The organism is Pontibacillus chungwhensis BH030062 (assembly GCF_000770675.1).
Lineage (GTDB): Bacteria > Bacillota > Bacilli > Bacillales > BH030062 > Pontibacillus > Pontibacillus chungwhensis.
In genome coordinates this window covers 57672-115342 of record NZ_AVBG01000010.1, presented here as the reverse complement: position 1 = coordinate 115342, position 57671 = coordinate 57672, and the positions used below count along the sequence as shown (strand labels likewise).

56 protein-coding genes and 1 other annotated feature (1 of these 57 only partly in view) are annotated in these 57671 nt (G+C 41.8%); of the genes, 34 read left to right on the top strand and 22 right to left on the bottom strand.

Features of this window, described 5'->3' with window-relative positions; all coding sequences use genetic code 11:
• Positions 1 to 971 precede the first annotated feature (971 nt).
• Positions 972 to 2819, top strand: a complete 1848-nt coding sequence (gene asnB / locus N780_RS13420) for an asparagine synthase (glutamine-hydrolyzing) (RefSeq protein ID WP_036785009.1) — start codon at positions 972 to 974, stop codon at positions 2817 to 2819.
• Between the two features lie 653 nt (positions 2820 to 3472).
• On the opposite strand, the gene N780_RS13405 is transcribed toward asnB, so the two are convergent.
• Together N780_RS13405 and N780_RS13400 are read right to left on the bottom strand one after the other, a co-directional pair.
• A complete protein-coding gene (locus N780_RS13405) occupies positions 3473 to 4810 on the bottom strand; it encodes an MATE family efflux transporter (protein WP_036785001.1) in 1338 nt (445 codons plus the stop codon).
• Positions 4811 to 4872: 62 nt separating this feature from the next.
• A complete protein-coding gene (locus tag N780_RS13400) occupies positions 4873 to 6627 on the bottom strand; it encodes an alpha-glycosidase (RefSeq protein WP_036784998.1) in 1755 nt (584 codons plus the stop codon).
• A gap of 343 nt (positions 6628 to 6970) precedes the next feature.
• On the opposite strand from N780_RS13400, the gene N780_RS13395 reads away from it, so the two are divergent.
• From N780_RS13395 to N780_RS13365, 7 genes are all read left to right on the top strand, one after another.
• Entirely contained in the window at positions 6971 to 8263 is a 1293-nt protein-coding gene (locus N780_RS13395; RefSeq protein ID WP_036784996.1) for an extracellular solute-binding protein, read from the top strand.
• Between the two features lie 127 nt (positions 8264 to 8390).
• A complete protein-coding gene (locus N780_RS13390) occupies positions 8391 to 9695 on the top strand; it encodes a sugar ABC transporter permease (RefSeq protein WP_052115072.1) in 1305 nt (434 codons plus the stop codon).
• Complete coding sequence (locus N780_RS13385; protein ID WP_036784994.1) at positions 9695 to 10537, top strand: sugar ABC transporter permease; 843 nt, start codon at positions 9695 to 9697, stop codon at positions 10535 to 10537. Before N780_RS13390 ends, N780_RS13385 begins: the two co-directional genes overlap by 1 nt.
• Positions 10538 to 10607: 70 nt before the next feature.
• Positions 10608 to 12146 carry an alpha-amylase family glycosyl hydrolase gene (locus N780_RS13380; protein ID WP_036784992.1) on the top strand — a complete coding sequence of 513 codons (1539 nt, stop codon included), beginning with the start codon at positions 10608 to 10610 and terminating at the stop codon, positions 12144 to 12146.
• A gap of 21 nt (positions 12147 to 12167) precedes the next feature.
• Positions 12168 to 14531: a glycoside hydrolase family 31 protein gene (locus tag N780_RS13375; RefSeq protein WP_036784990.1), complete on the top strand. Its 2364-nt coding sequence runs from the start codon at positions 12168 to 12170 to the stop codon at positions 14529 to 14531.
• A gap of 30 nt (positions 14532 to 14561) precedes the next feature.
• Entirely contained in the window at positions 14562 to 15605 is a 1044-nt protein-coding gene (locus tag N780_RS13370) for a LacI family DNA-binding transcriptional regulator (RefSeq protein WP_036784988.1), read from the top strand.
• Positions 15606 to 15666: 61 nt separating this feature from the next.
• Positions 15667 to 17952 (top strand): glycoside hydrolase family 65 protein, encoded by a 2286-nt coding sequence (locus tag N780_RS13365; RefSeq protein WP_036784986.1) that lies wholly within the window; start codon positions 15667 to 15669, stop codon positions 17950 to 17952.
• An 829-nt stretch (positions 17953 to 18781) separates the two neighbouring features.
• On the opposite strand, the gene N780_RS13360 is transcribed toward N780_RS13365, so the two are convergent.
• From N780_RS13360 to N780_RS13335, 8 genes are all read right to left on the bottom strand, one after another.
• A complete protein-coding gene (locus N780_RS13360; protein WP_036784983.1) occupies positions 18782 to 19897 on the bottom strand; it encodes an oxidoreductase in 1116 nt (371 codons plus the stop codon).
• 197 nt (positions 19898 to 20094) lie between these two features.
• Complete coding sequence (locus N780_RS13355) at positions 20095 to 20967, bottom strand: SDR family oxidoreductase (protein ID WP_036784982.1); 873 nt, start codon at positions 20965 to 20967, stop codon at positions 20095 to 20097.
• Between the two features lie 148 nt (positions 20968 to 21115).
• The gene (gene yppF, locus N780_RS13350) at positions 21116 to 21310 is read right to left on the bottom strand and encodes a YppF family protein (RefSeq protein ID WP_036784979.1); all 195 of its coding nucleotides are present in this window, start codon (positions 21308 to 21310) and stop codon (positions 21116 to 21118) included.
• A 324-nt stretch (positions 21311 to 21634) separates the two neighbouring features.
• Complete coding sequence (locus N780_RS19910; RefSeq protein WP_156969179.1) at positions 21635 to 21775, bottom strand: small, acid-soluble spore protein L; 141 nt, start codon at positions 21773 to 21775, stop codon at positions 21635 to 21637.
• A gap of 42 nt (positions 21776 to 21817) precedes the next feature.
• Positions 21818 to 23491, bottom strand: a complete 1674-nt coding sequence (locus N780_RS13345) for a CoA-disulfide reductase (RefSeq protein WP_084599600.1) — start codon at positions 23489 to 23491, stop codon at positions 21818 to 21820.
• A 186-nt stretch (positions 23492 to 23677) separates the two neighbouring features.
• Positions 23678 to 25837: a beta-propeller domain-containing protein gene (locus N780_RS13340; protein ID WP_198135863.1), complete on the bottom strand. Its 2160-nt coding sequence runs from the start codon at positions 25835 to 25837 to the stop codon at positions 23678 to 23680.
• A 123-nt stretch (positions 25838 to 25960) separates the two neighbouring features.
• A complete protein-coding gene (locus N780_RS19905; protein WP_156969178.1) occupies positions 25961 to 26098 on the bottom strand; it encodes a DUF3941 domain-containing protein in 138 nt (45 codons plus the stop codon).
• A gap of 62 nt (positions 26099 to 26160) precedes the next feature.
• Entirely contained in the window at positions 26161 to 27021 is an 861-nt protein-coding gene (locus N780_RS13335) for a DegV family protein (RefSeq protein ID WP_036784974.1), read from the bottom strand.
• 221 nt (positions 27022 to 27242) lie between these two features.
• Between N780_RS13335 and N780_RS13330 the strand changes: the two genes are divergently transcribed.
• Together N780_RS13330 and N780_RS20190 are read left to right on the top strand one after the other, a co-directional pair.
• Positions 27243 to 28088, top strand: a complete 846-nt coding sequence (locus N780_RS13330; RefSeq protein ID WP_036784971.1) for a YitT family protein — start codon at positions 27243 to 27245, stop codon at positions 28086 to 28088.
• A 72-nt stretch (positions 28089 to 28160) separates the two neighbouring features.
• Positions 28161 to 29084 carry a BsuPI-related putative proteinase inhibitor gene (locus N780_RS20190; protein WP_052115070.1) on the top strand — a complete coding sequence of 308 codons (924 nt, stop codon included), beginning with the start codon at positions 28161 to 28163 and terminating at the stop codon, positions 29082 to 29084.
• Positions 29085 to 29150: 66 nt separating this feature from the next.
• Here the strand turns inward: N780_RS20190 and N780_RS13320 are convergent, their stop codons facing one another.
• A complete protein-coding gene (locus N780_RS13320) occupies positions 29151 to 29414 on the bottom strand; it encodes a NifU N-terminal domain-containing protein (RefSeq protein WP_036784967.1) in 264 nt (87 codons plus the stop codon).
• 235 nt (positions 29415 to 29649) lie between these two features.
• Between N780_RS13320 and N780_RS13315 the strand changes: the two genes are divergently transcribed.
• Both N780_RS13315 and N780_RS13310 read left to right on the top strand, forming a co-directional pair.
• Positions 29650 to 30084, top strand: coding sequence for a hypothetical protein (locus N780_RS13315; RefSeq protein ID WP_036784963.1), 435 nt, complete (start codon positions 29650 to 29652; stop codon positions 30082 to 30084).
• A gap of 7 nt (positions 30085 to 30091) precedes the next feature.
• A complete protein-coding gene (locus tag N780_RS13310; RefSeq protein WP_036784959.1) occupies positions 30092 to 30733 on the top strand; it encodes a VC0807 family protein in 642 nt (213 codons plus the stop codon).
• Between the two features lie 171 nt (positions 30734 to 30904).
• On the opposite strand, the gene N780_RS13305 is transcribed toward N780_RS13310, so the two are convergent.
• The 3 genes from N780_RS13305 to N780_RS13300 form a co-directional block, all read right to left on the bottom strand.
• Positions 30905 to 31102, bottom strand: coding sequence for a DUF3813 domain-containing protein (locus N780_RS13305; RefSeq protein ID WP_052115069.1), 198 nt, complete (start codon positions 31100 to 31102; stop codon positions 30905 to 30907).
• Positions 31102 to 31251: a hypothetical protein gene (locus tag N780_RS20080; protein ID WP_198135862.1), complete on the bottom strand. Its 150-nt coding sequence runs from the start codon at positions 31249 to 31251 to the stop codon at positions 31102 to 31104. The genes N780_RS13305 and N780_RS20080 overlap by 1 nt, the downstream gene beginning before the upstream one ends.
• A gap of 111 nt (positions 31252 to 31362) precedes the next feature.
• A complete protein-coding gene (locus N780_RS13300) occupies positions 31363 to 32172 on the bottom strand; it encodes a Cof-type HAD-IIB family hydrolase (protein WP_036784956.1) in 810 nt (269 codons plus the stop codon).
• Positions 32173 to 32351: 179 nt separating this feature from the next.
• On the opposite strand from N780_RS13300, the gene N780_RS13295 reads away from it, so the two are divergent.
• The 3 genes from N780_RS13295 to N780_RS13285 all read left to right on the top strand — a co-directional run bounded on the left by N780_RS13295 (position 32352) and on the right by N780_RS13285 (position 34112).
• A complete protein-coding gene (locus N780_RS13295; RefSeq protein ID WP_036784953.1) occupies positions 32352 to 33116 on the top strand; it encodes a prolyl oligopeptidase family serine peptidase in 765 nt (254 codons plus the stop codon).
• Between the two features lie 72 nt (positions 33117 to 33188).
• Positions 33189 to 33500 (top strand): metal-sulfur cluster assembly factor, encoded by a 312-nt coding sequence (locus tag N780_RS13290; RefSeq protein ID WP_036784950.1) that lies wholly within the window; start codon positions 33189 to 33191, stop codon positions 33498 to 33500.
• 384 nt (positions 33501 to 33884) lie between these two features.
• Complete coding sequence (locus N780_RS13285; protein WP_036784948.1) at positions 33885 to 34112, top strand: MoaD/ThiS family protein; 228 nt, start codon at positions 33885 to 33887, stop codon at positions 34110 to 34112.
• Positions 34113 to 34264: 152 nt separating this feature from the next.
• Here N780_RS13285 and N780_RS19900 read toward each other — a convergent pair whose 3' ends face one another.
• Complete coding sequence (locus tag N780_RS19900) at positions 34265 to 34408, bottom strand: lmo0937 family membrane protein (protein ID WP_156969177.1); 144 nt, start codon at positions 34406 to 34408, stop codon at positions 34265 to 34267.
• 132 nt (positions 34409 to 34540) lie between these two features.
• Here N780_RS19900 and N780_RS13280 point away from each other — a divergent pair, with 132 nt between their 5' ends.
• Positions 34541 to 35833 carry an FAD-dependent oxidoreductase gene (locus N780_RS13280; RefSeq protein ID WP_036784946.1) on the top strand — a complete coding sequence of 431 codons (1293 nt, stop codon included), beginning with the start codon at positions 34541 to 34543 and terminating at the stop codon, positions 35831 to 35833.
• Positions 35834 to 36085: 252 nt separating this feature from the next.
• Here N780_RS13280 and N780_RS13275 read toward each other — a convergent pair whose 3' ends face one another.
• A complete protein-coding gene (locus N780_RS13275) occupies positions 36086 to 36910 on the bottom strand; it encodes an undecaprenyl-diphosphate phosphatase (RefSeq protein WP_036784943.1) in 825 nt (274 codons plus the stop codon).
• Between the two features lie 93 nt (positions 36911 to 37003).
• On the opposite strand from N780_RS13275, the gene N780_RS13270 reads away from it, so the two are divergent.
• Complete coding sequence (locus N780_RS13270) at positions 37004 to 37375, top strand: hypothetical protein (protein WP_232299540.1); 372 nt, start codon at positions 37004 to 37006, stop codon at positions 37373 to 37375.
• Between the two features lie 62 nt (positions 37376 to 37437).
• Positions 37438 to 37617, top strand: coding sequence for a YjzC family protein (locus N780_RS13265; protein WP_036784941.1), 180 nt, complete (start codon positions 37438 to 37440; stop codon positions 37615 to 37617).
• Positions 37618 to 37663: 46 nt separating this feature from the next.
• On the opposite strand, the gene N780_RS19540 is transcribed toward N780_RS13265, so the two are convergent.
• A complete protein-coding gene (locus tag N780_RS19540) occupies positions 37664 to 37840 on the bottom strand; it encodes a YjzD family protein (protein ID WP_084599585.1) in 177 nt (58 codons plus the stop codon).
• 176 nt (positions 37841 to 38016) lie between these two features.
• Between N780_RS19540 and N780_RS13260 the strand changes: the two genes are divergently transcribed.
• The 3 genes from N780_RS13260 to N780_RS13250 all read left to right on the top strand — a co-directional run bounded on the left by N780_RS13260 (position 38017) and on the right by N780_RS13250 (position 40592).
• A complete protein-coding gene (locus tag N780_RS13260; protein WP_052115068.1) occupies positions 38017 to 38760 on the top strand; it encodes an alpha/beta fold hydrolase in 744 nt (247 codons plus the stop codon).
• 164 nt (positions 38761 to 38924) lie between these two features.
• A complete protein-coding gene (locus N780_RS13255; RefSeq protein ID WP_036784938.1) occupies positions 38925 to 39509 on the top strand; it encodes a hypothetical protein in 585 nt (194 codons plus the stop codon).
• A gap of 108 nt (positions 39510 to 39617) precedes the next feature.
• Positions 39618 to 40592 (top strand): BMP family ABC transporter substrate-binding protein, encoded by a 975-nt coding sequence (locus N780_RS13250; RefSeq protein ID WP_232299539.1) that lies wholly within the window; start codon positions 39618 to 39620, stop codon positions 40590 to 40592.
• Positions 40593 to 40657: 65 nt separating this feature from the next.
• Here N780_RS13250 and N780_RS13245 read toward each other — a convergent pair whose 3' ends face one another.
• On the bottom strand, positions 40658 to 40870 hold the full coding sequence (locus N780_RS13245) for a hypothetical protein (protein ID WP_036784933.1): 213 nt from the start codon (positions 40868 to 40870) through the stop codon (positions 40658 to 40660).
• Between the two features lie 166 nt (positions 40871 to 41036).
• Between N780_RS13245 and N780_RS13240 the strand changes: the two genes are divergently transcribed.
• Positions 41037 to 41978 carry a beta-ketoacyl-ACP synthase III gene (locus N780_RS13240; RefSeq protein ID WP_036784930.1) on the top strand — a complete coding sequence of 314 codons (942 nt, stop codon included), beginning with the start codon at positions 41037 to 41039 and terminating at the stop codon, positions 41976 to 41978.
• A gap of 18 nt (positions 41979 to 41996) precedes the next feature.
• Complete coding sequence (fabF, locus tag N780_RS13235; protein ID WP_036784927.1) at positions 41997 to 43238, top strand: beta-ketoacyl-ACP synthase II; 1242 nt, start codon at positions 41997 to 41999, stop codon at positions 43236 to 43238.
• 54 nt (positions 43239 to 43292) lie between these two features.
• Here the strand turns inward: fabF and N780_RS13230 are convergent, their stop codons facing one another.
• Complete coding sequence (locus N780_RS13230; protein ID WP_036784925.1) at positions 43293 to 44342, bottom strand: LCP family protein; 1050 nt, start codon at positions 44340 to 44342, stop codon at positions 43293 to 43295.
• A 171-nt stretch (positions 44343 to 44513) separates the two neighbouring features.
• On the opposite strand from N780_RS13230, the gene N780_RS13225 reads away from it, so the two are divergent.
• Together N780_RS13225 and N780_RS13220 are read left to right on the top strand one after the other, a co-directional pair.
• The gene (locus N780_RS13225; RefSeq protein ID WP_036784923.1) at positions 44514 to 44723 is read left to right on the top strand and encodes a YuzI family membrane protein; all 210 of its coding nucleotides are present in this window, start codon (positions 44514 to 44516) and stop codon (positions 44721 to 44723) included.
• Between the two features lie 85 nt (positions 44724 to 44808).
• A complete protein-coding gene (locus N780_RS13220) occupies positions 44809 to 45561 on the top strand; it encodes a YjbA family protein (RefSeq protein WP_036784921.1) in 753 nt (250 codons plus the stop codon).
• A 161-nt stretch (positions 45562 to 45722) separates the two neighbouring features.
• Here the strand turns inward: N780_RS13220 and trpS are convergent, their stop codons facing one another.
• The gene (trpS, locus tag N780_RS13215; protein WP_036785100.1) at positions 45723 to 46724 is read right to left on the bottom strand and encodes a tryptophan--tRNA ligase; all 1002 of its coding nucleotides are present in this window, start codon (positions 46722 to 46724) and stop codon (positions 45723 to 45725) included.
• 64 nt (positions 46725 to 46788) lie between these two features.
• Positions 46789 to 47003, bottom strand: a binding site (T-box leader).
• Between the two features lie 49 nt (positions 47004 to 47052).
• Complete coding sequence (locus tag N780_RS13210; RefSeq protein ID WP_036784918.1) at positions 47053 to 47397, bottom strand: DUF3899 domain-containing protein; 345 nt, start codon at positions 47395 to 47397, stop codon at positions 47053 to 47055.
• 226 nt (positions 47398 to 47623) lie between these two features.
• On the opposite strand from N780_RS13210, the gene N780_RS13205 reads away from it, so the two are divergent.
• The 9 genes from N780_RS13205 (at position 47624) to spxA (ending at position 57394) form a co-directional block, all read left to right on the top strand.
• The gene (locus tag N780_RS13205; RefSeq protein WP_036784916.1) at positions 47624 to 48838 is read left to right on the top strand and encodes a putative glycoside hydrolase; all 1215 of its coding nucleotides are present in this window, start codon (positions 47624 to 47626) and stop codon (positions 48836 to 48838) included.
• A gap of 371 nt (positions 48839 to 49209) precedes the next feature.
• Positions 49210 to 49686 carry an Lrp/AsnC family transcriptional regulator gene (locus N780_RS13200; RefSeq protein ID WP_438942507.1) on the top strand — a complete coding sequence of 159 codons (477 nt, stop codon included), beginning with the start codon at positions 49210 to 49212 and terminating at the stop codon, positions 49684 to 49686.
• Positions 49687 to 49847: 161 nt separating this feature from the next.
• On the top strand, positions 49848 to 51518 hold the full coding sequence (locus N780_RS13195; RefSeq protein WP_036784911.1) for a peptide ABC transporter substrate-binding protein: 1671 nt from the start codon (positions 49848 to 49850) through the stop codon (positions 51516 to 51518).
• A gap of 97 nt (positions 51519 to 51615) precedes the next feature.
• Positions 51616 to 52548, top strand: a complete 933-nt coding sequence (locus N780_RS13190; RefSeq protein ID WP_036784907.1) for an ABC transporter permease — start codon at positions 51616 to 51618, stop codon at positions 52546 to 52548.
• 3 nt (positions 52549 to 52551) lie between these two features.
• Positions 52552 to 53475, top strand: a complete 924-nt coding sequence (locus tag N780_RS13185) for an ABC transporter permease (RefSeq protein WP_036784904.1) — start codon at positions 52552 to 52554, stop codon at positions 53473 to 53475.
• Between the two features lie 19 nt (positions 53476 to 53494).
• Positions 53495 to 54538 (top strand): ABC transporter ATP-binding protein, encoded by a 1044-nt coding sequence (locus N780_RS13180; protein ID WP_036784902.1) that lies wholly within the window; start codon positions 53495 to 53497, stop codon positions 54536 to 54538.
• Entirely contained in the window at positions 54538 to 55485 is a 948-nt protein-coding gene (locus N780_RS13175) for an ABC transporter ATP-binding protein (RefSeq protein ID WP_036784899.1), read from the top strand. The genes N780_RS13180 and N780_RS13175 overlap by 1 nt, the downstream gene beginning before the upstream one ends.
• A 524-nt stretch (positions 55486 to 56009) precedes the next feature.
• Entirely contained in the window at positions 56010 to 56603 is a 594-nt protein-coding gene (locus N780_RS13170; RefSeq protein WP_036784898.1) for a GNAT family N-acetyltransferase, read from the top strand.
• Positions 56604 to 56998: 395 nt separating this feature from the next.
• Positions 56999 to 57394, top strand: coding sequence for a transcriptional regulator SpxA (gene spxA / locus N780_RS13165; protein ID WP_036784895.1), 396 nt, complete (start codon positions 56999 to 57001; stop codon positions 57392 to 57394).
• 46 nt (positions 57395 to 57440) lie between these two features.
• On the opposite strand, the gene N780_RS13160 is transcribed toward spxA, so the two are convergent.
• On the bottom strand, positions 57441 to 57671 hold the end of the coding sequence (locus tag N780_RS13160; protein ID WP_036784893.1) for a TerC family protein. The gene runs 435 nt beyond the window's last position; only the last 231 of its 666 coding nucleotides appear in the window; its start codon lies beyond the right edge, outside the window; it ends in the stop codon at positions 57441 to 57443.

Here is a 57671-nt window from a genome sequence, read left to right as displayed (position 1 = left end):
GGTTTCGGCTGATATTCGGGGAAGCGGCTCAAGATCGAGGGAAGCGGCTCAAGTTCGAGTAAAGCGACTCGAGTTTCGGAAAAAGTGACTCAAGTGTTCAAAATACCGGCTCGAGTAGGAAGTGAAACGGCTCAAGATCGATGGAAGTAGCTCGAGTCTGGTGGCGACTGGCTCAAGTTCAGCGGAAAGCGACTCAAGCTGAGGAAGTAGGTCTCTAGGAAGAGGCGGTTTTCGGCTGATATTCGGGGAAGCGGCTCAAGTTCAGCGAAAGTGGCTCAAGCTCGAGGGAAGCGACTCAAGTTACGGAAAAAGTGACTCAAGTGTTCAAAATACCGGCTCGAGTAGGAAGTGAAACGGCTCAAGATCGATGGAAGTAGCTCGAGTCTGGTGGCGACTGGCTCAAGTTCAGCGGAAAGCGACTCAAGCTGAGGAAGTAGGTCTCTAGGAAGAGGCGGTTTTCGGCTGATATTCGGGGAAGCGGCTCAAGTTCAGCGAAAGTGGCTCAAGCTCGAGGGAAGCGACTCAAGTTACGGAAAAAGTGACTCAAGTCTTCAAAATACCGGCTCGAGTAGGAAGTGAAACGGCTCAAGATCGATGGAAGTAGCTCGAGTCTGGTGGCGACTGGCTCAAGTTCAGTGGAAAGCGACTCAAGCTGAGGAAGTAAGTCACTAGGAAGAGGCGGTTTTCGGCTGATATTCGGGGAAGCGGCTCAAGTTCAGCGAAAGTGGCTCAAGTTCAGCGGAAAGCGACTCAAGTTCAGCGAAAGCGGCTCAAGATCGATAGGACCGGCTCCAGTTCGAGTGAAACAACTCAGGTTCAGAATCCATACTCAATTCAGGGAGCCCTAGATTCATCCGAGAGGAGAGGGTTGTTTATGTGCTCTCTCTAAATCACATCTTTTTCATCTGGGCATATGTTAGGGAAGGAAGACAATTGAATCGCAAGCTCTAGCATAGAAAGGATGAGTGTAGATGTGTGGCATTAGTGGATGGGTTGATTATAAAAAGGATCTGACGCAGCACGAACGTACCGTTGAAAAAATGGCCAAAACACTTCACTACCGCGGTCCTGATGAATCCAATGCCTGGATTAAGCCTCACGTTGCATTTGGTCATCAGCGCTTAATCGTAGTGGATCCTGAGGGTGGCAGACAGCCGATGACCTTCCAGAATGGTTCCCATGCGTATACCATTTGTTACAACGGAGAGTTATACAATACTGAAGATATCAGGAAAGAACTAGCCAGTCTCGGCTGGAGCTTTCAGTCTCATTCCGATACAGAAGTCTTACTTAAAAGTTATATGCAGTGGAAAGAAGCATGTGTGGATCGGTTGAATGGAATTTTTGCCTTCGGGATCTGGGACGGCGAAAGGGAAGCGCTCTTTATCGCTCGTGACCGTTTAGGAGTGAAGCCATTCTTTTACACCGAGAACGCAGGGGGACTCGTATTTGCTTCAGAGTTAAAAGCACTACTTGCTCATCCTGATATTGACTCTGTTCTTGATGAGGAAGGGTTGAGTGAAATCCTGGCGCTCGGGCCATCTCGCACTCCCGGTCACGGTGTCTTTAAAGGGGTAAAAGAACTTCGACCAGGGCATGTAGGAGTCTATAGTCGTAATGGGCTCAAAATCACCAGGTATTGGAACGTAGAGAGTCATGAACATACCGATTCAGTAGAGAAAACGGCTGCAACCATACGAGAATTGTTTGAAGATGCCGTTACACGTCAGCTCGTGTCTGATGTGCCAGTTGGAACGTTTTTATCAGGTGGCGTAGATTCAAGTGCGATTACAGCCATTGCGGCGAACCATATGAAAGCAGAGGGGAAAGATCCACTTCAGACATTCTCGATTGATTTTGACGGGAATCAGAAGTATTTCAAAGCCAATACGTTCCAACCAAATAGTGACGGGGACTTTATTCAATTGATGTCAGACACATTCGGCACAAAGCATTCTTCCTCTGTAATGAATAACGATGTGTTGGCTGGGCTTTTAAAAGAGGCCGTCAATATGCGTGACCTCCCAGGTATGGCTGATGTGGATTCTTCGTTATTATGGTTCTGCCGTGAGATTAAAAAGGATGTAACCGTGGCGCTATCTGGAGAATGTGCAGACGAAATATTCGGCGGGTACCCTTGGTTTTATCGTCAAGAAGACTTGTCTCGAGAAGGGTTCCCTTGGATTCGCTCTTCTGGTGTGCGCAATGAACTTCTAACAGATGAATGGAGTCAAAAGCTTGACTTGCATGGGTACATGATGGGGCGCTATCAGGATACGATCGCGGAGACGCCAACGTTTAGCGGCGATTCTAAAGAAGAAGCACAGCGACGCCAACTCTTTTATTTAAATCAGCTCTGGTTTATGACAACATTATTAGATCGTAAGGATCGTATGAGCATGGGTGCAAGTCTTGAAGTTCGTGTTCCGTTTAGTGATCATCGCTTGGTCGAGTATGTGTGGAACGTGCCGTGGGAAATGAAGCGATACGGTGACAGAGAGAAGGGGATTTTGCGGAAAGCGTTGGAAGGCTTGTTGCCTGATGACGTCTTGTACCGGAAGAAGAGTCCATATCCAAAGACGCACAATCCTGTTTACACAAAAGCTGTAGTCAGCTGGCTTGGAGAAATTCTAGATGATCCTCATGCACCACTCTTTAACCTCTTTAAGAAAGAAAGAATTAAAGAACTTGTCGACAGCGAAGGAAAAGCCATTGATACACCATGGTTTGGTCAGCTGATGACAGGACCACAGCTACTCGCACACCTTGGTCAGATTAACCACTGGCTCAAAGCCTACAACGTTAAGATCGACGCTTAAATTGCACTTTAGCGCTGTAAAGAAAAGCAGGGTGCCAGACACCCTTTGGTGCGGTAGAGCGTAAAAGAAGCTACTCCAGTTAGTTGGAGTAGCTTCTTTGTGTTTCTTATAGGCTTATGCCTGCCGGGCCTAAGCGGGGCATTTTCGCTTTTGCTGTCATCCAGCTGCAATGCCCCAGGCCCTCGGGACATAAGCGGTTGATCTGCATGAAGGAAGGGCACTTCATTCCGATCCTCCGCTTATGCCTGCCGGGCCTAAGCGGGGCATTTTCGCTTTTGCTGTCATCCAGCTGCAGTGCCCCAGGCCCTCGGGACATAAGCGGTTGATCTGCATGAAGGAAGGGCACTTCATTCCGATCCTCCGCTTATGCCTGCCGGGCCTAAGCGGGGCATTTTCGCTTTTGCTGTCATCCAGCTGCAGTGCCCCAGGCCCTCGGGACATAAGCGGTTGATCTGCATGAAGGAAGGGCACTTCATTCCGATCCTCCGCTTATGCCTGCCGGGCCTAAGCGGGGCATTTTCGCTTTTGCTGTCATCCAGCTGCAATGCCCCAGGCCCTCGGGACATAAGCGGTTGATCTGCATGAAGGAAGGGCACTTCATTCCGATCCTCCGCTTATGCCTGCCGGGCCTAAGCGGGGCATTTTCGCTTTTGCTAGACAAAAGCTTTCTGTCTCCATTTTCTCTTATACCAACGTCTTGTCATAAGGAGGCCGCGGAGCCATTCGTCGGTTATGAAGCCGATCCAGATGCCTGCGAGGCCCATGTTTAAGTACAAGCCGAAGAACCAGCCGAATGTTACGCTAATTCCCCACATCGATAGGATTCCGACGAAGACAGGGAATTGTACATCACCTGCTGCTCGGAGGGAGCTAATGACGGTGAGGTTGATAGCTCGACCAGGTTCTAAGAGGATTGTGAGTAGAAGTAAGAGTGATCCTTGTTCAATAATAGAATCGTTGGATGTGAAAATGCTTAGCAAAGAATCGCTAAAGAAATAGACAACAATCGACATTCCAACGGAAATCATAATGGCTAGTTTAGCGCTGCTAAATCCTTGTTTATATGCGTCTTCTAATCGCTTGGCTCCAATGTAATGGCCAATTAGAATTTGAGTGCCTTGCCCAATGGCAATGGCGGCGAGAAATATAAACATCATAATATTTTGGGCATACACTTTGGTTGTAATAGCCGTGGTCCCCATTTGAGCAATAAAGTAGGTAATAGCTATTTGACTGGCATTGTAAGAAAGTTGTTCTCCTGCAGAAGGGACACCGATTCGGAGAAGTCCAAGGACATGCTTCTTCTGATATCGGAAGAACGCAATCATTGGGAGCTCACCGTTGCTTCGTTTAATCAGCAACCCTAGTAAAACAAGAAAACCAATAAAGCGGCTAATCGCAGTCGAATAGGCAACTCCTTCAACACCAAGGACCGGAAATCCAAGCGGGCCGAAAATGACAAAATAGTTACCGATTACATTTATAATGTTCATTCCGATCGTGACGTACATGGCATCTTTTGTGAAACCATAGTTTCTAAGCACTGCTCCTGTTGTCATAATGAGCGCCTGTACAAATATTAAGCCACCGACAATGGTTAGGTAGAGATTAGCCTCATCCATAAGTTCAGGAGGGAGATCCATTAGCTTTAGAATTGGTTCAGAGAATACGTACAAGCTAACACTCATAATTAAGGAGAACCACAAGTTTAAGCTTAAGGAACTGATTGCGATTGAGCCTGCTTCTTCTTCCTTCTCGGCTCCTAAGTGTTGGGCAACTAAAATGCCAGCTCCTGTGGCAACAAAACCAAACATCACGACAACGACAGAGAGAATTTGGTTTGAGACTCCAACTGCAGCAACAGAGTGATCAGAGTATTGACTAAGCATAAGCGTATCCGCATTCCCCATTAACATGTGTAACATGATTTCAATGAAGATCGGCCACGTTAAGGAGAAAAGCGTCATTTTAGTTTTAGATTGGGCTTTCATGATCGGTACTCCTCATAAGCAGAAGGAAAGAGGCACCCTTGTTGGATACCTCTTTGTCTGCCTTAATATTGAATGATCTGAAACCGGTAAGGTTCTAGTGTGCAAGACGCAGAAGGGTCTAATGTTTCTTCGCTCCATAAATCGGTCCCTTTTTGGTCTTGGAACTCCTTTGGAAGCGGAATGGACTGGGAAGACTTTGTCGGATTTAAAATAAACAATAGCGTTGTTGTCTCGTCTGATTTTTTATAAATAAGTGTATTCTCATCGGGATCTGCGTGTAATACGCGGAAGTCTCCGTGATTACCAAAAGCCGGGATGTCCTTCCGTAATTGGATTAGTTTCTGTACAAAAGAAAACATCTCCTGGTCTTGATCTTCTTCATCCCAAATCATACATTTACGACAGCCTGGATCATGGTCACCTGTCATGGCGATTTCATCTCCATAGTAAATGCAAGGCGTACCAATGAAAGATAGCTGGAAGAGGAAGAGCTGCTTTACTTTATTTTTATCTTCCATGCTCTCGGTTAAAATGCGCGGTGTGTCGTGACTTCCAAGCAGGTTGAATTGAACTTCATTTACGTTATCTGGGTACATATGAAGCACTTTCGTTAATTCATCTGAGAATTCACGTGCGTTCATTTTGCCTCGGGCGAAATAATTTAGAGAAGCTTCCGTGAATGGATAGTTCATGACGGCATCAAATTGATCCCCAAGTAGCCAAGGCATAGAATCGTGCCAGATCTCACCTAATATATAGGCATCTTCTTTAGCTGTCTTCACGACGGATCGGAACTCTCTCCAGAACTGATGGTCCACTTCATTTGCAACATCTAAGCGCCAGCCATCGATATTAAATTCTTCTACCCAGTAGCGGGCTACACCGAGAAGGTAATCTTTTACTTCTTGATTCTCAGTGTTTAACTTAGGCATAGACTTCTCGAATGCGAACGTATCATAATTCGGATAAGGTTTTTCCTTTAGAGGGAACTCACGCGTGTGGAACCAGTCTTGATAGATGGAGTTCTCCCCATTCTCTAAGACATCCTGGAAGGCAGGGAAGTAGTAGCCACTATGATTGAAGACTGCATCAAGCATCACTCGGATGCCTTTATCGTGGCATGTGTCTACTAATCTTTTGAACGTCTCCTTATCTCCGAATTGAGGATCGATTTCATAGTAATCAATCGTATCGTATTTATGATTCGAGTAGGCTTTGAAAATTGGAGTCATATAAATGCCCGTGATACCTAACTCGACTAAGTAATCAAGGTGTTCAATAATCCCTTCGAAATCCCCTCCGAAGAAATTATCAACTTTCGGATCTTCGCTGCGCCATGGGACCGTACCTTCTGGATTTAGGGATGGATCCCCATTCCCAAATCGCTCAGGGAAGATTTGATACCAGACTGTATCTTTTACCCAGTCAGGTGGAGTGAAGACATCGATGCCGTTAAGAAATGGGAAAGCGAAATAAAAGCCCATATCTTCTGACGTAGGTTCATCACGAAATCCCTTTTCTCCATAAATAATCGTTTCATTTCCATCTGTTAGCTCAAATCCGTATCGAAGGCGACGGAAGGGAGGTTTAACAGATGTAAACCAGTAATCATAAAGAGCATCTGTACCTGATAAGCGCATAGGAGTCTTTTTATATTGCCATCCACTTTTCTTTTCAAAATGATAAGGATCTCCATGAATCAATTGGACTTCTTTAGCGTCTTCTTTTTTCGTGCGGACGTAAAGATGAAGTTCTTCTTTTGTATAGGCGTATGCGAAGTTGTTTTTGGGACGATGGTAAATTGCTTCTCGTAGCATAAAGCCACCCCTCTCCAGTAATTTACTTATGATAAGCAAGCGCTTGCATGAAGCTGTGATACTTAAAGGCTATTTTAATCGGATAAAGTTGTCAATTAGAAAGTAAGAGATCACTAGAATGTTTTTAATAGATGAAAAGAATGTGGAAGTCTATAGTTCATAAGTTTGACATAAAAATTATGAAAAAATTAAAAAAAGTATTTGTGTCTTTTGAAATTATATGTATAATAAAGGTAAGACAAATGCAACCGCTTACACAACAAAACAATTAAGCTTTGAATCTATATTTTTTTAAAGTTAATGCAAACGGTTGCAATTAGATCATAAGGGGAGGTCAATTGTTATGAAGAAGTTTCTGATGCTTTTGCTTGCAATGGTACTATCCGTTGGAGTTCTTGCTGCATGTAGCGGTGACAACAGTTCTGACGGCGGAGATTCTACAGATGAAACAGCTGAAGGAGGATCCGGTGATGGCGGTGAGTCATCTGATGGAGAATCAGGCAAGCCTGATACACTGACACTTTGGGTTAACGATGATGACAAGCAGGTTGAAGCTATTAAAACAATTACAGATAAATACACAGAAGAAACAGGTATTAATATTGAAATGACTCGTATTAATATGACAGACCAGGTAGAGAAGCTAGATTTAGATGGTCCTACTGGTAACGGTCCGGATTTATTCTTCCAACCTCATGACCGTTTAGGGAACTTAGTTGTGCGTGGTCTTGCTGAGCCAGTTGATCTTGGCGATGCGAAAGACGGTTACACAGATACAGCGATTAGTGCGATGACATACGATGGCGACATCTGGGGTGCGCCAGCTGTAATCGAAACATATGGTCTTTTCTACAATAAATCCCTAGTGGACAAAGCTCCTGAAACAATGGACGAGCTTATGGCTATTGCAAAAGAGCAAACTAGTGGCGGAAGCTATGGTTTCTTGGGTGAATTGAACAACTTCTACTTTGCGTATCCATTCTTCGCAGGTCCTGGTGGATATGTATTTGGTAAAGAAGATGGTACTTATGATACAAGTGACATTGGTTTAGCAAATGAGGGTGCTGTTAAAGGTGCTGAGAATATTCAAACTTTCTTTGAAGAAGGTTACATTCCTAAGGAAGTTAGCCCTGATATCATGAACGGTTTATTTAACGACGGAAAAGCTGCTGTTGTTATGACGGGTCCATGGGCACGTCCTGGTTATGAAGAAGCTCTTGGCGATGACTTAGGAGCAGCTCCACTTCCAAAAGTTGATGGAGAGCACATGCAATCATTCGTAGGGGTTAAAGCTTGGATGCTTTCTTCTTTCTCTGAAAACAAAGAGTGGGCAACAGACCTTATGACATTTATGACAAACGAAGAAAATGCTATGACATACTATGAAATGGCTGGAGAAATTCCTCCACGTACAGCTTTACTTGAAGATTCTTCAATCGTAGAGGACCCAATTACAGCTGCATTTGCTGAGCAAACAAACTATGGTGAGCCAATGCCATCGGTACCAGCTATGCAACAAGTTTGGGAACCAGCGGGTAACGCTCTTCAATTCCTAGCTCAAGGTGACGATCCGAAAGCTGTTATGGAAGAAACTGTACAAATTATTAAAGACCAGATCGCAGCGAGCGGTCAGTAATAGTAGGGGTGGATAGGAGGGCTCTCCTATCCACTTATTATTCAACATTTGAGCAAACGCTTGCACAGCGATAGGCCATATATCTCCATATATAAGGGGACCATGAAGCAATAAGGGGGAAACGAGTATGCCACAAACATCACCAGCTACTAAAGATGTAAAGCAAAAGAATCACAACGTCAAACTGGCTACAATCCTCTCACTTGTATTCGCAGGTTTAGGGCAAATCTATAATAAGAGACTACTAAAGGGAATCATCTTCCTCATAATCGAATCTGCTTTTCTAATCACGATGTTGAATTTTATCATTCACGGTGTTTGGGGATTCATCACGCTAGGCGAAGTTAAAGGTGAAGATCACTCCATTATCTTATTAATAGAGGGGCTCGTTAGTTTAATCGTAATTGCCTTTGCTGCTACACTTTATGTGTACAACGTCATTGATGCAAAACGCGATGCACGCCTGTTAGCTCAAGGAGAGTCAGTACCATCTGTTCGTAAACAAATTAAAGATGCCTATGATGCAGGTTTCCCATACATGATGGTTGGACCTGGTCTGGTTATGCTTGTATTCATTGTTGTATTACCACTTGCCTTTATGATTTCATTAGCTTTTACCGACTACAATTTATACAATTCACCACCAAGAAACTTACTTAGTTGGGTAGGCTTCCAAAACTTCGTTGATCTTGTAACGCTCTCTATTTGGAAGAAATCCTTCTTAAATGTATTAAGTTGGACACTAGTCTGGACAGTCGTTGCGACAACATTACAGATCGCACTTGGTCTATTCTTAGCGCTTCTTGTAAACGATGAGCGTGTTAAATTTAAGAGAACGATTCGTACGGTCCTAATCTTACCTTGGGCAGTACCGGCATTCGTAACGATTCTAATCTTCTCTGCCATGTTTAACGATACGTTCGGTGCGATTAATAAAGACATATTAAGTCAGTTTGGCATGATGATTCCATGGTTAACAGATCCAACTTGGACGAAAGTTGCTCTTATTATGATTCAAACATGGCTTGGATTCCCGTTTGTATTCGCCTTATTCACAGGAGTTCTGCAAAGTATTCCAAGAGATATGTATGAAGCGGCTGATGTTGATGGTGGGACGCGTTTACAGAAGTTCCGTTTCATTACGTTCCCACACATTATGTTTGCGACTGCACCGCTACTGATCATGCAGTACGCGCAGAACTTTAACAACTTTAACATTATCTATCTATTTAACGAAGGTGGGCCAGCTGTTCGCGGTCAAAACGCAGGTGGTACCGACATTCTAATTTCTTGGGTTTACAAATTAACGTTCGACACGAATAACTACAACATGGCCGCGGCCATTACCATTATTATGGGACTTGTTGTATCGATCTTTGCATTCTATCAGTTTAGAAAAACTGCAGCCTATAAAGAGGAAGGTGAGATGTAATGAATAAAAAGACAAAATCTCGCATTGAGATGGGATTCATATACGCATTTATTTTGTTCATGTTCATCATAATCGCCTATCCACTATTATGGACAATCGGAATTTCCTTAAATCCGGGAACAAACATGTTCTCATCTTCTATGATTCCTGAGAATATAACATTTGAACATTATAAATGGTTGTTCACAGATCCAAGCAGTGATTACTTGATTTGGTATAAAAATAGTGTGTTTGTAGCTGTAGTGAACTCTGTGGCATCGGTGATTATTACATCCTTTGTAGCGTATGCGTTCTCTCGTTACAAGTTTGTTGGACGTAAGAACGGACTATATGCATTTCTACTCTTGCAAATGTTCCCGGCTTTAATGGGAATGGTTGCTCTTTACATTCTACTAAACCTAATTGGCTTATTAGATAACTTATGGGGCTTAATCTTGATCTACGTAGGTGGACAAATTCCATTTAACGCGTGGCTCGTTAAAGGTTACTTTGACACAATTCCGCGTGAGTTAGATGAAGCAGCGCGTATGGATGGTGCGGGACACTTCCAGGTATTCTTTAAAATTATGCTTCCGCTTGCGAAGCCGATTTTAGCAGTTGTTGCCTTGTTTAACTTCATGGCACCATTTACAGACTTCCTGTTACCGCGTATCGTCCTTTCAAGTCCTGAGAACTTTACACTAGCTCTTGGATTATTTAACTTCATTAATAACCAGTTTGCTAATAACTTTACTCGATTTGCGGCTGGGTCCATCTTAATTGCCATTCCAATTGCGCTTGTATTCTTATTCTTACAGCGTTACCTCATCTCCGGATTAACATCTGGTGCAACAAAAGGGTAATGGCAGAAGGCTACTATTTCATGTATTCTAGAGATTGAGAGAATACGATAATCTAAAGGAGGAGCGGAAAATGAAAAAGCGCGTGTTGACTACGCTCGTCATGATTCCGTTTCTTCTTTTTTACGCCTTCGGAGCCGAAGCTGCGGAAAAAGAAGAAGGAAGCTGGCAAGATGAGTTAATGTATTTTATTATGGTAGACCGGTTTAACAATGGGGATGCTTCAAACGATTACAGTGTAAATCCAGAAGATCCTAAAGCCTATCATGGTGGTGATCTAGAAGGGATTATTGAAAAGCTAGATTACATTAAAGATATGGGGTTTACTTCGATTTGGATCACACCCATTATGGAGAACGAACCAAAAGGGTACCACGGGTATTGGATCAGTGATTTTAAAGAAGTTGAAGAACACTTCGGAACGATGGAAGATGCAAAGCGTCTTGTAGACGAAGCGCACAAACGGGATATGAAAGTCGTCTTTGATTTCGTTGTAAATCATACAGGATACCAGCATGAATGGTTAACAGATCCTTCTAAAGAAGACTGGTTTCATGAGGAATCGCGTATGGTAGGGAACTCACAAGATCAGTTAGAGAATGGCTGGCTTGCTGGTCTGCCTGATTTAAACACAGAAAACCCAGAAGTAAAAGAATACTTATTTGATGCAGCTGAATATTGGATAGATGAAACAGGTGTAGATGGCTTTCGACTAGATACAGTCAAGCACGTGCCGAAAGAGTTTTGGAGTGAGTTTAGCGATCACGTCAAAAGTATTGATCCTGATTTCTTCTTAATGGGGGAAGTCTGGAGTGAAGACCCTCGGTATATTGCTGGATATGAAGAGGTAGGAATCGATTCGTTTGTGGACTATCCTTTTTTTGAAACCGCTACACAAGTTTTTAAACAACCAGGACAATCTGTGGCTGAGCTTGGGAAGGTATGGCAGCGAAATGAAGCCTTCTACGAGGATCCTCATTCGCTCGGGACATTTTTAGATAACCACGACAATAAACGTTTTACAAGGCTTGCGAATGAAGCGAAGCAAAATCCGATCACACGTTGGAAATTAGCTTTAACCTATATGTATACAGCTCCAGGTATGCCGATTGTTTATTATGGATCTGAAGTTCCACTTGATGGCGGCGAAGACCCCGATAACCGCCGAATTATGAATTTTAAAGCGGGTGACGAGGAGCTTAAGCAACACATTGAACAACTCGCAGCCATCCGTAAGAAATTCCCTGTGCTTACTCAGGGTAGCTTTGAGCAAGTCATTGATGAAGGACCATTTGGAGTGTTTAAACGAACGTATGAGGATGAAGTTGCGTACATCGCGATCAATAATAGTAAAGAGACAAAGTCGGCAGTACTAGGCGAAGTAGTCGAAGGGGAGCAGCTTAGAGGGCTCATTCATGATTCGATTGTTCGAGACAATGGTAATGGCGAATATGAGATTGGACTCGACCGCGAAACAGCTGATGTGTATATCGTTGAAGAAGATACTGGCCTGAACTGGATATTCTTTGGCGTGTTAGCTCTTGTCATGGGAAGTTTCGTTGCTTTCGTTGTACTTATAAGCCGAAAGAATAAGAAATCTCAACCAGAGTAATGGTGCAAAGGAGGGAATGGAGTGCTTGAAGATACAAGTTTTGCGATACATCCCGGTCAGAATCAGGCAATAGAGAATGATTCTTACCGTGATGTTGGTACGGTACAATCCATTCAGAGAAGGGATGGTGGCCTGACGTTCATTTGCGATGCAGCGGACATTCACCTTCAGTTTTATCGTTCGGATATTGTGAGGGTGGTTATGAACCAGAAGGGTGTTTCTGATTTAGAATCTACTCCAGCGGTTGTCGCTGCTGTTGAATCAGTGAATGTTGGTGTTGAGGAGACGGAAAAAAAGGTTGTCGTAAAGACCGATCATCTTGTTGTTTCTGTCTCTAAAAAACCGTTCCGATTGTCTGTTTTAACTCCTGAGGGTCAAGATATTATGTCTGAAAAAGACAAGGGGATCGGGTTTAAAGAAAACGGTGAAGTGATTTGCTACAAGAAAATGGAGCCAGAGGATCGCTTTTATGGGTTTGGGGAGAAATCTGGCTTCTTGGATAAGCGCGGAGAGTATTACACCATGTGGAATACAGATGTGTATGCCCCTCATAATCCGGAGACAGACCCACTGTATCAATCCATTCCTTACTTTATGGCATTACGAAACGGACGTGCTTATGGGATCTTTTTGGATAACCCGTCTAAGACGACGTTTGATATGAAAACAGAACAAGAGGTTTACTCTTTTAAAGGTGATAGTGGAAAGCTTGATTATTATGTGTTTGCTGGTGAAGGTCCAAAAGAGGTAATCGAGCAGTACACGCATATAACAGGGAGAATGCCTCTCCCTCCAAAATGGGCAATTGGCTATCACCAATCCCGTTATAGTTATGAGAGTGAAGAAGAAGTACGAGCACTAGCTAATACGTTTAAAGAAAAAGGAATCCCCCTTGATGTGATCTACCTCGATATCCATTATATGAATGAATACCGAGTTTTCACATTTGATAAAGATCGATTTCCTAATCCGAAGAAATTGGTGCAAGATCTGAAAGAAGAGGGTATTCGAATTGTTCCTATTGTCGACCCAGGCGTCAAGAAAGATCCGGAATATTCAACCTATCAGGAAGGTGTACGGAATGATCATTTCTGTAAGTATCTTGAAGGCGATCTTTACTTTGGGGAGGTATGGCCTGGAACGAGCGCTTTTCCTGATTTCACAGATGAACGAACACAGAAGTGGTGGGGGGATATGCACCAATTCTATACGGAGCTTGGAATTGAAGGCATATGGAATGATATGAATGAACCAGCTGTATTTAATGAGACGAAAACGATGGATACAAGCGTCATTCACAACAACAACGGAGATCCGAAAACACATAGACAGCTCCATAACTTATATGGCCTTCTGATGGGGAAAGCGACGTATGAAGGTATGGAAAGAAACTTAAATGGCAAACGACCATTCCTCTTAACAAGAGCTGGATTTGCAGGCGTGCAACGGTATGCGTCAGTATGGACTGGCGATAATCGAAGTTTCTGGGAACATTTACAGATGTCGTTACCAATGTGTATGAATCTTGGATTATCAGGAGTGGCTTTTACAGGACCAGATGTAGGTGGATTTGCTCATGATTCAAATGGAGAGTTGCTGGCTCGCTGGACGCAAGTAGGGGCATTTACTCCTTACTTCCGTAATCATTCGGCGATCGGCACGTTGTATCAGGAGCCTTGGCAATTCGGAGAAAAATATGAAGCAATTATAAAACGATATATTGAACTTCGATATGAGTGGCTTCCTCAGCTTTATTCATTATTCCATGAAGCACATTCGAAAGGGCTCCCCATTATGAGGCCGCTCATGCTAGAATATCCAAGGGACGCGAAAACCTATGCCTTACATGATCAATTCATGATAGGGGATAATACGTTGATCGCACCGATTATGCAGCCTGAAGTCACAGACCGTGCTGTTTATTTTCCTGAAGGAGAATGGGTTGATTACTTTAGTGGCAAGGTTTATGAAGGTGGAACAACGCATTTAGTTCATGCAGAACTTGATACATTGCCCCTATTTATTAAAAAAGGTACCGTAATTGCGCAGAGCCCATTACAACAACGGGCCATTACGGACGAAAAAGAATTAGAGCTTCACGTTTATGCTCATATAAACGGAAGTTATAACACCAGTTTTTATGATGATGATGGAGAGACGACTGGTTATTTATCAGGTGAATCGGTCAAGCTCCATGTATCGATACAATGTAAAGATCATCAAATAGCCATTTCTTGTCACAATGAAATGGAGTGGCCGTTACCATATAAGAAATGTTCCTTTATCATCCATGGTTTAGAAGAAGGACAAGAAGTGTGGGTGAACAAAGAGAGGCAATCGGGAGTTTGGACCGAGCGGGGTTTGAGAGTAGAGGTTACGATTTAACCCTGAATCGATGTTAAGAAGGTGAGATAAATGGGAATTACAATTAAAGATGTAGCAAAAGCAGCAAATGTTGCTCCTTCTACCGTTTCAAGGGTCATAGCTGATCATCCGAGAATTAGTTTGGACACAAAGAAGCGTGTGCGAAAGGCGATGAAAGAGTTAGGATATCATCCGAATGTGAACGCAAGAAGTTTGGCCAATCGCTCTACACAAGCGCTTGGAATTGTCATGAAGTCATCAGCAGATAAAGCGCTTCAAAACCCGTTCTTTCCTGAAGTATTACGAGGAATTAGTGCTGTTGCGCATGAATTAGATTATTCGTTATACATCTCAACCGGCGAAACGGAAGAAGAAGTCTATGAAGGTGTACAACGTATGGTTTATGGCAATCGTGTAGATGGAATTATCCTGCTATATTCCAGGGTAGACGATAATGTGATTAACTTCTTACTAGAAAAAGATTTCCCGTTTGTGCTTGTGGGGAAACCGTGTGAGCATATTGATCGGATTACGCATGTGGATAACGATAATGTGAACGCATCCATTGATATAACAAATGAACTCATTAACCAAGGTCATGAGAGAATTGCATTTATCGGTGGGGATACAGACTTAGTCGTTACACAGGATCGCATGCGCGGTTATGAGATGGCTTTAGAGAAAGCGGGACTTCCGGTTCGGGAAGATTATCAAATCCATAAGGAGTTCTTAAAGTCAGGTGGGCGTGAAGCCGTTCATCAATTATTCCAGCTTGAAGAGCCTCCTACTGGTCTTGTAATTGTCGATGATTTAATGAGTATCGGGGTTGTCACAATGCTAGAAGAAAACGGCATAAGTGTACCTGATGATGTATCAATTGTAAGCTTTAACAATCTGTATATTTCAGAAATCACGCGACCTTCCCTTACTACGGTAGATATACAGATTTATAATCTAGGGAACCAGGCAGCGAAATGTTTAATTGAAAAAGTGAATAATCAAGATGAACCAGCGAAACGGATTATCGTTCCATACGAGCTAGTTCGTCGTCAATCGAGTCAACACGTAAGCCTTAACGGAGCTTCTACCTCATAGAGATAACATTGTTCCAAGAAATACGGTTCCATATATTTGAGAAGGGCAGAGGTGAGCCAATATGAAACGTATTATTGAAGTAGATCCATGGAAAGTCGTTGAAACAAGTCTCCATCCAGAGGAAAATCGTTTAGCCGAAAGTTTAATGAGCATCGGGAATGGCCACATGGGCATGCGTGGCAATTTTGAAGAAACGTACACAGGTGAAACGCACGAAGGTACCTATATTGGAGGCGTGTACTATCCTGATAAAACCCGAGTTGGCTGGTGGAAGAATGGATACCCTGAATATTTTGCTAAAGTATTGAATGCTCCTAATGTTACAGGGATTCGGGTTGTCGTTCAGAATGAAGAGCTTGATTTAAACACATGGAACGTGATGGAATTTAAACGAGAGCTCGATATGCGTCATGGCCTCTTGCGCCGTTCTTTTACAGCTGAAAATGGAAATGGAGAGCATGTTCAAGTGAACGTTACACGTTTCTTCTCTATTGCTCATCCTGAACTTGTAGCGATTCGATATGAAGTTACCCCGATTAACTTTAGTGGCACGATTTCTTTCCAGCCATTTCTAAACGGGGATGTACGAAACGAAGACGCGAACTATGATGAAGACTTCTGGGAGCCTGTCCATCATGAGGTCTCAGAACAAGCGGGTGTGTTAACAATGAAGACCCGTAAAACGGAATTTGAAGTCTCAGCCGCTATGCGAACAGCAGTGGATGGAGGAGATGTTTCCATTCAGGCGATGGATGACCAGGAAGAATACATCGATAATGTAATGGATGTAGCGGTAACAGAAGGTCAACCCGTTACGTTTTATAAATATGTAGCCGTTACTCAAAGCAGAGACTATGATTCTGCTGAGCTAGCTGACAAAGCTCAAGGATTTGTCACTGAAGCCTTTGAAAAAGGATTCGATCATTTGCTTCAAGAACATCAAGGAGCATGGGAGAAGCGCTGGAAAAAAGCTGATGTAACAGTAGGTGGCGACGCGGAAGCGCAGCAAGGCATTCGCTATAACATCTTCCAATTGTATAACACATACACGGGTGACGATCCGCGCTTAAATATCGGTCCTAAAGGGTTCACAGGTGAAAAGTATGGCGGAAGCACGTACTGGGATACGGAAGCCTACTGCTTACCTTTTTATTTAGGGACAGCTGATCCGGCCATTGCCAGAAACCTATTAATCTATCGTTATAACCATTTAGATCAGGCTCGTGCAAATGCTCGTAAGCTTGGTTTAGAAGGGGCTCTATATCCGATGGTGACGATGAACGGAGAAGAGTCTCATAATGAGTGGGAAATCACGTTTGAGGAGATCCATCGTAACGGGGCCATCGCTCATGCGATTTGGAACTATACGAATTATACCGGTGATACGGCGTATTTGGCTGATTATGGATTTGAAGTGCTAGCTGAGCTTAGTCGTTTCTGGGCGAGCCGCGTCAACTATAACTCGCGTAAAGATCGCTATATGATCCTTGGTGTGACAGGGCCGAATGAATATGAGAACAACGTGAATAACAACTGGTATACCAATCGCATTGCAGCGTGGACACTTGAGTATACACTAGGAGTGGCTCTATTTCTCGAACGCCAACATGGGGCTCGCTACTATGAACTTCTAGATCAGCTAGGGTTATCATCTAGTGAATTCGATCAATGGAAAGATATCATTTCAAAAATGTATTATCCATATGATGAGGAGGCAGGTGTCTACCTGCAGCAGGATGGCTTTTTAGATAAAGAGATTATGCCAGTTGCAGACCTTGAAGACAAGCACCTTCCGTTAAATCAGAATTGGTCCTGGGATCGCATTCTTCGTTCCTGCTTTATTAAACAAGCGGATGTTCTTCAAGGACTATACTTCTTAAATCATAAATTCTCTAAAGAAGAGAAGAAGCGCAACTACAATTTCTATGAACCAATGACGGTCCATGAATCAAGCCTGTCACCTTGTGTTCATTCAATCTTGGCAGCAGAGCTTGGATACGAGGAAAAAGCGTATGAAATGTATGTGCGTACAGCTCGTCTGGATCTGGATAACTATAACAACGATACAGAGGACGGCCTTCATATTACGAGTATGGCCGGATCCTGGTTATCCATCGTACACGGCTTCGCCGGCATGCGTGTCGTTGATGGCACCCTTCACTTCAACCCAATGATTCCGGAAGCGTGGAAGGATTACTCGTTCAAGATCAACTTCCGTGGTCACCTTCTGAAAATCACCGTTACTCATGATGAAACACTCATTGAGCAAGAAGAAGGAACACCACTTCAACTCGTATTAAACGAAGAAACACGCACCATCGAAGCACCAAAAGTCGCTACCCCCTAATTTACCATACATGCAGAAGCCCCTTCCTTGAGGACGGGGCTTTTGTGCTTTAGCGAGACGCAGGGTGCCTGACACGGTTTAGTGCTTTAGCGAGACGCAGGGTGCCTGACACGGTTTAGTGCTTTAGCGAGACGCAGGGTGCCTGACACGGTTTAGTGCTTTAGCGAGACGCAGGGTGCCTGACACGGTTTAGTGCTTTAGCGAGACGCAGGGTGCCTGACACGGTTTAGTGCTTTAGCGAGACGCAGGGTGCCTGACACGGTTTAGTGCTTTAGCGAGACGCAGGGTGCCTGACACGGTTTAGTGCTTTAGCGAGACGCAGGGTGCCTGACACGGTTTAGTGCTTTAGCGAGACGCAGGGTGCCTGACACGGTTTAGTGCTTTAGCGAGACGCAGGGTGCCTGACACGGTTTAGTGCTTTAGCGAGACGCAGGGTGCCTGACACGGTTTAGTGCTTTAGCGAGACGCAGGGTGCCTGGCACCCTTTAGTGCTTTAGAGTGTGTGGGGGTGGAATCGGCTCAAGTTTGGGAGAAGCGGCTCAAGTTCGGGCGAAGCAGCTCAAGATTCGGAAAAAGTGACTCAAGTGTTCGAAAATACGGCTCAAGATGAGGGATAGCGGCTCAAGATCGAAGAAAATGGCTCAAGCTTGATAGGGACTGGCTCAAGATTTCCGGAAAGTGACTCAAGATGAAGAGGTTGTTCTTTGGGAAGTGGACGTAGAGAGGTTTTGAAAAGTGGAATCGGCTCAAGTACAGCAAAAAGCAACTCAAGAAAAAACGCTCAGATTAGAGGTCTGAGCGTTTTGTTCCATCATAAAAAATGCATCAATCATTTTTTTGTTTGAATATCTAACGATAGCTCGTGGTCTTTAATATAAGCCTCTGGGAACAAAATGGATTCGGCATCAAATTCTCGTAGGTCATTACCGTTTGAGACAAGGTTTGGAGTGTCAGGGTTAGCAAGCGCCCCTGTACCAAGAGTTACAAAGTCTGCCTTTTCATCTGTGACAGCTTTTAAAGCCTGGCCTGGGTGACCTAACTTACCGTTGGCCATAACAGGCAAGTTCGATTCTTCTCTAGCTGCTTTTGCCATGGAACGAGTTCCTTCACCGAATCCGGAAGCAGTACCGTCTCCGTCTGTAACGTGAATATAATCAAGAGGCAGATCACCTAGTGTTGAAAAGATGTGTTTCGCATCTTTTTCACCACCTGGCCAGCGATATTCTTGGTCTGCGACTTTTCCTTGTGATAAACGAATGCCGACCATAAAGTCTGCCCCGACTGCATCGCGCACAGCATTCACAATTTCTTGAATAAAGGTTAATCCACCTTCTAGACCACCGTAACGATCGGTGCGCTGATTCATGTAATTGGTTAAGAATTCATCAAGCAGGTAACCGTTAGCGCCATGAATTTCTACACCGTCGAAACCGGCTTTCTTAGCCTGGGTTGCTGTTAGAGCAAATGCTTCCTGTACTTGTGCGAAATCATGGTCTGTCATCTCTTTAGGAGTTTTAAACGGGCCTGAACCACCATAAAATCCTAGCTGCTCTCCTTTTGGAGCGACTGCTGAAGGAGCAATGGTTTCATCTGTATAAGCATTGCCTTGAGTCTGAGCACCAGCGTGCATGAGCTGGGCAATAAAGGCTGTTCCATGGTTATGCACTGTATCTACAATCGGTTTCCAGGCGTCCACATGGTTATCAGAAGCTAAGCCTGGTTGATTAAAGTATCCTTGACTATGCTTTTCATCAATGTAGATCCCTTCAGATATAATCGCACCAAAACCACCTTTGGCATAACGTTCATAATAGTCACGCATACGGTTATTGGCGCGGCCGTCACTTTCTGCTGAAACCCGGGTCATAGGTGCAACGATGTATCGGTTTGAAGTTGCCACATTCCCGAGCTTCCCTGATTCAAATAATGTGCTGTATTGACTCATGTAATGATCCCTCGCTTTAACGAAATATGATCCTTCTAGTCTTAGTTTAAAGAGTTTCACTATTGAATTTAACCGCCATCCCCCATAATCAAACCCATCAGTCGGTTTTAACACTGCATAGGAATAAAGCGTGCCAGGCACCCTTTCATGCTTTAGAGGGAAGAAGGGTGTCAGACACGCTTTAGTGTGATGAAGCTTTATCCATTGATGATAATGCCACCGTTTATGTGAATCATTTGGCCACTGATGTAAGAGGAGTCCTGGCTTGCTAAGTAGACGTAGGCGGGTGCGACTTCTCTTGGTTGTCCAGCGCGTTTCATAGGCGTATTGGATCCGAATTGAGATACTTTCTGAGCGTCAAACGAGGCTGGAATTAATGGTGTCCAGATTGGGCCTGGTGCGACTCCGTTAACTCGGATTCCTTTCCCGACCAGTTGTTCAGATAACGAACGTGTAAGTGCTGTAATAGCTCCTTTTGTTGCTGAATAATCCACTAAGTCCTTTGAGCCTTGATACGCTGTAATAGAAGAGGTATTAATAATTGTACTTCCTTTTTTCATATGGGGAAGAGCAGCTTTCGTCATATGAAAATAACCAAATACGTTTGTGCGGAACGTTTTTTCCAATTGTTCAGCTGTAATGTCTTCAAAGTTTTGCTGAGGGTGTTGTTCTGCAGAATTATTCACAAGGATATCAATCTGGTTAAAGGACTGCATAACTTCGTTCACTGCTGTTTGGCAGAAAGATTCATTCCCGATATCTCCTCCAATTAACAGACATCGTCTGCCTTCTCGTTCGATGATTGTCTTTGTATCATTTGCGTCTTGTTTTTCATTAAGGAAGATAATTGCAACGTCGGCTCCTTCTTTTGCATAGTGGACGGCGACCGATCTGCCTATTCCGCTATCGCCACCTGTGATAACGGCAACTTTTCCTTTTAGCTTTTCGCTCGGTTTATACTCTGGGTCAATAAATTCAGGTAAAGGTTGCATTTCGTATTCATAACCTGGCTGATGATTTTGATGTTGAGGGGGCTGTTGCTGAGCTTGTTGATTTTGTTGTTGTGACATCGTCATTCCTCCTGGTGTGCATTTTCTTTTATCATGTCCAGAGGTTCCTTAATGAATGATAAGCATAAGGAGATATCAGGTTGGAAGTATGTGGGGAGGAGGCTGAAAAGAATAAAAGGCAATAAAAAAACCGATGCAAAAGCATCGGTTAGACCGTTTCGATTTCATTATGTGAGGATGTAGCACCTTCTTCGTGTAAGTGTTGAAACAATTGACGATACGAGTGAAAGTCCAGTTCTCCATTTACATACATGCGTTGACAATAGTCCAATAACTCATTGGGTGAATCAGGCTGTTGGTTGAACTCCTTAACATACGATTGAAGCAGTTCTTCCAGGTGCATATCATATTCCTCCTCATGTGTTGTTACAGTATATGGTAACATACATTCTTGGAGATAAAAGAGATCAGAACAAAGTATAAATATTCAGAAAAAAACCTTTATGACACTGCAGAACAAAAGGGTGCCAGACACGCGTCAGTTCTGCAGTGCAATAAAGGGTGCCAGACACGCGTCAGTTCTGCAGTGCAATAAAGGGTGCCAGACACGCGTCAGTTCTGCAGTGCGATAAAGGGTGCCAGACACGCGTTAGTTCTGCAGTGCGATAAAGAGGGACAGACACGCTTCAGGTCACTAGTGTGGTGAAGGGTGTCTGTCCCTTTTGGTTTAGATTTTTGTGTTTTTGGTTTTGGCTCTTTGTTGTAGTTCAGTTTTAGGTTGCTGGTCTGCTTTGTCTTCTGTATAGCCTTGCGGGTTAATGTTAGCTCCGCCCGCTTTGCCACGGTTGTTGTTTTTTCGTTTGCTCATGAGATCCACCTCCACGTATAGCATGTGGAGATGGCATCCTTCTTATGCTTGTTGTGCTTGGAGTTCCTTTAAATCGTTCATGGCAATAGAGTAGGTTTTATAGCCACCTTCAAGGTTCTTAACACGGAAGCCGTGCTGCTCAAGTAACTTCGTTGCCACATATCCGCGTAACCCTGCTTGGCAATAGACGGTTATTGGCTCTTCCTTTGGTAACTCCTCTAAGCGATCCCTGAGATCATCAAGGGGAATGTTCACAGCATTACGGATTGCGCCATTACTAAATTCTTTAGAAGTTCGAACGTCTAGAATCATACCCGCCGCATGTGCAATTCCGTCCATTTCATCCCAGTGAACCACTTCAACCTCACCTTCAACAATGTTTGAAGCGACGTAACCAAGTAGGTTAACAGGATCTTTGGCAGAAGAGTAGGGAGGAGCATAGGCTAATTCAAGGTCAGGCAGATCCATAACCGTTAATCCACCTTTAATCGCTGTAGCTAACACATCGATTCGTTTATCAGCACCTTCTTTTCCGATAATTTGTGCCCCATAAATGGTTCCCTCAACAGGATGGAACAATAGCTTCATGGAAAGAGGCGTTGCATTTGGGTAATAACCAGCATGGGAACCTGGGTGGATGTGAATGGCCTCGTATGGTAGTCCCATTGCTTTTAGTTGTTTTTCATTTTTGCCTGTAGCGGCAACGGTAAGGTCAAAAATCTTGGCAATGGATGTGCCGAGTGTACCGTTATACCGAACGTCTTTCCCGTAAATGTGATCAGCTACAAGACGTCCCTGGCGGTTAGCAGGCCATGCAAGCGGGATCATGGTTGGTTGCCCAAATTGATAATCTTTAACTTGAACGGCATCACCAACTGCATAGATTGATGGATCGTTTGTTTTCAAATGATCATCGACGATAATACCGCCTCGCTCATTTGTCTCAAGACCTGCAAGCGTAGCTAACGTATTCTCAGGTGTAACACCAATTGAAAGTACAACAAGGTCTGTTGAAATGGAGGTACCACTTTCGAGTATCATTTGTTTCCCTTGCTCCTCAAAAGCTTTCACACCATCATTTAAATAGAGAGTTATCCCTTTTTGTTTTAACTCTGTATGGACAAGGGCTGCCATTTCTCTGTCGATAGGAGCCATCACTTGTGGAGACTTCTCAACAAGGGTAACGTTAAGCCCTCGATCAACAAGGTTCTCGGCTAATTCTAAACCGATAAAACCACCGCCAATAATCGTGGCATTCTGAGGCTGTTGATCTTCTAAAAATGTATAAATTTTATCTGTATCTGGTATATTTCGCAAAGTGAAATAGGTGGACTCTGCTAGACCCGGAATAGGAGGGACGATTGGTTTTGAACCTGGAGAAAGGATGAGTGTATCATAACTCTCTTCGTATTCATCTCCAGATGGTAGGTGACGAACGGTAACGGTCTTTTGTTCCCGGTTAATGCGAACGACTTCTGTTAAGGTGCGTATATCTAAACCAAAGCGAGCCGTCATCCCTTCAACAGTCTGAACGAGTAATTTGCTTCGTTCTTTTATTGTACCGCCAATATAGTAAGGGAGCCCGCAATTGGCATAAGAAATGTAAGCTCCGCGTTCAAACATTACAATATGACTGTGTTCATCTATACGACGCAGACGCGCAGCAGCTGTTGCGCCTCCTGCTACTCCACCAACAATGACTATTTTACGATTCATCATGAACTCATCCTCTCTTTTGTATACCCTTACCCGTATTTTATTCCTGAATGTGAGGAAAGTAAATACGGTTTTGACGAAGATTGTGACAATTTAGAGGATGATAATAGTTACTCTAATCAATGCCTTTTGTTTTAAGTTTCATGGAACAAAAAAGCCCCGAGATTTCTCGGAGCTTAAGCATCTTTATTCATTTGAGTTTTGTTTAGGGAAGGTAATGGTTTTCACTTCTTTCATGGTACTTAAGTCAACGGCCTTCAATTCTTCATGAGAAAGGGTAAATAAAGTGTCATTGAGGGAAATCATTCGAGAAATACGGGATTCCCACCTACGTTCTACATTGTAATCTTGATCGTTTGTAATCGTTGCCTGAAGTTCAAATCCATTCTCTGGTGTGATTTTATAAAGGTAAGCTCCCTGACTCTTTCGTTCATATTCTTCTGAGACTTGAATCGGGAGGCCAAATAAGTTGCCGTCTGGGTGGATGTATAGGGACTTGTGATCGTGACTGGCATCTGTGTGACTGCCCTTTCCTCCAATGATTGCTACATCTTTTTCTAGTGGATTTGAGACGTCACTCACATCAAATAGCGAAAGTTTTACCCCTTTAGTAACAACCCGTTCTCTCCCATCTGACTTAACGACTTCAGTATCTTGACCAATACCAATTAAATGATCGTCTCCAAGGGGATGGAGGTAATTGCTGAAGCCTGGGATTTTAAGTTCTCCGAGTACTTCGGGGGAAGAAGGTTCTTTAAGATCAATGACAAACAGGGGATCAACTTGTTTAAATGTAACCATATAAGCTCGATCTTGCATAAAGCGGACGCTATAGATTCGTTCTCCTTTTGCTAATCCTTCAACTTTACCAATTGGAGTCATCGATAAATCAAACGTATATAAATGATTTAGCGACGGATTCTCATCTCCCCCAAATTGTCCAGTAGTTGTAGCGACGCGGAAGGAGTCATCATGCTCATCCATAGCAAATTGATTGATTAACTGGCCTGGTACATCAGCTTCACCGTTGTAGGTAAGGTCGCCGTTTTCTACGTGGAATTGATAAATCTTAGTACTTTGTTCAAGGTCTTCTGGTAATGAAGATGTTGCAAAAAATGCATCGACTGGAAAGCTCCTAGAGCGTGTGGCGACGTACAGGTTATCTTTAGACATATGAACGGTATCTCCAGCACCAAGATAGGTTTTTACGTTGGCGGGTGTACTGTCGTCTGTAACATCAAAACTTGCAATCGTAAGGAACGACGAGTATTTACTTCCTGGAAGCTGATGGATCTTCCCGTAAGGAATCGGTTGGAAGTCTTCACTCACGGCAGAATCTTTAAAAGTAGGGCGGACTTCTTGGTCGTTTTGTTTCTTTTCCTCTAAATGGTGGATGGATGTGTACTCATTGGATAGGACGTAGATTTGACCGTCAATCATTCTAGAAGTTAAATAGTTCCCCTCAAGGTTAAGATCCCGCACCTTTTTAGGAGAGGTAGGATCCGAAACATCATAAACACGGACGGCCATATGACTTCTAAAGTTTGGCCTAATCATAGAATCTGCTGCCGACGCTTCCTCTTTTGCATCTCGTGGAAGCGATTGATGTTGATAGCCAAGGACGACGAGTCGATCGTTGTATAGAAAGAGTTGATTTGGTATAAAGTTTTCATCATCAATTTTGGTGAGGACCTTGGCTTTCTCAATAGGAGAGCCTTTTGCAATGACAATGTCATTGTTTCTGGCATAGTAAATGTGTTCACCGTCATTCTTGACGAGATCTGCTTCGTCGACACCATTGACTTGAATATTCGTCTTAGATGAACTGCTCGCAGAATCCTCTGAAGAAGCACTAACATCCGCGCTTTCTTCAACAGTCATTCGCATAGATGAATCTTCATTTTGAAACTTCTTTAAAATCGCCTTCAATTCTTCTTCAGAACCAATCGCGGGCAGTTCTTTTGAAGTAGTGAAGGTGTACGTGAAATCTTTAGACAGTTCAACGTCTCGAACAGAGGTTACGCCTTTTGAGATCGTTAGGGTATAGTCCTGATTCACTTCGTATCCACCTTTAGGTGCAAAAATATTTAACGATTCCCCGTTACCACTTACTTCGAAGGTGGTAGGTACTTTTTCACCTGTTTTCTTGTTAATCACTTGAATCGTTTCATCTGTGAAGCTTTCTTTGTTCATTTCTTTAGAAAAAACAACCGTCCAGTCTTTGTGGACAGGAACGACTTGACTTTCTTCTTTTACCTCTGCAGAAACGCCCCAGTTTGCGACACCGTATAGGATGATAAAAAGAGACACCACTAAAGCAATTCCTGTTATAACCATTCGCTTCATAATCATTCACCCTCTTCACTTGGTTTCTTACATAGTCGTCTTAAAGAGGAAAAAGTTTCATGTGAGGAGTGAAATTAGGTGAAAAAACGCCTGAGGAGCTTTTCCTCAGGCGTTTACTGTGAATTACTTATGATCGGTTTTCTTTGAGTATTGGCGCTCACCGTTTTGACGAGCAGCTTCTCGTTGTTCGTTTTTGCGAGCTTGTTTGGCATTATTATCTAATGCTTTCTTGTTGTTGTCACCTGTATTTTTTGTTGCCATATCGGACACCTCTTTTTTCTAATGGTAAGACACATCATTAGATTGTGTGAAAAGAGGGTAGATTATTTATAAGGAGCATTTAAGAAAAATAAAGCAATTGTGCCAGGGCCTGAGTGCGCACCGACAGAGGCTCCTACTTGATGTATGTGAATATCTTTTGTTCCGAACTGATCACGAATCATTTCGGCTAGTTGTTCAGCTCGTTCGAGATCATCACCGTGACTGATGGCAATAGGTTGGTCCCCCAAATCGACGCCTCTTTCTTCCATAACTTCAGTCATTCTCTTAAGTACCTTTTTCGCGCCGCGTATCTTCTCAAGTGGAATGAGTTGACCGTTTTCAACATGAAGAAGGGGCTTGATCTTCAGCATGGTTCCAAAAAACGCTGCAGCTTTACTGACACGGCCTCCGCGTTTTAAGTATTCTAAATCGTCTACCGTGAAAATGTGTTCCATATGCTCAAAGTGATAGGTGGAGAGTTCTTTAATTTCATCAAGTGATTTGCCCTTTTTGGCGAGTGCTGCAGCACGAAGGACAACAAGTCCATACCCAAGAGAAGCACAATGTGTATCAACGACTTGAAGGTTGAAATCTGGGTACGTTTCTTGTACTTCTTGTTGCATCATCTTAGCTGTTTGGTACGTTCCTGATAATTCGGAAGAGAAGGCAAGATAAAGACAGTCCTGTCCTTCTCTTGCAAAGTGCTCAAATAGTTCTTTGAAACTTTGAGGAGAGACTTGTGACGTTTTAGGAGCTTTCCCGTTACGCATCGCGTCATAGACTTCTTTAGGCTGAATCGTTTCGCCGTCTTTATAGTCTTGGCCGTCTAAGTGAACCGTTAGGGAAAGGCGTGTTATACCATGTTCCTCCATAACAGATGTAGGCAAGTCGCAAGCAGAATCAGCAATAATTCGTACAGACATACTTTCACCCTTTTCTAAAATATATAATGAATACTAGATCAATGTGGTTTAGACCGTGGTCCTATTGTCATAAGTGTAATAGTAGCAGGCAGGATAGTCAAAGCATTTAGCAAAAAGTGGTTTAAAGGGTGGGGGTTTTATGATATATAGAGAAGAGAGACTCATCATAGTATTAATCTTTGCACGAAACAGAACAGAAATCTAGAGCTTAGGAGGTCGTCATGTTTCTTCCAGAAATCAAACGAATTATCATTGTTATACTAGGGGCTATATTAAATTCTATTTCACTAAACTTCTTCCTTATTAAGGCAAACGTTTATGCAAGCGGGTTTACAGGAGTTGCCCAGTTGCTCTCAAGTGTCATGCAGGATTATATAGGATTTGGAATTACGACCGGTGTGCTACTCTTCATTTTAAATATACCGGTTATTATTTTGGGTTGGTATAAAGTAGGGAAAGGGTTTACAATTTATAGTATCATTTCAGTTGTATTTACCACCTTCTTCCTCGAAGTGATTCCTGTTAAACAACTATCTACTGATATCTTATTAAACTCAGTATTTGGTGGTGTGATTGGAGCATTAGGTGTCGGTCTTACATTGAAGTGGGGTGCTTCAACAGGTGGTATGGATATTGTAGCGATGGTGTTATCCCGTATAAAAGATCGCCCGATAGGGACTTATTTCTTTCTTTTAAATGGATTGATTATTATATTGGCAGGCTTGCTATATGATGAAGAAAAAGCTCTCTATACCATTGTGACACTTTATGTATCGACCCGTGTTATTGATGCCGTTCATACGCGACATGAGAAGTTGACCGCTATGATTATTACAACTGAGGCAGAAGCCTTGCAACGAGCTATTCATTCAAAAATGGTTCGTGGGATTACAAAAGTTCCAGCACGAGGTGCTTTTACCAATCAAGAAAAGGACATGCTGATTATGGTTATCACCCGTTATGAATTGTATGATCTTGAACATACGATTAAAGATGTTGATCCACATGCCTTCACGAATATCGTGCAAACAACAGGTATATTCGGTTTCTTCAGAAGAGATGGTTAAAAGTGTAACGAAATGATTGAGTAGAACGACAAATGAACAGGGTGGAATTTAATAGAAAGGGAAGTGACAAGGATGAAGAAATTTCTTGTTATCATCATGGCAATGTTATTTATTGCTGCTGGTTGTGCTAGCTCAGGTGAGTCGAAAGCTAAAGACGATGAAGAGACAGAAAATGTGAGCGGCGAAAAAGCCAACGAGGAAACGAATGAGGAAACAAAAGAGAAAACAGACTCAGAAGAGTCCGACCAACCAGAAGAGGACACCGAGCAAGACTCTACTGAAGAGGTCGACTTACAAACGCTACTAGAACAAATCGAAATGTCAGCTGCCGTAAACCCAGAAACGGAGAAAGTAACGTTTGACTTTAGTTTGAAGAACAATGGTGAAAAGGATGTTAATCTTCATTTCTCTTCTGGTCAACAGTATGAAATTATCGTGAAGAATGCTAAGGGTGAAGAAGTTTACCGTTACTCTGAAGGAAAGTCGTTTACACAAGCAGTGGTTTCAGAAGAGATCAAACCTTCTAAAGAATTAACATTTACATCATCATGGAACTATGATCAAGATGGTGAGCGTGTACAACCTGGTACATATAGTGCTGAGGTGACGGTATTACCAATGAAGATGAATGGTCAAACAATTGAAGCGAAGCCGTTTCAGGTAGAAAAAGCCTTTGAAATCCCTTCAGAAAACCAGGCATTCCGTAACGTGAAGGTAGAAGGTGAGAATGGTCAATATACCGTTTCTGGTGAAGCTCGTGTGTTCGAAGGAAGCTTTATGTACAACGTAGAGGATGGACATCAAGTGATCGTGATGGACACCCCCGTACAAGTAAGTGAAGGGGCACCAGGTTGGGGTGAGTTTGAATTTACTGTAGAAATTGCTGAAGATCAACTTCCAACAAGCGGTACATTAACGCTTATGTTGTATGAAATCAGTGCTAAAGATGGTTCAGTAACGAATCAAAAATTTGTTAAACTGGAAACCTTTAATTAATTCATACTTAAAAAGGCTGTCCCGCGGGGGACAGCCTTTTTCGTATCTTATCATAAAGGATAAGATTTAATACCCATGGTTTTCAATTGTATCAATGACTTGTTGTTTAAGTTCATCCCATGATGCATCGTTTTTCTTGTTAACTGTGATAAAGTTTTGGAAGCCAAATACATTATCAACACCATTTAGTGACATTAGGTCATTTAAGATACTGTGGTCACTCGTTTGACCAGGCATGACCGATACGCTTCCATTTCCTTCGAAAATCATTCGGTCACTGTCAAATTTAATGGCATTTGGGTTAGGGGTTTCTTTTGCTTGTACACTCATAAGGAATACCTCCTCTGTATAGTATCCATACTCATATTAGCACGAAACATTCAGTTCGCACAAAAGGAAGAGCTATTCGTCATGGAACGCTCACAACTATCGTAAAAATGAGGGTGAGGGTTTTGCTACAATGAAGGTAGTTGAATGGGCTAAATGAGCCGATTGTTTGAAGTAGAAAGGGTATATTCCTCATATAATGAACGTATTCAGTTAATGAGAGAAATGGGGGAGAGATATGATTAAAAAGGGACTCTGGCTCGGGACGGCAACAGGTTTTATTTTAGGCTTGGTATTATGGATCTTTGAATATGGGACAGGTAAGAAAGTGTATACGTTACTCTTAAATGTAGATTTCATACCGGTTATTGGGGATATTGATTGGCCAATATATATGGAGTGGTTCTTCCATCTGATCATTGCCTGGTCAATCGCTATTGTCTATTTGGCTTGGAATAAGTATCAAACGGATGGCAGAGCAAATTCCAGGTGGGCAACAGCACTCGTATTAACGGCTTTTGCTGCGTTAACGTATTTTCCGCTTACAGATCTTGCGATTAAAGAAACGCCAGCTTTCGATGATTTGACTGCTATATCTTATTGGTTAGTCGGACATCTTGCTTTTGGAGTATCACTTGTTAAACTAGATGAGTGGACAAAACGTAAAAAGTAGGTGCAAGATGAATCAAAAAAATATAGTAGTATGGGATCTGATTTGTTATATCGTATTCCCCCTTGTCGTTTGGAACTTTATACGGGATGACATTGGAGATTACTATGCAATGCTATTGTCTTCTGTTCCAGGTATTATCTACACCTTTATTCGATTCAAAGCGGTGAAAAAGGTTCAGTTTTTCGGGATTTTTATGCTGGCTAATTTGGTAGTGGGAACCTTATTTGATGTATTAGCAGGATCGGCTATACAGCTCCTATGGAATCGGGTTTACTTTGCTTTATTAGGAGGCGGCATTTTCTTAGGGAGTATGCTGATCCGGAAGCCAATTGCCCTTTACTTAATGCTAGACGTCATGGAAATGCAAGGGCAGGACAGAAAAGGTTTGAAAGCGAAATTTATGCAGAAGAAAGTGTTCTTTGTGTTTCAGCTAATCACGTTTGTCTTTGTCTTTCGTGAGCTCGTTTTCGCTGGGTGGAAGGCTTGGCTAGTAACGCAATATGGTGTAGAAGCGTTTGATCAAGCACTTGTATTAAGGCAAGTGATGAGTTGGGTATTAACAGGCGTTACCGTAATCGGCTACGTTTACGTCTTTAAACTTCTTCAGATGACACCACCCACAAATGAAAACACAAAATACTCTACCTAAAAAAGAGCCCTTGAAACAACTCAGGAGGCTCCTTTTTTGCTTTATTGCACTAAAGCGTGTCTGGCACGCTTCTCTGCTTTAGAGCGCCGCAGGGTGTCTGGCACCCTGCAGTGCTTTGCGGCGTGAAAGAGCCTGCCTTCTGATTAGAGGGCAGGCTTTTCTTGAGCTGTGTTATTTTAATCCCTGGTGACGCTCGATTTCTGATTCGAGCTGCTGAAGCTGAGCTTGTTCTTCTTGGGAAGCGTTAGCGCGAGCTGAGTTGATACAGTTCTTCGCTGTTTGGATGTTTTTCTCCTTCGCTTCACCATTGCGGTTAGTGATGTTATTTACGGCACTTTTTGCTTGCTGGAATAAGTTATTCTGCATCATTAAAGACCTCCCACAGAGTTATGATCGTCTTCTTCACTCTCGCGTTCTACATCGGCAAATGTTTGTCGATAAGGGAAACGCTCATCGTGCTTTTTAACAGAATCTTTTCCTTGCTGAACAAATCGTTTCGATTTACTTTTCTTGCTCACCTTTCATCACCTCGCGGATTAAAAAAGCTCGAACACAACGTGTTGCTGTGTTCAAGCTTAGTATGAGCAAATGTGCTTGTCGCATGTATTGAAAAATATGGAGATCGCACACTAATTTAAATTCAAATATTGTTCTAAAAAGACAGCAACGCCATCTTGCTCATTTGAACTTGTGACTTCATTAGATACGTCCTTAAGTTCGCTTAAGGCGTTATCCATTGCGACACCAATTCCGGCATATTCAAGCATTTCTAAATCGTTATCTTCATCTCCAAATGCAATAATGCGCTCTTCAGGGATGTGATAATAGTGAGCAATCTTATTGAGTCCTACAGCCTTGTTTAATCCTGCACGCACAATTTCAATAACATGCCATGGTGCTCCCCATTTGCGGTGCTCAATCATCGTAGCATGCTTTTCGTCCAGATGATCCCTAATATGTTTAACTTGTTCCACATTCGGATGTATAAGAATCGAGGTAGGATCTTCTTTTAAATGATTCTTAATGCCTCCAATTGTGATAGGTGTATCTGTCGTATGGAAAATATCTAAAATTTCCTGGTCATACTGATCCAGATAGACTTCATCCCGAACTTCAGCAAGGATGTTTCTCACCCCAACTTCATGACACGTATGTATAATTTCGCGAGCCGTTCGAATGGACATAGGGGAATGAATGGAATCCCAGTTATGATTTAAGGGATGGTGAATTAATGCACCGTTAAAGTTCACCATAGGTGTGTCGAGCTCCATTTCATGATAATAATCAATACTGGCCCTGTGTGGACGTCCCGTTGCGATACACACGACATGACCCGCATCACGAGCTTTCTGAATCGCTTGTTTGTTTCGTTCGCTAATTGTTTTCTGATCGCTTAGCAGTGTTCCATCTAAGTCTAGAGCGATTAAATGTTTTTCCATTGTGTTCACCACCTCATCTGAATTTAAGTGTATATCTTGATTCTATGATCTGTAAAGAACTATGGGGTCCGTTTTTCTTTTCAATCAAAAAGGAAAGTGTTACGATAAATCATATAAATTAGTAAATTACGGAAAGAAATGCGATACATACTTTATGCACAAAGGAAGGGAAAAACATCGTGATTGGGATTTACAGAAAGAGATTTGAACACATACCTGCACTAGTTATTGTTGATTCTGAGAAAGAAAATAAGCCATTACCTGTCGTAACCTATATTCATGGCATTACGAGTCGGAAAGAACAGAACTTATCCTTCGCGTACTTCTTAGCTGAAAAAGGCTTCCGCGTTGTACTTCCTGACTGTATGCTACATGGAGAGCGAGAAGAGGGGTTAAACAATCAACAAATTAAGTATCGTTTATGGGAAGTTGTTGCAGAAAACCTTAAAGAACTTCCTCTTATAAAAGAAACACTTGAACAAGAAGGGTTACTTCTTGATGGACGCTTTGGTTTAGCTGGTACAAGTATGGGAGGCATCACAACAAGTGCTGCTCTTACTCAGTATGATTGGATCAAGGTGGCTGCGGTGTTAATGGGTTCTCCACAACCTGTTCGCTTTGCAGAAGAGCAAGTAGCAACGCTAAAAGAAATGAATATGAACGTACCAATTTCTGAAGAAGAACAACAAAAGCTAATAAGGGATCTGGCTTCTATTGACTTAAGTAAACAAGTTGATAAATTATTTGGTCGTCCGTTATTCTTCTGGCACGGGGAAGAAGATAACGTCGTTCCGTTTGACCACTCTTATAGTTTCTATAACGATGCAATAGATCATTATAAGAACCCTGAAAACATTCGCTTCCGCAGGGAAATAGGCCGCGATCATAAGGTCTCCATTTACGCGATTACGGAGACCGTTAACTGGTTTGATATGCATCTCTAAACGGTCTGGTTTTAAAATGATTGGTTTTTCGTTATAATGAGAATAGATTAGATGAAAGGGGAACGAGTATTCATGGATCAGACTTTGCACGATAACATGATGGGTGCACTTGAGAATGTAATTGACCCCGAGCTTGGCATTGATATTGTCAACCTTGGCTTGATATATGGCGTTGATATTGACGATGAAGGCGTTGGACAAGTTACGATGACACTAACGGCTATGGGGTGCCCGCTTGCTGGAACAATCGAAGCTGACGTGAAACGCGTATTAGCAGATCTTCCAGAACTTAAAGACGTAAACGTTAATATTGTATGGAGTCCACCGTGGACAAAGGATAAAATGTCCCGCTACGCGAAAATCGCGCTAGGCATTCCAGATTGATTTAATCAAAAGAACCTTTTGCTTGCTAGCAGAGGGTTCTTTTTTTGTGGCTCAGTCCAGTCTATACGTTGCTAATCGGGCGCTTGCGCTTTTGATACGTCTAGCTCCAGCGCCCAGCAACTAGTAGACTTCCCTCACCTCCGGTCGATCAGTCATCATCAATTCGCCTGTGGCTCATTGTGATTCCTTGATCTCACTGCGGTTCAGTCCAGTCTATACGTTGCTAATCGGGCGCTTGCGCTTTTGATGGTTTACGGGTTGGTACAAAGTGGTACATAGAATTGTAAGTTAACCTTTCACTTAAAGGTGATGGGAAAATACACAATTAAAGCCATTCAATAAAAATTAGTGGAGAATCAATCTCCCTTTTAAGGAGGACTCATTATGGTAAAAGTATTACTATTCGCTCAATTCCAAGAAGCGGCAGGTCGTGAAAGTGTAGAGATTGAAGCAGGGGGCCAAACAGTGTCTCACGTAAAATCCACATTAAAAGAAAACTACAACGTGCTTGATCTAGATCACGCACAAGTAACTGTAAACGATGAATACAAAGACATGGATACACAACTTAGCGACGGCGACACGGTCGCATTCATCCCACCACAATCGTAAGGATGAAGGAGTCTCCCTCTAGTTTTAGAGGGAGACTTTTTTACTGATAAAGTAAGAGCAATCAAAGTCGAACGTAACGGACCCATATACATAAAAAGGGTGAACCCATAATGGAGTTCACCCTCGTTGTGTATTTTAGTTATGGTGCAATATTAAGGTTTTCGCCCTTTAATCAATCTATAGATTAGTACGACCAGAGCGACAACTAACAGAATATGAATGATACCGCCTGCGATTTCGAATAAGAAACCAAATAACCAAAGGATCAGCAAGATTACTAAGATCGTCCAGAGCATGTGTCATCCCTCCTTATGATTGTAATTTGCCCTGAAATCTTTACTTTCAAACGCTTCCCCTCATATTCTCTTGGGTTGTAAGGTGCAAATGCCTTTCGTATCATGAAGAGTAAAGAAGAAGGAGGAGGTTTTATGAAGAAGGGGCGAGTCATCGTCATTGGCGGAGGTCCAGCTGGAATCGAAGCGGCCCTTACCGCGAGTTCTCGTTTTGAGGAAGTTTATCTTGTATCAGAACAGCCAGCTGGTGCGTGGAAAATGAACGATACAGCTGTGTGGCAATCCGTATTAGGAAAGAATGGAGACATTACGCCTCAAGAGTTAAATGTTTACGCGCAGTCTGTACATACGAAGTGGATGTCGGAGCAAATCGATCTCTTACAGCATTCAGGTGTTCGGACGAAGTTAGGGAATGTGACCTTCCTTTCTCCCAATAAAATTAATATAGAGAACGGGGAAAAGACTGACACCATCGAAGGAGATTATTTCATTTTAGCTGTTGGGTCTCGGCCAGCTTTTCCTCAATCCCTTCATCCATATGGGGAGAAAGTGCTGTCATTTCATTCGTTGCACCAATTAAAGTCATGGCCAGAGTCTATTGTCGTGATTGGCGATGGACCGATTGGTTTTGAAGCTGTTAATTTGTTTAGTTTGGCGCACGTTAAAGTAAATTGGATCGTACCAGAAGATGGACCAGGTGCGAGAATTTTTGATGAGGATCTTTCTGATTCCTTATTGAGTCATTATCAAAAAAGAGGCGTGCGTATTTTTAGAGGGCCTGTTGCAACAAGCATGAAAGAAGAGAGAGGACGTTTGCACATTTCAAGAGAGGATGGCTCTCATGTGGAAGCCCAATGCGCATTTATCGTCCCATCATTCCTCTCTAATTTAGATCGATTGACATTAGTGAATGCGGAGGTGGATGAGAATTCAATAGATGCATCTACTGGCCAATCCAATCAAAGTCATATCTATGTTGTCGGGGATGCGGATCTAAGTGTAGCGGCTGTCTATGCGCAAGCTAAAGCGAGGCAGGCTGTATTACATATGGATGGAAAACAAGAAGCACCTCTATTATTGGAAGACTTACCCCTGTCTTTTCATCAATGGCCTGAAGTAGCGAGTATTGGAATAACAAAGCCTGGAAGCTCTAAACTAAAGGCTCGGACCTTTTCCATAAAAAGTCGGAATTATGTCCATATGATTGAAAAGGGGAACGAAGGTTGGATCAAAGTCATTTACAATGAGCAAGGAATCCTATTTGGAGCTTCTGCAATTGGAGAAGGAGCTAAAGGTATTATTTCTATGCTAGCCATTCCCATCAAGCTGAAGCAGTCGGTAAGCAATTTACAATCACTATTTGCGACTCATCCTTCTCAGAATGAAATGGCCGCTCATATTATACGAACCATTGCGGATGAGGTATAGAGGTTGGTTGAAGTATAACGAATGTAAAAGAGACCGTCTCGAATAGGAGACGGTCTCTTTTTCTTGGGGTCATTGGATTCCGTTAGGGGGGTAACGGACAATGATAATCATTATCAATGAGAATTATTTTCAGTATATATTTAAAGTCGACAAGCGTCAACTCTTTTTATTAATTAGGATAGAAAAAAGCAATCCCGTTAAAGGAGGCAACTTCAGTTGTACTCCATAGAAACGGAATTGCTTTACTCTCTCTTATAAGAATAAAATCGCTAGCGCTCCCACAATGAAACAATAGAACGCAAAGTATTTAAGATTGTTGTTCTTCATAACGTTAATGAACCATTTCAGCGCAAAGTAAGACGCTACAATAGAACCTAAGAAAGCGAGGGCATATGGGATATACAGCTCAGACGCTGTATCCATTATTTCTCCTCCTTTTAGAATAACCGTTCCTAGACTTACGGGTACATAAAGTAAAAAGGAGAAGCGAAGCGCTGTTGTTTGCTTTAATCCGAGAAGCATAGCAGCGACAACCGTTGCTCCAGAGCGGCTAATCCCTGGAATTAATGCAACAGACTGAGCTAGCCCAATAATGAGCGCATCTTTAATGGTCATATCCCCATCACCACGACTACCACTCAAGTTACGAATGATCCAAAGAGCTATACCAGTCACGATTAGTGTAATCCCGACCATGCTAGCACTTTCTCCAAATGTACCTTCAATTGCATCTCCATATAAGACACCAATAACACCAGCAGGAATGGTCCCGATTATTAAGTAAATGATAAAACGAAAATCACGTGTGGTTGCGTCATCTCGTTTCTTTTGAAACAAAAATCCAAATCCGCTTACAATTAACCGAGCTAAATCGTTTCTGTAAACGATAAAGACTGCAAGAAGAGAGCCGAAGTTAACAAGTACTTCAAACGTTAAGCCTTGTCCTACAATATTAAATAAATCTTTGACCATAATAAGGTGGCCACTTGATGAAATCGGAATGGGTTCTGTGAACCCTTGGAAAATCCCTAAAAATAAGTATTGAATAAGTGTCCATAATTGATCGAGCATGTTCATAATCCTCCCTAAAGGAAATACATAAATCTATTCTCGCTCTTCACACTTTTTATGTGGGTGAATATCCTACCTAATAAAGAGGAGGTGGCCCGGGTGAAGAAGCGAAGCAAAAAGAATCCATCCACGAATTATCACCATATGTATTCGCTATGTAATCAACATATGAATCAATATGTCTTAGCAGAGTTAGTCGATGGCCAGAATATTGATGGAATTGTGACAGGTGTTGATGGAGATTACGTTTATTTAGCTGTCCCGTTGTCAGAGATTGACACCTTAGAAGATGGATCTCCACAACAATTATCAGAACCTAATCAGCGACAGTATGGGTATGGTCCTCCATATGCAGGTGGGTATGGAACTGGTGCACCATATGGGTATGGTTACACGCCACCTCCGAGATTTCGTCGCCTTATTCTCCCTCTTGCAGCTCTTGTTGCAATCAGTGCATTGCCGTGGTATTAGATGTATAAAACCATCTGTCTGTGCCAAACTATCCTTATCACTCGTGTAAAGGAGTTAAGCACATGGGACAAAGACATCAATTTAAACACGGTGACAAAGCACCGAACAATGGAATCTATGTAGAAATTGGAGAAACAGGCAGTATGGTAAAAGAACCTAAACAAATCCGTTTGAATGCTGGCGATAAGTTTCCGTCCAATTCAAACCAGGACCGCGTCTGGTCTCCTAAACGTAAACCGTAAAATAGACGTGAAAATCCCCCTTCCTTAACTTGGAAGGAGGATTTTTTTATTCCTTATCTTCTGCTAAAGCACCTTCACCTAATAAAACAACAGCGACGGTGAATACGATTGTAAGGACAACGGCTTGAGTCATGTTAAAAGCTAGTCCGTCCATACTGTTTACAACGTATACAATCATGCAACTCAGTAAGAACGCCCAGAAAATAGACCAAATTAAACGCATGTTCTTCACCTCAACTTTGACATTCTGATCTTAGTTTATCAAACGTTTACAATAAAATAAATATAAAACGCAATCTTCCTGAAAGAACTTGTAAAATGAAGGCATCTAACTATACAAAATCAATGCTACTACATACATTATAGTGGATATGACCCTGAAATAAAGGATGAGAACACATGCAAAATGCAATGACGCGTTCTTTCCAATTAGATCGAGAAAATTGTTTACTGCATATACCAGATCAGCCTAATGGATATCTAATACTGTATTTAGGGGATGCGGGACATTACGTGGAGGAAGATCGTTCTTTTTGGGGGGAGCATAGAGGGAGAGCAACGCTGTTACAAGCGTTACTAGATAAAGGATACACCTTATATACAAGTAGAATTTACGGGAATCATTGGGGAAGTGAGCCGGCGGTTAACTTATTAAACCGGGTTTATCAATATGTCATTCGCCAAGAGATTTTAAACCCCTATATTCATGTTATAGCAGAAGGAATGGGAGCTCTGGCTGCGCTACGCTGGCATGAGCAATACGAAGTTCCAATAAGGTCGTTCGTTCTGCTGACCCCGTGTGTTGACATGAAGGGCTTATATGCTCAAGAACGCACAAATCAGTTATATTTTAAACGATTAACAAGAGAGATCTCTAACGCATACAAGTGCAAAGAGGATGATTTAGACCAAGTCATTACAGGTCGTTTACCTAAGGCCGAATCGCCTATACTTCTGTTTCATGATATGGCCAATCCTCATTATACAGTTCATGAGCATTCAAGGCGCTTAGAGGAAAAGCAGCAAGCTCACCAACATCACATAGAATTAAAGCTTGTTATTCAGCCTATTTTTCCAAGAATTAACTCAAAGGTCATTCAATTTATGAACAGCTATGAAAAAAGTGTATCCGAACCCATATAACCATTAATCTGATTAATAAATCTACAGCCTTTTTTAATGGCACTTAAGGTAACGGGTGTTTGGAAATTATGAGTCAAACCACTCCAAACTTTCATACCTGACTGTTAGAAAGTCATATGAACACCCAACCTCTTCATAAACTGTAGGAGAGGAGGCGATGACAAATGACATATATCATTTCAGGATGTTTTGAGTGGATTGGTTTTCATTTAACCGAAGCATTTCTTAACGCCGGTCATACTGTAATAGGGATCGACAAGGAATGGAATGAACAAAAAGATTGGCTATCGCTGTATGTTGGAAGAAATGCTTCCTTCCATTTAGTTGACTCTATACACGAAGTAAAGAAAAAGACGGATGAGGAAGTTATTCTTATTCATATAGAGGAGAGGGTTACAGGGGAAGATCCTAATCTCTCTATAAAGGATGAGTGGACAATTAAAACAAGAGATGATGACACAGAAAAAAGTTCGGTGATTTATGCCTCTGAAGTGTATGGGCCTTGGATGACTGAACTCATTAAACCCACTTCTGAAGAGGCTCTTTATATTGATGATTTTGTGAGTGCCATTCAAGACATCATCGAACAAAAAGTAGAGGGAAACTGGATTGAGGTCAAACCTTCATCAGGTGGATCAAAGGGACACCACCAAGATACGTGGTATGTAAAAGAAAGCATGGATGTACAAGAAGGATGGAAGAAAGTAATGGACCATGAAGAGAAGTTTTCGATTTATTATAAATTATAGAGTTTTAATGAACAATGAGCCCTGGTCGTTTACGTATTAAAGGATTAAAGGTACAATATCACTAACTATATAATGGAATGGTAAGAAGATGTAAATGGGGTGCTCGATGTGAAGTTACGGTGGTTAGTCTATATGGGTATCCTTGTCCTTGCACTAACTGGTTGTACCAAAACATTTGGGCAGGGAAAGGTCCAAAAAGTAGGTATGCTAGTTGAAAGTACAGTTCACGACCAAGCCTGGGGGCAGAAGGGTTATGAAGGGCTTTTGGAGATCAAGGAAGAGCTAAATGTAGACGTTTACTTTAAAGAAAGTGTACAGTCCCAATTAGAAACCCAGCAAGCCATTGAAGAGTTTGCCGACAAAGGGGTTAATTTGATATTTGGACATGGGAGTCGTTACGGGCAATATTTTCAAGAATTGCGTCAAGAGTATCCGGATATTCGCTTTGTTTATTTTAATGGAAGCGTAAAGGGAAAGAACATGACGAGTTTAAACTTCGATGCTCACGCAATGGGGTTCTTTGGTGGAATGTTGTCTGCTAAGGTGACTGAATCAAACCAAGTTGGTATTATAGCTGCGTTTGAATGGCAGCCTGAAATAGAAGGGTTTTATGAGGGCGTTAATTATGTGAATCCGGAAGCTGAAGTAAATATTCAGTATGTGAATAGCTGGAATGATACAGATCGAGCCCTCTACTATTATGAACGGATGCAGCGGATGGGAGTGGACGTGTTCTATCCGGCTGGTGATGGGTTTAGTGTTCCCATTATTGAAGAGGCCAAATCGAATAGTGTAAATGCTATTGGGTATGTTTCAGACCAATCTAATATAGGAACTTCCACTGTTCTTACAAGCACAGTGCAACATGTGGACAAGTTATACGTATTAGCTGCTGAGAGATATAATAAAGGGGATTTACCAGAAGGTATTCTAAACTTTGACTTTCAAGATAACGTTATAACACTTGGTGAGTTTGGGGATCAGGTCCCTGAGGACATTAAGAGCCTTATTACATCTGCTGTAGAAGAGTATAAGGAAACAGGGCGATTGCCAAATGAAGTGAAAAATCCAGATGAATCTTAAAAAAGCTATCATTCAAAGGGGGCTAGACAATAGCCCTCTCATGTAGATAGCTTTTTTTATGGTCATTATTTTGTTTTTTTAAATAAGGCGGATAGTTCCTTGATATATGGTGAAAGCTGTCGATAGGTTTGCATAAGGGTTTCGGTAGTATCAACGAAGTCAAACGATGTGTCTGTTTTCTTCTCTTCAGTAGTTTCTTCTTTTTGCTTTGGCTGGGGTTGCCTTCCAAACATAAATGCCTCGAAGTCCCTTTGTTCATGTGAAGTTCTCTTCGTCATAGGTCAATCACCTCCTATTCCTACCATATGGGATTGAGGGTTGTTTTGGGAGGGCTTCTGTCTAAATGTGACGACGTGTTGTGCTTGCATGTACACTTGAGATGTCTTATTATTAGTACCAAGTCATAAGAATAGATATTATTACTACCTTTAAGGGGATGAATATATGAAGAGTGCAGGTATTTTAGGGATCGGACACTATGTCCCTGAACGCGTTCTAACTAACGCTGATATGGAAAAAATCGTCGAGACCAATGACGAATGGATTCGCACTCGTACTGGTATTGAAGAGCGTCGCATCGCTTCAGATGAGATGGATACATCAGATCTTGCGTACGAAGCTGCTGTGAACGCATTAGAAGATGCCAATATAAAAGCGGAGGATCTGGATTTGATTCTTATAGCTACCGTAACAGGGGAGACATTATTCCCATCGGTAGGAAATCGACTGCAGCATCGTTTGGGTGCTAAAAACGCAGCTTCCATGGACTTGGCTGCAGCATGTGCTGGATTTATGTATGGCATGATTAGCGCGCAACAGTTTATTCAAACAGGTGCTTATAAAAATATTCTTATTGTTGGTGCTGAGAAGCTATCAAAGATTACGGACTGGGAAGATCGTAATACATGTGTTCTATTCGGTGATGGAGCAGGAGCAGCTGTTATGGGACCGGTAAGTGAAGGCAAAGGTGTTCTTTCATTTGAATTGGGTTCAGATGGTTCTGGTGCTTCTTATCTTTACCAAAATCCTGGTGAATTCCTTAATATGAATGGAAGAGAAGTATTCAAATTTGCGGTTCGCCAAATGCCTGAATCTTCCATTAAAGTTCTTGAAAAAGCGGGACTTACGAAAGAGGACGTCGATTTTCTAGTTCCTCACCAAGCGAACATTCGTATAATGGAAGCAGCCCGTCAACGACTTGAGATTCCTGAAGAGAAGATGGCAACGTCGGTAAAGCGTTACGGAAATACTTCCTCAGCTTCTATCCCAATTGCCTTATCAGAGAACATAAAAAACGGTAAAATAAAAGATAATGATGTAGTTGTACTTGTCGGATTTGGTGGCGGCCTAACATGGGGCGCTGTTGCACTAAGATACGGAGTTTAATTCAAGGAGGACATGTTTATGGATTCAAGACGAGTTGTCATTACAGGCATGGGAGTCGTCTCGCCTGTAGGAAATGATGTAGAAACGATGTGGAATAACATTGTCGAAGGAAATTCGGGTATCGCACCGATTACAAAGGTAGACGCTAGCGAATTTAGCGCAAATGTAGCAGGAGAACTTAAAGATTTCGAACCTGGAAATTACTTTGACAAGAAAGAAGCGAAGCGGATGGACCCGTTCACGCAGTATGCGTTAGCTGCTTCTCTTATGGCGGTGAAAGATGCTGGCTTAGATATTAACGAAGAGATCGCTCATCGTACAGGTGTATGGATCGGTTCAGGTATTGGTGGTATGACCACTTATGATGAACAGTTCCGTAAGTATATGGACAAGGGCGCGCGTCGCGTGAGTCCATTCTTCGTTCCTATGTTAATTCCAGATATGGCAGCTGGCCAGGTTTCCATTGCTACTGGAGCGAAAGGAATTAACTCTTGTACAGTAACAGCTTGTGCATCTGGTGCTAACTCAATTGGTGATGCATTTAAAGTGATCCAACGCGGAGATGCTGACTACATGATCGCAGGTGGCGCAGAAGCACCACTTACTCCAATGTCATTCGCAGGATTCTCTTCAATGAAAGCATTATCTCCAGTTGAAGACCCGAACAAAGCAAGCCGCCCATTTGATAAAGAACGTTCTGGCTTTGTGATGGGTGAAGGTTCTGGCATACTAGTGATGGAAACATTAGAATCAGCGAAGAAACGTGGAGCGAAGATCTATGCAGAAATCGTGGGGTATGGCTCTACAGGAGATGCACACCATATCACAGCACCTGCTCCGAATGGAGAAGGCGCTACTCGCGCAATGAACCAGGCGTTAGAAGATGCCGGTCTAACTCCGGATGCTGTTGATTATGTTAACGCTCACGGTACAGGCACAGCTCTAAATGATAAGTTCGAAACAGAAGCGGTTAAAAATGTATTTGGAGATCATGCGTACAAGCTAGCAATGAGTTCTACCAAATCCATGACCGGTCACCTGCTTGGAGCAGCAGGAGCTATTGAAGCGGTTATTTCGATCAAGAGTATTTTGAATAATATCTTGCCTCCAACAACGAACTATGAGAATGAAGATCCAGATTGTGATCTTGATATCGTGCCGAACGAATCACGTAAGAGTGATGTGAATACGGTAGTGAGTAACTCTCTAGGTTTTGGTGGCCATAACGCTACACTAATCTTTAAACAATTCCAAGACTAATATAAAAGCCTGTCTCTCTATTGTGAGAGACAGGCTTTTTGTATGCCTGAACCATTAAGATGGTTCTTCGTTATTATTCTTTTCAGCTGTTTGTGAGGAGTCTTGTTCACTATTAAAGAACTCCTGAACAGTCTCACGCGTCTGTTTTTCGTCGTGTCCTAATACTTCAGCACCAGCTTGTGTTGTCATGGGATGCCATTCAGCTGGAATCCTGATTGTTTCAATGTTTTGAGGTGTATCAAGCAAGAACTTACGTCCGTAATTAAGAACCATTTCGTTTGTGGACATGCTCGTATTGACATATTGTGTGAGGGCACCTACTGTTTTAGGAAGCTTTGTCACACTTGTCATGGATACAAGCTCTTCTTTCAGTGCCGAGATCACTTTCTGTTGACGTAATACTCGGTTGAAGTCACCTTTGGCATCATTTCGGAAGCGAGCATAGCCCAATAATTCTTCCCCATTTAACTTCTGTACACCTGGCGGGATATTAATGCTGACTGTGCCAGCGTTATCTTGATAATACAACCGTTTCTCGACATCAATTTCAACCCCATCTGGCGCTACAATGTCTACGACCTCTTTAAAACCATCGAAATTGACAACAGCATAGTCGTCTATGTGTAACCCGAAGTTTTTTTCGATTGTTTCGGTTAGTAAGGCAATCCCGCCCTCTGAATAAGAGGCATTGATGCGGTTATACCCTATGCCTGGTATGTCGACCCAGAGGTCACGCATAATGGAAGCAAGTTTCATTGTCCCTTTTTCGGTATCATATTGGGCGACCATAATCGTATCGGTACGAGCAGTATCCCCTTCTCCTCTTGAATCACTTCCAACAAGGAGAACATTTACTTTTTCATCTTCTTGTTTTTCTTCGCTGTTTTCGGGTTGATCACGTTCTTCGAATTCTTCTTTCGTTTTTTCAGTTTTATCTTTATCGAACCCACCTCCAGCTTCACTGCCAAGATCTTGCCCTGCAATGTACTGAGATGTTGTGTAGGCAACCATACTTAAGAAAAGTATAACAACGATGGAAGACAGAATTCTTCTTTTGCGTTTTCTCTTTCTACGTCTTCTAATAATTCGACGAGTTTCTGCCATCCTCGTACCTCCTCTCCAAAAACCACTTATTTATAAATGTACTCTTTCTTTAATGTGAAGTAAAGAGTGTATTTTATGCCACAATATTCGACAGGACAAGCTGGTATGAGGGGGTAGGTGGGTGCATATACATAGTAGAAAATGATGGGGACGGGCTGTGGAGGCGATGAGATGGTACCGTTATTTTTGTTTTTAGTTGGCTTTGGCTTTGCTGTATCTGGTGGTGTGACCATCATTGCATATTTGAATTTTTTACCCGCAGGATTTAGTTGGATGGACTATTTAATCTTCATTAAAGAGCGACCTGAATGTTATCTTTTACCCTTTGGCATTCTCTTCATCACGATTGCCGTTTACCTGTTCCCTCAAGATTCTTGTTAAATGTTGGGGTTTTTCGAATAAAACGGTGGTGCTTGGTTCATACTGATTTCTACAGAAGAAAACGTTAATAAAGTGAGGGTTTCGTATGCTATATCTACACGATGTATGGGTCAATTGGTTTGAAGGTGAAGAGAATGGGTATAACGTTTGTCCATTTCATGAATGGCGTAAAGAAGACGGAATCGAGCTCTTGGACCAGGTACCTTTGCTGTATGTACATCAAGCACTATACCACTACGTAGAAAACGACCTCCAAGACCTACCTAAAGACTTACTAGACGCGGTATATAAACGAGCGTACCTACGCAAAAACCAAGAACGAATTTCCGTAGAATATGCCTTCGTGGTGACAGACGGTTCATCAGTACTAGCTGTTGATACGATGGGGTATAACTTGCCAGTTCGTAAGAGTCGACTGATTCCACGCCAAGAACGCTTAGTCTATGATATGATTGATCAGCAAAAGCCAGAAACTTATAACTTCGCTTGTAATGACGATAAAGAGTATCACATTCTTTCCCCGCATCCAGTCACAATGGTTGGGCTAACTCGGAAAGAGCGTCAATTAAAGCAATTGTTAATGATGGCACTGGATCAACTACAAACGACACAGAATTTATCAGAAGTTCGGTACTGGTTAACAGAATGGGACCCAGGTCAGTACGGGGTCATGCATAACCTGAGTTTTGATCAAACTTGGCAGCTTCTCTATAACGGGTTAAGTGAAGGATGGTCGAAGAATCATGAAGACCTTTGCCGTAAGCTTGTAAAGGGACAACCATTCTTTGAAAAGTTATGGGAGCTAGAACAGAACCAAGAAGTGAATAAAGGCGTCTAATTAAAGTATTCGTTCCTACTAGTAGGAACGGATACTTTTTTGTAGATGTGGATAAGACGTCCAGAAAGAGTAGGGGCACGGCCAGAAAGAGTTCCATCACGTTCATCAATCATGGCAGCATAAAAAAAGAGAGCCCATCAAGCTGAGCCCTCTCTTATATCTTATTTTTTCTTTTTAACTCTGCCTAATCCCATAGCTTTCTTTGCCTTACGAATCATCTTAGATGCTTCGTAATTAGCCTTGTCAGCGCCGTGGTCTAAGATTTCATCTAATTCATCTGATTCAATGAGTTCATAATAACGAGCTTGGATCGGGCGCATGCCTTCGATTACGGCATTTGCGCAGCCTTGTTTGAAGTCGCCGTAGCCTTTTCCTTCATATTTAGCTTCTAGAGACTCAATACTTTCGCCGCTGAAGCTTGAGTAGATGGTTAGAAGGTTTGAGATACCAGGTTTGTTCTCTTTGTCGTATTTAACGATACCCTCTGAGTCTGTGACAGCACTTTTAATTTTCTTTTCCATTTGTTTCTCTGTATCAAGCATAGAGATAAACCCTTTTGTGTTTTCATCGGATTTACTCATTTTCTTCGTTGGGTCTTGAAGAGACATAATGCGAGCGCCCACTTCTGAAATGCTGACTTCAGGAACCGTAAAGATATCGTTGTATTTATTGTTAAAACGCTGAGCTAGGTTTCGTGTTAGCTCAAGGTGTTGTTTTTGGTCTTCTCCGACAGGGACGATATCTGTTCCATATAGCAAGATGTCTGAAGCCATAAGTGGTGGGTACGTAAGAAGACCGGCTGATACCCCTTCACGGCTTGCCTTCTGAGATTTGTCTTTAAATTGAGTCATACGCTCAAGCTCACCAATGTAAGCAACGCACTGCAACATCCACCCTAGCTGAGTGTGTGCAGGTACTTCAGATTGGATAAATAAGGTAGACTTCTCCGGGTCAATGCCGACTGCAATGTATAGCGCTGCAAGGGACCGGATGTTTTCGCGTAGTTTTAAGCGATCCTGTGGGACTGTAATCGCATGTTCATCGACGATACAAAAGTATGCGTTATTTTCTTCCTGAAGCTCTGGGAAGTGTTTTAAAGCACCCAGGTAGTTTCCGATAGTAAGTGTGCCGCTAGGCTGAATTCCTGAAAAGATTGTTTTCATCATTGTTCACCTCATCTAATTTTTTCTGACAATAAAAAAAGGTTCATTCGTCTACGTCTAATCACGTAGGGACGAATGAACCGTGGTGCCACCCTAATTATCTTAAAGATATTCTTTAAGATCTCTTAACCTGTTATCGCCAAGGCTACGGTGTTTCATACTAGGGTTCTGAAACACAGCTCGAAAGTCCACTTCCGATTCAACGTGCTGTCTGCTCTCACCGTTACAGACTCTCTGTATGCAGAGGGAGAATCGTACTCTCTTTCTCATCGCTTCATATACATTGTGTAAGAATTATAGTTAAAAATCGTACGAAATGCAAGCTTCTTCATGAAAGTTGGTAATAAACAGCTAAGGTAATAGCCATTGCAAGACCTAAGATAGCTCCTTGGAATAAGAAGGAGCGGATAAACGTGGCCGAGGTAATGGATGGTGTTGAAGCGTTGTTTGTAGAATGATTCACTTCCTTGTTTCTTTTGAGAATACCATCTAATAACCGGCCACGAACCACAATAAGAATGGTTGCAACTAAAATGTAAATAAAAGAAAGATAGAACAATACATTAATGTAATGAAAAAGGTCTTGTAAAGGGGAAAAGAATAGCCATAGTACAAAGCTAAGTGACACATTAAGGGCTAAAAAATTCCACTTGTTTCTTATAAATGAAAGCATACCGTTCATCCTCTTCATAAGTTAGTCATAGTATAGCAGAAAGAAAAAGAATCGTGAATCTGAAATAATCAGGTTTCATGACTCAAAAAAATGGGAAAATTTTCTTTGTTGTTACTGAAATGGAGGGAAGTTCCATGACAAAAAAGGAAAAATTTAAAAAAGGCTCCCAAAAGATGCAAGTTCTCTTTTATAATAGAGATAACTACACATTTAGGAGTCGATGTTGATGGAGAACAAACAACTTAAGATTTTATTCCTCATTGGTATTCTCCTGCTCAGTTTTATTCCAGCTGCTAAGGCACATGCTGAAGGCGAAGAGGAAAGCGGACAAAAAGCAAAGTTCCATACCGAGCGAGAAATGACCATGAAGACACTTGAATTACCAGAAAGATTGCCACGTTTTGTATATGATTCAGGCTTAGATTTTACATACCCAGATGCTGTTCGCGGCATTTATGTAACAGGACCAAGTGCTGGAGGAGCTCGTTTTGATAAGCTAGTTAACTTAATTCAAACGACTGATTTAAACAGTATGGTGATCGATATTAAGGAGGATGCTGGTATTATTACGTATCAGCCAGAAGAAGGAACTCCTTATGAAGATGTAGGCACAAATTACATTGATGATCCTCGTAAACTTTTAGAAACATTAGAAGAAGAAGAGATTTATCCAATTGCACGTATTGTTGTTTTCAAAGATTCAAAGCTAGCTAAGAAGCGACCTGACTTGTCCTTCACAGAAAATGGTCAGGTGTGGAAAAACGGAAAAGGGGAATCTTTCGTAAATCCATTCATGAAAGAAGTTTGGGATTATAACGTTCAGCTTGCGAAGAAAGCAGCCGAGATGGGCTTTCAGGAAATACAGTTTGACTATGTACGATTCCCGGAAGGATTTGAACGAAGAGATGATATCCTTTCATATAATGAAGGAGACTATGCTGACATTGAAGGAGACAATGTTCAAAAGCGTGTAACAGCTGTTACAGACTTTGTTGAATATGCTCGTGAAGAATTGAGTGGTTATGATGTCGACGTCTCTGTTGATATCTTTGGATACTCAGCTACGATCAAAGAAGCTCCTGGAATTGGTCAGAACTTCTCTAAGATTGCATCAAATGTTGATGTCATCTCATCTATGATCTATCCGTCGCACTGGACGTCTTACTTTGGTATTTCGTTCCCGGATAAAGAACCATATAAGTTAGTTTCAGAATATGCAAAAGTAGAAAATGAAGTATTAGGCAAACTTGAAGACCCACCAACTTCACGTCCTTGGATTCAAGACTTTGAAGCCCCATGGTTATATAGCGGTCCTACCAAGCAATATGGTAAAGCGGAAGTAGAAGCACAAATCAGAGCCTTAAATGAAAACGGGATTAAAGAGTTCCTTCTATGGAACGCAGGTAATTCCTATACAGAGAATGTAGACTATACACCTTAAAAAGGTGAAGCGACCCAGTTCATAGCTGGGTCGCTTTTTTGTTTTTTATATAATGAGTAAAAATATTTTTCGTTCTTATATGACACATAATTAGACTATATACGTGATAAGTCGATTTTAGTCTTGTGGTTTCTTGTCATGTATATGAAAAAGCTGATGGATAATGCTTAATTCGCATAATTTTTTGCGAATTTCGAAACCGCAATTTTCTACAATTTACGACATTGGTAGCGCTTACATTATTTTTTAGAGAGGCGAAAGGATCAAAAAATCTGTTGAAACTATCAGAAAAATGTGTGTATAATGAAAACAGTCAAATTTGTTAACAAATCGTAAAGAAATTGTTAACTTCTTACGTAAATCGCAGGGGAATGATCGGATTGCTCAAACTAGACCAAACAGATTTGCGAATTTTGCAATCATTGCAAGCTGACGGCCGCAGACCATACACGGAGATTGCTAAACAATATGGGATTAGTGAAGGGAAAGTTCGCTTTCGGATTAACCGTATGATGGAAAGTGGAGTGTTTGAATTTGTAATCCACACTAATCCAAGTAAGATTGGTCTTCATGTACAAGCAATCATCGGGATCGTGACAAAGGTTGGTTACAGAGACAAAGTTGCAATGGAATTAGCAGATTGCAAAGAGGTGCGATTCGTCGGTGCCTTCGCTGGAAAGTACGAAATCATGATCCAAGCCTATTTTCCTAGTAATGATAGGTTAATAGAGTTCACGGATTTGTACTTATCAAAGGTGGATGGAATTGAAGCCACAGACGTGTTTCTTGAACTAAAAGACTATAAGGATTCGTTCTCTTACATAGACCTGGCAGACGAACACATTTAATTTTCTTACAATTCAAATTGTCAGAAATTTTGCCATTATCGGGGGATTGTGAATGTGAGAAAACGTAGAAATTTAAGGAGGTGGTTCTTCAACTGCGGATCCGGCCCAGTGGATCGAAAAATCTGGAATGAAATTCAAAACGCAATAGGGGGAGAAAAATTATGAAGAAAAAGCTATTATTGTTTAGTATCTTGCTTGTCTTCTCAGTGATCCTTGCTGCATGTGGTGGCGATGATGACGGCGGTGAAGAAGGTACAAGCGACAACTCCGGTGATAACGGTGAATCAACAAGTGATAACGGCGGCGAAAGCTCCGCAGAGCAAGTATTTAAAGCAAACATCGCGAGTGAGCCATTCTCACTTAACCCAAGTTTAGCAAACGATGCGACTTCTTCAGCTGTACTACTTCAAACATTTGAAGGTTTAACTCGTATCGGACCTGAAGGTGAACCACAAGAAGCAATGGCTTCTGAAATCGAAACTTCTGATGACCTTAAAAAATACACATTCACTATTCGTGATGGTGCGAAATGGTCAAACGGAGACCCTGTAACAGCACAGGACTTCGAATATGCTTGGAAATGGGCTCTTGATCCAAATAATAACTCTCAATATGCATACCAGCTTTACTACGTGAAGAACGCTGAAGCAGCGAACACTGGTGAAGGTAACCTAGAAGATGTTGGTGTTACAGCAGTTGATGAGAAAACTCTAGAGGTTGAGCTTGAAAACCCAACTCCATACTTCCTAGAGCTAACTGCTTTCTATACTTACTTCCCTGTAAACAGCAAAATTGCTAAAGAAAATGAAGAATGGTACGCAGATGCTGGTGAGAACTATGTATCAAACGGACCTTTCAAAATGACAGAGTGGAGTCACAATGACTCAATTACACTTGAGCCAAACGAAGAGTATTGGGACAAAGAAGCAGTTAAGTTAGACCGTATTGAATTTGCAATGATTAACGACTTCAACACAGAGCTAAACAGCTTTAAACAAGGTGAGTTTGACTGGGCTGGTTCTCCATTCGGTTCTCTACCAACTGAAGCAATTCCATCTCTTAAAGAAGATGGTAGCCTAAACGTTGAACCAATTGCTGGTACTTACTGGTATAAGTTCCACACTGAGAAAGAACCATTTAACAATGTAAACATCCGTAAAGCATTCGCTTATTCTATTGACCGTCAAGGTATTGTAGAGAACATCACGAAAGCAGGTCAGGTTCCAGCGATGGCTGCTGTACCTCCAACAATGTTCTCTGATAACGAAGAAGGTTACTTCGATGCTGTAAACATTGAAAAAGCTAAAGAACACCTTCAAAAAGGTATTGAAGAGCTTGGTTATGACAGCGTAGAAGACATGCCTGCAGTAACACTTTCTTTCAACACTAGTGAATCTCACGCTAAAATCGCACAAGCGATTCAAGACATGTGGAAAGAGAACTTAGGTGTTGACGTTGAACTTAGCAACTCTGAGTGGGCAGTTTACATCGACCAACTTCACCAGGGTGACTATCAGATTGGCCGTATGGGTTGGTTAGGTGACTTTAACGATCCAATCAACTTCCTTGAGCTTTACAAAGAAAAAGGCGGTAACAACGATACACGCTGGCACAGTGAAGAATTCGCTTCTCTTCTAGAAGAGTCTCAAACAGAAACGGATTCTGAGAAACGTACAGAAATGCTTAAAGAAGCTGAAGGCATCCTAATGGATGAAATGCCAATTGCACCGATTTACTTCTACACAAACGCATGGGTTCAAGACGAGAACCTTAAAGATGTAGTTATGTCTGGTCTTGGTGATGTTCAGCTGAAATGGGCTCACTTCGAGTAATTTTTTTGAAAGATTTGTAAGGTATATGAGGGTTCTCCCTCATATACCTTCTCTTCTTATAAGAGGTTTTATGTAATATTTTGGAGGTGTATCCAACGTGTTAAAGTATATCGGCAAGCGGCTCCTTTACATGGTGCTTACGCTATGGGTAATTGTTACCGTAACATTCTTCCTTATGAGGGCAGCCCCTGGTTCACCATTTTCAGGTGAGAAGGAATTACCGCCAGCCATTCAAGCAAACTTAGAGGCATACTACGGGCTGGATAAATCATTATTTATGCAGTATGTCGATTATCTTATTTCCGTTGTTAAATGGGACTTCGGTCCATCTTTGAAGTATAAAGGACAGTCCGTAAATGATTTAATTAGTGAAGGCTTCCCAGTATCATTTGCACTGGGTATGGAAGCCATTTTCCTAGCTCTAGCTTTAGGTGTTCTATTAGGTGCTGTTGCAGCATTGCGACATAACAAATGGCAAGACTATACAGCAATGATTATTGCGGTATTAGGAATCTCTGTACCAAGCTTTATTATGGCTTCAGGCCTACAGTATGTTTTAGCGATTAAGTGGAGTGTATTACCGGTTGCTCGTTGGGAGTCTTTCGCCCACACGATCCTACCTGCTCTTGCACTTGCATCCACTCCAATGGCATTTATCGCTCGGTTAACCCGATCAAGTATGTTAGAAGTAATTGGTAACGACTACATTAAGACTGCAAAATCGAAAGGATTAAATTCGACTGAGATTACAGTGCGACACACGATTCGAAACGCCATGATGCCTGTTGTGTCCTACATGGGACCATTAATCTCCGCGATCTTAACAGGAAGTTTCGTAATTGAGAAGATCTTCGGTATTCCGGGACTTGGAATGCACTTTGTAACTAGTATTACAAACCGCGACTACTCCGTTATTATGGGAGTTACTGTATTCTTTAGTGTGCTTTTACTAGTATCCATCCTTCTTGTCGATATTGCATACAGCTTAATTGATCCGCGCATCAAGTTAGCGGATAAGAAGGGAGAGTAATCGATGCAACAACAAAAGATACCAAAGGAACTCTTTGAGCAAGTTGGTGGAAATACTACTGATTCTGAAAAGATATCGCGCCCAAGCATTTCATTTTGGAAAGACGTTTGGATGCGATTTAAGAAAAATAAATTAGCGATGACCGGCGTTGTGCTTCTGGTTATCTTGGCTATTATGTCACTCGTTGGACCACATTTAACCCCTTACAATTATTATGAGAACGATCTAATGAGTGCCAACCAGCCGCCATCTGGTGAACACTGGTTTGGAACAGATGAACTTGGACGTGATGTGTTTACGCGTATATGGAACGGTGCACAAATCTCCTTATTCATTGGTATAGCAGCAGCATTGATTGACTTAGCTATTGGTGTAATCTGGGGCGGACTTAGTGGTTACATCGGTGGACGTACAGATGAGTATATGATGCGTTTTGCTGATATTCTTTGGGCAATCCCTTACCTACTAATGGTTATTTTACTAATGGTTGTATTTGAACCAGGTCTTGGTACGATGATTGCAGCTATGACGATTACTGGTTGGATTAACATGGCACGTATTGTTCGTGGACAAGTTCTCCAATTGAAGAGTCAAGAATATGTCATGGCAGCCCAGACCCTAGGAGCAAACACATCCCGAATTATGGCGAAACACTTAATCCCAAACACAATGGGACCGATTTTAATTACCATGACCCTTACAGTTCCAAACGCAATCTTTACGGAGGCGTTCTTAAGCTACCTTGGTCTTGGTGTACCTCAGCCACTAGCAAGTTGGGGAACAATGGCAAGTGATGGTGTAGCAGCACTTCAATATTACCCATGGCGCCTGTTCTTCCCGGCATTGTTTATCAGTTTAACGATTTTTGCATTTAACGTTATTGGAGACGGTTTGCGTGATGCGCTAGATCCGCGACTTCGTAAGTAGAAGGAGTGAAAGATAATCTATGGAAAATATCCTAGAAGTAAACGATTTGAAAGTTTCATTTAATACGTTCGCAGGAGAAGTGCAAGCGGTACGCGGGGTGAACTTTCACGTGAAAAAAGGTGAGACACTTGCAATCGTAGGAGAGTCCGGTTCTGGTAAAAGTGTAACCACTCAATCGATTATGCGTCTTATTCCGATGCCACCAGGAGAAATTAAAGGTGGAGAAATTTTATTTGAAGGAACAGATCTCGCACAAAAGTCTGACAAGCAAATGGAGAAAGTTCGCGGTAAAGATATCGCAATGATCTTCCAAGATCCCATGACTTCTCTAAACCCAACTATGAAAATTGGACGTCAGATTATGGAGAGCATGATTAAGCACCGTAAAATTGCGAAGACTGATGCAAAAAAACGTGCGATTGAACTTCTTGATCTTGTTGGAATTCCAAAGCCTGAACAACGTGTTGATCAGTACCCGCATGAATTCTCAGGTGGTATGAGACAGCGTGCCATGATTGCTGTAGCTTTAGCATCTGATCCAAAATTATTAATTGCGGATGAGCCAACTACAGCGCTTGATGTAACGATTCAAGCTCAAATATTAGAATTATTGAAAGATATCCAAAAGAAGACGAATACGTCGATTATCTTCATTACACACGACCTTGGCGTGGTGGCAAACGTAGCCGATCGTGTAGCCGTAATGTACGGTGGGAAGATTGTTGAAACAGGTTCTGTTGATGAAGTGTTCTACAACCCTCAACACCCTTATACATGGGGGCTGCTTGCTTCTATGCCAAGCTTAGACGCTGAAGAAGGGGAGCTTCAAGCGATCCCTGGTTCTCCACCTGATTTGACGAACCCTCCTAAAGGAGATGCATTTGCTGCTCGTAACAGCTATGCAATGAAGGTCGACTTTGAAATGGAGCCCCCAATGTTCAAAGTAAGTGATACGCACTATGCTGCAACATGGCTTCTTCACGAAGATGCACCTAAAGTGGAACCACCTGCTGTTGTGCAAAAGCGTATTGAGCATTTTAAGGAAAAGGCTGGTGAACGTTAATGGCCAATAACCAAGAAGTATTAGTAGACATAAAAAATCTAAAACAACACTTCGGTAGAGGAGATCATAAGGTCAAAGCCGTAGATGGCCTAAACTTTCATATCTATCGCGGTGAAACATTTGGACTTGTAGGCGAATCTGGTTGTGGAAAGTCAACTACTGGAAGAACGATAATTCGCCTATATGATGCTACAGACGGTGAAGTCATCTTCGACGGAGAGAACGTTCATGGTAAGAAATCGAAAGCTGACTTGAAGAAGTTCAACCGTAAAATGCAGATGATTTTCCAGGACCCTTATGCATCGTTAAACCCGCGTATGACCGTGTCTGATATCATTGCAGAAGGAATTGATATCCATGGACTATCAAAGGATAAGAAAGAGCGTAAAGAGCGTGTTGTAGAACTTCTTGAAACGGTCGGTCTAAACCGTGAACACGCAAACCGTTATCCGCACGAGTTCTCTGGAGGACAGCGTCAGCGTATTGGGATTGCCAGGGCTCTTGCCGTAGACCCTGACTTTATCATTGCCGATGAGCCAATATCTGCACTTGACGTTTCCATTCAAGCCCAGGTTGTAAACTTGTTGAAAGAACTTCAAGAGGAAAAGAACTTGACGTATTTATTTATCGCACACGATTTATCGATGGTTAAATACATTAGTGACCGAATTGGAGTTATGTATTTCGGTAAGCTAGTAGAAGTAGCTAGCAGTGAAGATTTATACCGAAATGCTTTCCACCCTTACACGAAATCATTAATGTCTGCAATTCCTCACCCTGACCCAGATTACGAACGTAACCGTAAGCGTGTTACGTACGATGTAGAAGAGCATCGAAGAGAGATGGACGGGGAGGAACCAGAATGGCGTGAAGTAAGTCCAGGCCACTGGGTTTCTTGTACAAAGAAAGAATATGAAGCCTATCAACAGCAACTTCAAACTCAATAATAGTAAAGCTCATCTTTTAGATAGATGGGCTTTTTTTGTTTTGCCAACTTAGCACATTAAAGTGAAAAAGGATTTAAAAAAAGAAAATCGACATCCGAATAAGTAGACGAACATCGTACAAATAGCCCTTTTTTACAGAATTGTTAGAAAATTAAATCATTTGAGCATTATATTAGCACAAAATTATAACAAAATAAAGCGAATCTTCTAACTTTATGGATTTGATTATGTGGATTGTAGAGCGAATAGCTTCCGCATAAGCTTTCATATATTGGAGTTCAATGTAGATCTAGCTTCGTTTTAGAAACGTAATGGTTGAACCAATTTAGACTTTTTCATTACTAACTGCTGTTTCCTCTAACAACAAACATCCCTACACCCCAAATTTGCATGATTACCAACTTGATGTTTCATAATAATCAGCAGAGGGTATTCCAAGTTTCGTGGGGCATGACCAAGATAAATTTAACAAAATGGAGAATATTCGTTATAATAAAGAAGACTACAAAATAAGGAGTAGATCAATGAATTGGTATGAAAAGCTTAATAAGTATTTTCCTATCGAAGAAATGAAGTCTAGAGAACACATGGAAAGACTTTTGAAAGAACAAGGCGATGTCTACAAGAAGGACGAGAGCGATGAACATGTCCTCATGTATGCAGAGTTTGATTCTTTCATCTTTATTGATTATGTCTGGGTTTCTGCGAAAACGCGCGGGAAGGGAATTGGGCATAAGTTAATTCAGAAATTGAAAGAAAAAGGTAAGCCGATCATCCTTGAGGTTGAACCGGTCGATTATGACGATACTGACACCGAAAAACGCCTCCGCTTTTATCAAAAAGAAGGATTCGAACACGCAAAATCCATTGGTTATGCTCGTCGTTCCCTTGCGACAAATGAGTTAAACGAAATGGAAATCCTCTTCTGGTCCCCTGAGCACGAATCCGAAGCTTCCATTTACGAGAAAATGAAAGAAATGTACCAAAAAATCCACACGTACAAAGATAAAGAGTTGTATGGGAAGTCTTATCAGCCTGTAGATGAAGTGCTAACGCTTGATGAAGACCGAGATATGGACAACATTCTAAATGCTTTGAAAAAGCCTGAAAACGCTTAACTTTGAAATGAAGCAAGCAGAGAATGATTGAATCTGCTTGCTTTATTTTTACATAGGGAAGATGAAATCGTTTTTAACAAGCTCCTGGCTTAAAAACAGACTGCTCTAATTTTGGGATTAATGAAGCGTAATCTAAAAAATATCCACTAACCTTCATTTTTTTGAAACTTTTCTGCTTCTAATACGTTTAATACTATTGAAGAGGTGGAATATCCCTTATAACAGAGGATATTGTATAAGTTTTGTGGAATTTAATAAACATATATATATAGCATCTATCCAATTTAAAACATCTATAGTATACTTAAACTAGATACTTATTTAAACTAATTTTAATTTAATAAACGATTAAAAGTACTTTTTTCGTAATAAATCTATTGAGGAGTGAAGCTTGTATGGTAACACTTTATACTTCTCCAAGCTGTACATCATGTCGTAAAGCGAAAGCATGGTTAGAGGAGCATGAAATCCCGTTTCAAGAACGTAACATTTTCTCAGAACCTTTGACAATTGATGAGATTAAAGAAGTTTTACGAATGACAGAAGATGGCACGGATGAAATTATCTCAACTCGCTCTAAGGTTTTCCAAAAAATGAATGTAGATCTGGATCAGCTTCCAATGAAAGAGCTGTTTGATATGATTGCAGACCATCCTGGATTACTTAGAAGACCTATTATTGTAGATGAGAAACGTCTCCAAGTTGGATACAATGAAGATGAAATCCGTCGTTTCCTTCCAAGAAAAGTACGTACATTTCAATTACAAGAAGCTCAGCGCTTAGTTAATTAAACAAAAACCTGCAGTCCTCATAAATAAGGAATGCAGGTTTATTTTTTTATGATGAACGTTCTTTCAGGAGGTTGTACCAAATCCCAGTAGCCATAACAATTGCAATGGTAAGGGGAGGTATAATCCAGTGGAGGATTGGGAAGCCGCTGTAGAAGTACTGTAACGTTGCTTCACCTAATATCATTTCTGCTGCTGTATAAGCGAGTACAGATGCCCCTATGTATATAAGTAAAGGGAATCTTTCCATTAGGGCAAGAATCAATTTACTTCCCCAAAT

Coding starts and splice junctions, on each gene's coding strand:
- N780_RS13395 (WP_036784996.1), top strand. CDS start 6,971: ATGAAGAAGTTTCTGATGCTTTTGCTTGCAATGGTACTATCCGTTGGA.
- N780_RS13180 (WP_036784902.1), top strand. CDS start 53,495: ATGGAAAATATCCTAGAAGTAAACGATTTGAAAGTTTCATTTAATACG.
- N780_RS13360 (WP_036784983.1), bottom strand. CDS start 19,897: ATGAGTCAATACAGCACATTATTTGAATCAGGGAAGCTCGGGAATGTG.
- N780_RS13320 (WP_036784967.1), bottom strand. CDS start 29,414: ATGAGTGTACAAGCAAAAGAAACCCCTAACCCAAATGCCATTAAATTT.
- N780_RS19900 (WP_156969177.1), bottom strand. CDS start 34,408: ATGCTCTGGACGATCTTAGTAATCTTGCTGATCCTTTGGTTATTTGGT.
- N780_RS13315 (WP_036784963.1), top strand. CDS start 29,650: ATGATTAAAAAGGGACTCTGGCTCGGGACGGCAACAGGTTTTATTTTA.
- N780_RS13185 (WP_036784904.1), top strand. CDS start 52,552: ATGCAACAACAAAAGATACCAAAGGAACTCTTTGAGCAAGTTGGTGGA.
- N780_RS13405 (WP_036785001.1), bottom strand. CDS start 4,810: ATGAAAGCCCAATCTAAAACTAAAATGACGCTTTTCTCCTTAACGTGG.
- asnB (WP_036785009.1), top strand. CDS start 972: ATGTGTGGCATTAGTGGATGGGTTGATTATAAAAAGGATCTGACGCAG.
- N780_RS13365 (WP_036784986.1), top strand. CDS start 15,667: ATGAAACGTATTATTGAAGTAGATCCATGGAAAGTCGTTGAAACAAGT.
- N780_RS19540 (WP_084599585.1), bottom strand. CDS start 37,840: ATGCGTTTAATTTGGTCTATTTTCTGGGCGTTCTTACTGAGTTGCATG.
- N780_RS13355 (WP_036784982.1), bottom strand. CDS start 20,967: ATGTCACAACAACAAAATCAACAAGCTCAGCAACAGCCCCCTCAACAT.
- N780_RS13300 (WP_036784956.1), bottom strand. CDS start 32,172: ATGGAAAAACATTTAATCGCTCTAGACTTAGATGGAACACTGCTAAGC.
- N780_RS13245 (WP_036784933.1), bottom strand. CDS start 40,870: ATGACGAAGAGAACTTCACATGAACAAAGGGACTTCGAGGCATTTATG.
- N780_RS13260 (WP_052115068.1), top strand. CDS start 38,017: ATGCAAAATGCAATGACGCGTTCTTTCCAATTAGATCGAGAAAATTGT.
- N780_RS19910 (WP_156969179.1), bottom strand. CDS start 21,775: ATGAGCAAACGAAAAAACAACAACCGTGGCAAAGCGGGCGGAGCTAAC.
- N780_RS13220 (WP_036784921.1), top strand. CDS start 44,809: ATGCTATATCTACACGATGTATGGGTCAATTGGTTTGAAGGTGAAGAG.
- N780_RS13210 (WP_036784918.1), bottom strand. CDS start 47,397: ATGCTTTCATTTATAAGAAACAAGTGGAATTTTTTAGCCCTTAATGTG.
- N780_RS13275 (WP_036784943.1), bottom strand. CDS start 36,910: ATGAACATGCTCGATCAATTATGGACACTTATTCAATACTTATTTTTA.
- N780_RS13175 (WP_036784899.1), top strand. CDS start 54,538: ATGGCCAATAACCAAGAAGTATTAGTAGACATAAAAAATCTAAAACAA.
- N780_RS13345 (WP_084599600.1), bottom strand. CDS start 23,491: ATGAATCGTAAAATAGTCATTGTTGGTGGAGTAGCAGGAGGCGCAACA.
- N780_RS13335 (WP_036784974.1), bottom strand. CDS start 27,021: ATGTCTGTACGAATTATTGCTGATTCTGCTTGCGACTTGCCTACATCT.
- trpS (WP_036785100.1), bottom strand. CDS start 46,724: ATGAAAACAATCTTTTCAGGAATTCAGCCTAGCGGCACACTTACTATC.
- N780_RS13265 (WP_036784941.1), top strand. CDS start 37,438: ATGGGACAAAGACATCAATTTAAACACGGTGACAAAGCACCGAACAAT.
- N780_RS13200 (WP_438942507.1), top strand. CDS start 49,210: ATGATCGGATTGCTCAAACTAGACCAAACAGATTTGCGAATTTTGCAA.
- N780_RS13330 (WP_036784971.1), top strand. CDS start 27,243: ATGTTTCTTCCAGAAATCAAACGAATTATCATTGTTATACTAGGGGCT.
- N780_RS19905 (WP_156969178.1), bottom strand. CDS start 26,098: ATGGCAACAAAAAATACAGGTGACAACAACAAGAAAGCATTAGATAAT.
- N780_RS13390 (WP_052115072.1), top strand. CDS start 8,391: ATGCCACAAACATCACCAGCTACTAAAGATGTAAAGCAAAAGAATCAC.
- N780_RS13225 (WP_036784923.1), top strand. CDS start 44,514: ATGGTACCGTTATTTTTGTTTTTAGTTGGCTTTGGCTTTGCTGTATCT.
- N780_RS13385 (WP_036784994.1), top strand. CDS start 9,695: ATGAATAAAAAGACAAAATCTCGCATTGAGATGGGATTCATATACGCA.
- N780_RS13400 (WP_036784998.1), bottom strand. CDS start 6,627: ATGCTACGAGAAGCAATTTACCATCGTCCCAAAAACAACTTCGCATAC.
- N780_RS13310 (WP_036784959.1), top strand. CDS start 30,092: ATGAATCAAAAAAATATAGTAGTATGGGATCTGATTTGTTATATCGTA.
- N780_RS13280 (WP_036784946.1), top strand. CDS start 34,541: ATGAAGAAGGGGCGAGTCATCGTCATTGGCGGAGGTCCAGCTGGAATC.
- N780_RS13380 (WP_036784992.1), top strand. CDS start 10,608: ATGAAAAAGCGCGTGTTGACTACGCTCGTCATGATTCCGTTTCTTCTT.
- spxA (WP_036784895.1), top strand. CDS start 56,999: ATGGTAACACTTTATACTTCTCCAAGCTGTACATCATGTCGTAAAGCG.
- N780_RS20190 (WP_052115070.1), top strand. CDS start 28,161: ATGAAGAAATTTCTTGTTATCATCATGGCAATGTTATTTATTGCTGCT.
- yppF (WP_036784979.1), bottom strand. CDS start 21,310: ATGCACCTGGAAGAACTGCTTCAATCGTATGTTAAGGAGTTCAACCAA.
- N780_RS13340 (WP_198135863.1), bottom strand. CDS start 25,837: ATGAAGCGAATGGTTATAACAGGAATTGCTTTAGTGGTGTCTCTTTTT.
- N780_RS13230 (WP_036784925.1), bottom strand. CDS start 44,342: ATGGCAGAAACTCGTCGAATTATTAGAAGACGTAGAAAGAGAAAACGC.
- N780_RS13170 (WP_036784898.1), top strand. CDS start 56,010: ATGAATTGGTATGAAAAGCTTAATAAGTATTTTCCTATCGAAGAAATG.
- N780_RS13290 (WP_036784950.1), top strand. CDS start 33,189: ATGGATCAGACTTTGCACGATAACATGATGGGTGCACTTGAGAATGTA.
- N780_RS13205 (WP_036784916.1), top strand. CDS start 47,624: ATGGAGAACAAACAACTTAAGATTTTATTCCTCATTGGTATTCTCCTG.
- fabF (WP_036784927.1), top strand. CDS start 41,997: ATGGATTCAAGACGAGTTGTCATTACAGGCATGGGAGTCGTCTCGCCT.
- N780_RS13255 (WP_036784938.1), top strand. CDS start 38,925: ATGACATATATCATTTCAGGATGTTTTGAGTGGATTGGTTTTCATTTA.
- N780_RS13370 (WP_036784988.1), top strand. CDS start 14,562: ATGGGAATTACAATTAAAGATGTAGCAAAAGCAGCAAATGTTGCTCCT.
- N780_RS13305 (WP_052115069.1), bottom strand. CDS start 31,102: ATGATGCAGAATAACTTATTCCAGCAAGCAAAAAGTGCCGTAAATAAC.
- N780_RS13285 (WP_036784948.1), top strand. CDS start 33,885: ATGGTAAAAGTATTACTATTCGCTCAATTCCAAGAAGCGGCAGGTCGT.
- N780_RS13240 (WP_036784930.1), top strand. CDS start 41,037: ATGAAGAGTGCAGGTATTTTAGGGATCGGACACTATGTCCCTGAACGC.
- N780_RS13195 (WP_036784911.1), top strand. CDS start 49,848: ATGAAGAAAAAGCTATTATTGTTTAGTATCTTGCTTGTCTTCTCAGTG.